The organism is Thermostichus sp. MS-CIW-41, assembly GCF_054058915.1.
In genome coordinates, this window is record NZ_JBSSBO010000023.1 from 1 (window position 1) to 43,385 (window position 43,385).

31 protein-coding genes and 3 pseudogenes are annotated in these 43,385 nt (G+C 57.9%); 15 read left to right on the forward strand and 19 right to left on the reverse strand.

From position 1 onward, the window contains the following. The first annotated feature begins 101 nt into the window (after window positions 1-101). From rimI to ACVWXE_RS08315, 3 genes and pseudogenes are all read left to right on the forward strand, one after another. Window positions 102-635, forward strand: a complete 534-nt coding sequence (gene rimI, locus ACVWXE_RS08305) for a ribosomal protein S18-alanine N-acetyltransferase (RefSeq protein WP_457490052.1) — start codon at window positions 102-104, stop codon at window positions 633-635. A 551-nt stretch (window positions 636-1,186) separates the two neighbouring features. Continuing rightward, on the forward strand, window positions 1,187-2,773 hold the full coding sequence (locus ACVWXE_RS08310; RefSeq protein ID WP_457403574.1) for a mechanosensitive ion channel: 1,587 nt from the start codon (window positions 1,187-1,189) through the stop codon (window positions 2,771-2,773). 2 nt (window positions 2,774-2,775) lie between these two features. After that, window positions 2,776-3,426: pseudogene (locus tag ACVWXE_RS08315) on the forward strand (zinc ribbon domain-containing protein); the annotation flags it as partial. Between the two features lie 93 nt (window positions 3,427-3,519). Here ACVWXE_RS08315 and cydB read toward each other — a convergent pair. After that, on the reverse strand, window positions 3,520-4,569 hold the full coding sequence (gene cydB, locus ACVWXE_RS08320) for a cytochrome d ubiquinol oxidase subunit II (protein WP_011432837.1): 1,050 nt from the start codon (window positions 4,567-4,569) through the stop codon (window positions 3,520-3,522). A gap of 193 nt (window positions 4,570-4,762) precedes the next feature. Then, window positions 4,763-6,196, reverse strand: coding sequence for a cytochrome ubiquinol oxidase subunit I (locus ACVWXE_RS08325; RefSeq protein WP_457490053.1), 1,434 nt, complete (start codon window positions 6,194-6,196; stop codon window positions 4,763-4,765). Window positions 6,197-6,686: 490 nt separating this feature from the next. Between ACVWXE_RS08325 and mfd the strand changes: the two genes are divergently transcribed. The 3 genes from mfd (at window position 6,687) to ACVWXE_RS08340 (ending at window position 11,992) form a co-directional block, all read left to right on the forward strand. Beyond that, a complete protein-coding gene (gene mfd, locus ACVWXE_RS08330) occupies window positions 6,687-10,163 on the forward strand; it encodes a transcription-repair coupling factor (protein WP_457490054.1) in 3,477 nt (1,158 codons plus the stop codon). 120 nt (window positions 10,164-10,283) lie between these two features. Next, the gene (locus ACVWXE_RS08335; RefSeq protein ID WP_457490055.1) at window positions 10,284-11,222 is read left to right on the forward strand and encodes an ABC transporter ATP-binding protein; all 939 of its coding nucleotides are present in this window, start codon (window positions 10,284-10,286) and stop codon (window positions 11,220-11,222) included. Next, window positions 11,213-11,992: an ABC transporter permease gene (locus ACVWXE_RS08340; protein WP_457490056.1), complete on the forward strand. Its 780-nt coding sequence runs from the start codon at window positions 11,213-11,215 to the stop codon at window positions 11,990-11,992. Before ACVWXE_RS08335 ends, ACVWXE_RS08340 begins: the two co-directional genes overlap by 10 nt. A gap of 18 nt (window positions 11,993-12,010) precedes the next feature. Here ACVWXE_RS08340 and ACVWXE_RS08345 read toward each other — a convergent pair whose 3' ends face one another. Next, window positions 12,011-12,544 carry a TM2 domain-containing protein gene (locus tag ACVWXE_RS08345; RefSeq protein WP_457410817.1) on the reverse strand — a complete coding sequence of 178 codons (534 nt, stop codon included), beginning with the start codon at window positions 12,542-12,544 and terminating at the stop codon, window positions 12,011-12,013. A gap of 558 nt (window positions 12,545-13,102) precedes the next feature. Between ACVWXE_RS08345 and ACVWXE_RS08350 the strand changes: the two genes are divergently transcribed. Together ACVWXE_RS08350 and ACVWXE_RS08355 are read left to right on the forward strand one after the other, a co-directional pair. Continuing rightward, window positions 13,103-13,345, forward strand: a complete 243-nt coding sequence (locus ACVWXE_RS08350; protein ID WP_457490057.1) for a hypothetical protein — start codon at window positions 13,103-13,105, stop codon at window positions 13,343-13,345. Window positions 13,346-13,425: 80 nt separating this feature from the next. After that, on the forward strand, window positions 13,426-14,400 hold the full coding sequence (locus ACVWXE_RS08355; RefSeq protein WP_414389016.1) for an ABC transporter permease: 975 nt from the start codon (window positions 13,426-13,428) through the stop codon (window positions 14,398-14,400). A 64-nt stretch (window positions 14,401-14,464) separates the two neighbouring features. Here ACVWXE_RS08355 and ACVWXE_RS08360 read toward each other — a convergent pair whose 3' ends face one another. From ACVWXE_RS08360 to ACVWXE_RS08375, 4 genes are all read right to left on the reverse strand, one after another. After that, window positions 14,465-15,700: an RNA-guided endonuclease InsQ/TnpB family protein gene (locus tag ACVWXE_RS08360; protein WP_457490058.1), complete on the reverse strand. Its 1,236-nt coding sequence runs from the start codon at window positions 15,698-15,700 to the stop codon at window positions 14,465-14,467. 82 nt (window positions 15,701-15,782) lie between these two features. Continuing rightward, entirely contained in the window at window positions 15,783-16,208 is a 426-nt protein-coding gene (locus ACVWXE_RS08365; RefSeq protein WP_011432828.1) for a MarR family winged helix-turn-helix transcriptional regulator, read from the reverse strand. Window positions 16,209-16,534: 326 nt separating this feature from the next. Beyond that, window positions 16,535-17,884, reverse strand: coding sequence for an alkaline phosphatase (locus ACVWXE_RS08370; RefSeq protein WP_457490059.1), 1,350 nt, complete (start codon window positions 17,882-17,884; stop codon window positions 16,535-16,537). Window positions 17,885-18,108: 224 nt separating this feature from the next. Next, window positions 18,109-20,481, reverse strand: coding sequence for a transglutaminase TgpA family protein (locus tag ACVWXE_RS08375; protein ID WP_457490060.1), 2,373 nt, complete (start codon window positions 20,479-20,481; stop codon window positions 18,109-18,111). A 192-nt stretch (window positions 20,482-20,673) separates the two neighbouring features. Here ACVWXE_RS08375 and uvrA point away from each other — a divergent pair, with 192 nt between their 5' ends. The 4 genes from uvrA (at window position 20,674) to ACVWXE_RS08395 (ending at window position 28,178) form a co-directional block, all read left to right on the forward strand. Next, complete coding sequence (uvrA, locus tag ACVWXE_RS08380) at window positions 20,674-23,577, forward strand: excinuclease ABC subunit UvrA (protein ID WP_457490061.1); 2,904 nt, start codon at window positions 20,674-20,676, stop codon at window positions 23,575-23,577. 223 nt (window positions 23,578-23,800) lie between these two features. Then, window positions 23,801-26,041, forward strand: coding sequence for a WD40 repeat domain-containing serine/threonine-protein kinase (locus ACVWXE_RS08385; RefSeq protein ID WP_457490062.1), 2,241 nt, complete (start codon window positions 23,801-23,803; stop codon window positions 26,039-26,041). 50 nt (window positions 26,042-26,091) lie between these two features. Continuing rightward, entirely contained in the window at window positions 26,092-27,405 is a 1,314-nt protein-coding gene (locus ACVWXE_RS08390; RefSeq protein ID WP_457490063.1) for an FAD-dependent oxidoreductase, read from the forward strand. A 65-nt stretch (window positions 27,406-27,470) separates the two neighbouring features. Continuing rightward, on the forward strand, window positions 27,471-28,178 hold the full coding sequence (locus tag ACVWXE_RS08395) for a glycerophosphoryl diester phosphodiesterase membrane domain-containing protein (RefSeq protein WP_457490064.1): 708 nt from the start codon (window positions 27,471-27,473) through the stop codon (window positions 28,176-28,178). Window positions 28,179-28,236: 58 nt separating this feature from the next. Here ACVWXE_RS08395 and mnmA read toward each other — a convergent pair whose 3' ends face one another. The 3 genes and pseudogenes from mnmA to ACVWXE_RS08410 all read right to left on the reverse strand — a co-directional run. After that, complete coding sequence (gene mnmA / locus ACVWXE_RS08400; RefSeq protein WP_457490065.1) at window positions 28,237-29,343, reverse strand: tRNA 2-thiouridine(34) synthase MnmA; 1,107 nt, start codon at window positions 29,341-29,343, stop codon at window positions 28,237-28,239. A gap of 401 nt (window positions 29,344-29,744) precedes the next feature. After that, entirely contained in the window at window positions 29,745-30,494 is a 750-nt protein-coding gene (locus ACVWXE_RS08405) for a HEAT repeat domain-containing protein (RefSeq protein ID WP_457490066.1), read from the reverse strand. Window positions 30,495-30,743: 249 nt separating this feature from the next. After that, window positions 30,744-30,927: pseudogene (locus tag ACVWXE_RS08410) on the reverse strand (hypothetical protein); the annotation flags it as partial. An 85-nt stretch (window positions 30,928-31,012) separates the two neighbouring features. On the opposite strand from ACVWXE_RS08410, the gene ACVWXE_RS08415 reads away from it, so the two are divergent. Continuing rightward, window positions 31,013-31,897 (forward strand): hypothetical protein, encoded by an 885-nt coding sequence (locus tag ACVWXE_RS08415; RefSeq protein WP_457490067.1) that lies wholly within the window; start codon window positions 31,013-31,015, stop codon window positions 31,895-31,897. Window positions 31,898-32,118: 221 nt separating this feature from the next. Here ACVWXE_RS08415 and ACVWXE_RS08420 read toward each other — a convergent pair whose 3' ends face one another. Then, a complete protein-coding gene (locus tag ACVWXE_RS08420; protein ID WP_414329849.1) occupies window positions 32,119-32,706 on the reverse strand; it encodes a hypothetical protein in 588 nt (195 codons plus the stop codon). Between the two features lie 307 nt (window positions 32,707-33,013). On the opposite strand from ACVWXE_RS08420, the gene ACVWXE_RS08425 reads away from it, so the two are divergent. Next, a complete protein-coding gene (locus ACVWXE_RS08425) occupies window positions 33,014-33,955 on the forward strand; it encodes a hypothetical protein (protein ID WP_457442968.1) in 942 nt (313 codons plus the stop codon). A gap of 47 nt (window positions 33,956-34,002) precedes the next feature. Here the strand turns inward: ACVWXE_RS08425 and ACVWXE_RS08430 are convergent, their stop codons facing one another. The 3 genes from ACVWXE_RS08430 to selD all read right to left on the reverse strand — a co-directional run bounded on the left by ACVWXE_RS08430 (window position 34,003) and on the right by selD (window position 37,005). Beyond that, window positions 34,003-35,139 (reverse strand): ABC transporter permease, encoded by a 1,137-nt coding sequence (locus tag ACVWXE_RS08430; protein WP_457490068.1) that lies wholly within the window; start codon window positions 35,137-35,139, stop codon window positions 34,003-34,005. Between the two features lie 157 nt (window positions 35,140-35,296). Further along, window positions 35,297-35,794: a hypothetical protein gene (locus ACVWXE_RS08435; protein ID WP_457440612.1), complete on the reverse strand. Its 498-nt coding sequence runs from the start codon at window positions 35,792-35,794 to the stop codon at window positions 35,297-35,299. A gap of 143 nt (window positions 35,795-35,937) precedes the next feature. Continuing rightward, window positions 35,938-37,005 (reverse strand): selenide, water dikinase SelD, encoded by a 1,068-nt coding sequence (gene selD, locus ACVWXE_RS08440; protein WP_457490069.1) that lies wholly within the window; start codon window positions 37,003-37,005, stop codon window positions 35,938-35,940. Window positions 37,006-37,122: 117 nt separating this feature from the next. On the opposite strand from selD, the gene ACVWXE_RS08445 reads away from it, so the two are divergent. Beyond that, a complete protein-coding gene (locus ACVWXE_RS08445; protein ID WP_457490070.1) occupies window positions 37,123-40,620 on the forward strand; it encodes a DNA polymerase III subunit alpha in 3,498 nt (1,165 codons plus the stop codon). Between the two features lie 37 nt (window positions 40,621-40,657). Here ACVWXE_RS08445 and ACVWXE_RS08450 read toward each other — a convergent pair whose 3' ends face one another. The 5 genes and pseudogenes from ACVWXE_RS08450 to ACVWXE_RS08470 form a co-directional block, all read right to left on the reverse strand. Then, window positions 40,658-40,924, reverse strand: a complete 267-nt coding sequence (locus ACVWXE_RS08450; RefSeq protein ID WP_457490071.1) for a glutaredoxin family protein — start codon at window positions 40,922-40,924, stop codon at window positions 40,658-40,660. 9 nt (window positions 40,925-40,933) lie between these two features. After that, window positions 40,934-41,761: a carbon-nitrogen hydrolase family protein gene (locus ACVWXE_RS08455; RefSeq protein WP_457490072.1), complete on the reverse strand. Its 828-nt coding sequence runs from the start codon at window positions 41,759-41,761 to the stop codon at window positions 40,934-40,936. Between the two features lie 40 nt (window positions 41,762-41,801). Further along, complete coding sequence (locus ACVWXE_RS08460; protein WP_414329235.1) at window positions 41,802-42,023, reverse strand: DUF2839 domain-containing protein; 222 nt, start codon at window positions 42,021-42,023, stop codon at window positions 41,802-41,804. 150 nt (window positions 42,024-42,173) lie between these two features. Beyond that, window positions 42,174-42,929 (reverse strand): anti-sigma factor domain-containing protein, encoded by a 756-nt coding sequence (locus ACVWXE_RS08465; RefSeq protein WP_414381903.1) that lies wholly within the window; start codon window positions 42,927-42,929, stop codon window positions 42,174-42,176. After that, window positions 42,926-43,306: pseudogene (locus tag ACVWXE_RS08470) on the reverse strand (sigma-70 family RNA polymerase sigma factor); the annotation flags it as partial. The pseudogene ACVWXE_RS08470 and the gene ACVWXE_RS08465, both read right to left, overlap by 4 nt. Window positions 43,307-43,385 lie beyond the last annotated feature (79 nt).

A 43,385-nucleotide genomic window follows, 5' to 3' on the forward strand; every position in this document is an offset into this window, starting at 1 on the left:
GTTCTCGTTTTGACAAATTGGCCAGGAACTTCTTGAGTTTTCTCTATCTCGTCAGTGCTCTCTTTTGGCTCAAATGAAAGATCAACACAACCTAGGCCACCATGAGCGGTACGAGTTATCGGCTGCAGCTGTTGGACATCACCGCCCTGCCCCAACTGCTGGAGCTGGATCGGCGGTGCTATGGGGGATACTGGGGAGAACAGGGATATCGAGCGGAGCTGGAACGACCCACAAGCACGGTGATTGGGGTAGTGGCGGAACCCGTTGCCGTTGGCGCCCCGTGTGGCTCGGGCCGAGCCGAGTTCCCCCTTCCCTCTCCAGGCCCCACCTCGCCGACGCAGGTGACAAAAGAGCTGGTGGGCTTCGGCATTCTCTGGCGTATTGAAGAAGAAGCGCATATCATCTCCTTGGCGGTGGATCCCGAGCACCGACGACAGGGCTTGGGCCGGCGGATTCTGGAAGAACTGCTGAACCAAGCGAGAGCAGCAGGCTGCCGCTGGGCTACTCTGGAAGTGAAGGCTTCCAATCAAGCGGCAATCCGCCTGTACGAATCGGCAGGGTTTCAACGGCTGGGACGTCGCAAGGGGTATTACAACGGAGAAGATGCGCTGGTGTATTGGAAGAAACCGATTTAGAAAAGCGTCAATTGTATATAAATTGAAGGGCTGTGAACGTTTTTCGGGATACACCTCAAGCCAGACAGTGAGCAAGCCAATAGGCTAAGCATATCAAGGCTACAGGGGATCCAACCCATTGACCGAGTGTCGATTGCCCGTTTGATTCTTTATATAGGTCATCAAAATGCTCTCATTCTGTGGATGCAAACTGCCCGCTACAGTTCCTCCCAGCAACACTGACTCTAGCCAATGCAGCCGCATCCATCGCACAACAGAGATCCTGACTTAATCTACAAAGCTCCTGCTCGGTGGGGAAAAGCTATAGCCTGCGATATCAACACCTTGAATTCGATCCTTGCCGTTTGGTGGCCGATCAGAGCTTCAACTTACGGCTGGAGTCCTTGGGCTAATAAGATGTAAAGTTTTATTTCGAGATCCAACATTTCTGCCTCAATATATATTTTTCATATCATATTCCCCCTTTGGCCAACTTGCCTGAAAAAACACTTCAGGTTAACCTACACTTGTTATCTGTCCATCCTGAGCATTTTCAAGCTGTGAGGATCATTATGGACACCTCTGGAAACACCATTGGAGATGAGGCCATCTCTTTTGTCGTCAGTCTTTGGTCTAGGCTTATCGATTTTATGCCCAATCTCCTTGCGGCGATTGCCATCTTAATTCTGGGTTGGATAGTGGCCATGGCAGTAGCCTTCGGCGTTAGAGGACTGCTCAAAAGGACGCAACTGGACAATCGCTTGGCTGCTTGGGTTTTGGGCCAAAAGCCCGGCGAGAAGCTGCCCCAAACGGAGCGCTGGGTGGCCGCTGCCGTCTACTGGGTGATTCTTGCTTTTGTGTTGGTGGCGGTACTGAATGCCCTGCAGCTTCAAGCTGTCTCCGATCCGCTCAACAGGTTTTTGGGGGAAATCTTCGTTTATCTGCCACGGGTGGGTGGGGCGCTGGTGCTGCTGGCTGTGGGCTGGGCGGTGGCTACAGTTGCCCGGCTGGCAGTCATCCAGGGGCTGCGGCGTTTCAACCTCGATGAGCAGTTGGCCCGGCCTCTACAGCAGGAAAGCACTGCCGGTGAGGCAGGTGCAGAAGGAACCCCGACCGGCCAAGAGGGAGGTACAGAGGTCACCCCTTTCCTGCTGAATGAAACTTTGGGCAATGCCCTTTACTGGCTGATTCTGCTGTTCTTTTTGCCGATCATCCTGGATACCCTGAACCTGCAGGGGCCGCTGCAGCCGGTGCAAAACCTGCTGGATCAGTTGCTGTCGATGGTGCCGCGGATTTTGGGAGCGCTGATCATCGGTGCAGTGGGCTGGTTTTTGGCCCGCATCGTGCGTGGGATCGTCTCCAATTTGTTGGTGGCAGCAGGGGCAAATCGGTTGGGGGCACGCTTTGGCGTTCCCCAGTTGGCCCAGATCGTCGGGACGGTGGTGTATGTCTTGGTGTTGATCCCGGCGGTGATTGCGGCGCTGAATGCCTTGGAAATTCGGGCCATCTCCGATCCGGCGGTGGCGATGCTGGAGCAGGTGTTGCGGGCCATTCCCTTGATCGCGGGATCCGCTTTGATCCTGGCCGTCTTTTACTTGCTGGGGCAATTTTTGGCCAGCTTGGTAACCCAGTTGCTGCAGGCGGTGGGTTTTGACCGTCTGGTCGCGGGGCTGGGCTTGCCCCTGGCCGCTGCTCCTGAGCCTGAAGGGGATCCCGCTGCCAAACGTCGCACTCCCTCCGAGATCGCCGGCTTGGTGGTCTGGGTAGGCGTGGTCTTGTTTGGGGCGGTGCCGGCAGTGGAGTTGCTGCAGTTTGCCGCCCTAACCGACATTGTGCAGGGGCTGTTGCTGATTTCCGGTCGGGTGCTCATCGGCGCCCTGGTGTTTGGGATCGGTCTTTATTTGGCCAATTTGGCCCACTCTATGATCAAGAGCTTGGGTAGCCCTTCCTCAGGGGTACTGGCCCAGGCGGCGCGGGTGGCTATCTTGGTTTTTGTTGGCGCCATGGCCCTGCAGCAGATGGGCGTGGCCACCGACATTGTGGTGTTGGCTTTTGGTCTGGTTCTGGGGGCGATTGCCGTGGCGGTGGCGTTGGCTTTTGGGTTGGGAGGTCGCGATGTAGCTGCCGAGCAGATCCGGCAATGGCTCAAGAGAGAGTGAGAGCAGGTTTTGTAGATATCGCCAAGGGGGACTTTGGTAGAATCACTCGGCTGTGCTACCACCTAGACGATCTGCAATCTAGGCTGAGCAAAGCGCCGAGGCCCAAGCGTAGGCGAATGCGGCAAGCGGCGTTTCGTCTGCGGGAGAGAATCAGGAACCTGGTGGACGAGTGCCATCGCAAGGTAGCAGCGTTCCTGACGGATAACTACCGATTGATATTCCTCCCCACTTTCGAGTCAGCCAAGATGGTTGCCAAGGCGGGGAGGAGGTTTGGTAGCAAGACGGCAAGGGCGATGCTCACCTGGGCGCATTATCGGTTCAAGCAGTTCCTGAAGTTTCAAGCCAAGAAGAAAAACGTGGTTGTCGTGGAAGTATCGGAAGCGTACACCAGCAAAACCTGTACCAAGTGCGGGCACATCCACACCAAGTTGGGTGGCGCAAAGGTGTTTAGATGCCCAAAGTGCAACCACAGGCTACCACGAGATTGGCAAGGCGCTCTGGGTGTTATGCTCAGAGCTTTGCGGGATACCGCCTTTCTGTTCGGCCTCCGGCCCGCTAACGCGGTCGCGTCAGCGTCGCGTAGTGACAACGGAAATGGACAGAATGCTATCGCTTCACCGTTGAGCAGTAATGGTCAGCAGTGTTCAGCGTAAATGTATCAGCCTTTCTCTGTAGACGTTCGATTGCACCTAAAAAATTGCCCCGCCCATCACCGGGCGGGGTTATTGCTGCATCCTCAGGCCAGCTTAAACTGCCTCTGGAACTTTGGCCTCTTCCGCCGCCACTTCCTGCACCACGATCTTGCCCCGGAACACCACGTAGTTGTAGATGTTGTAGGACAAGATAACCGGGATCAGAAAGCCAATAAAGGTGAGCATAAACACCAGGGAGCTGGGGGAGGCCGCCGCTTCGTAGATGGTGACGCTGGGGGGGATGATGTTGGGGAAGACCATGAACCCCAAGCCGATAAAAGAAAGCGCAAAGATCAAAAAAGTGTAAACCAAAACGCTATTTTCTTCCCGCCGGCGCAGGCTGCGCAGCAACAACGCCACCAACAAAAGTCCCAGAACTGGGATGGCAGCAAAGATGTAGAAAAGAGGGGGCGAGAAAAGCTGAGCACGCGCCTGCTCGGACATGATAGGAGTGCTGATGGTGATAAACACTGCCCCCAGTAAAGTTGTCCAGGTGGCGATGGTTGCCGTCTTGTAGTAGGTTTCCTGAAGCTCGCCGGTGGTCTTAACGATTAGGTAGGCTGAGCCGATTAACACATAGCCCTGGATCAAAGTAAGAGCCACCAACAGCGTGCGCCAGGTCAGCCAATCCCAGGGGCTGCCGGCAAAGTGGCCGGCTTCGTCCACGCGGATCCCTTCGAAGACGCTGCCCAAGGCAAATCCCTGGCCCAAGGCTGCCAAAAAGCTGCCCACTCCAAAGGCCAGGTTCCACACCAACTTGTTGTCGGCGTTTTCCCGAAACTCGAAGGAAACGGCCCGCAAGATCAGGCCCACCACCATGATCACCAAGGGTATGTAGAGGGCATTGAGAATGGTGGCGTAGGCGAGAGGAAAAGATCCAAATAGGGATCCCCCCATCAACACCAGCCACGTCTCGTTGGCATCCCAAACATTGCCCAAGCTGGTCATGAGGATGCTGCGCCGGGTCTCGCTGGAGGCCGTCAGGGAGAGGATACCAACTCCCAGATCAAACCCGTCCAGCAGAACGTAGAGAAATAGGAATAGGCCCAGGATAAAAAACCAAACCTGGGGCAGAAACCGCTGTAAAGGCTCAAAAGATTCCATCGCTGTTCCCTCTGCTTTGAGTATTTCTGACCAGTGCGAGACAGTTCCCGATGACGATCCCCAGTCCCTCTCCCTCTAGGGAAGGGAAGTTGGGAGTTGACGTAGCGAAGGGTTTCACTGCTGTGGGGAATGGGCCTGCTACGTTGCCCTGTTGCTACTTGGAGTCACCAGTTAGATGGCTACCAAACTGCTGCTACCGAGCTTCTGCAGGACGGCGATCTGGCTCGTGGCGGGCAGGCTCGACCACGATCACCGGCTGCGTTGCTGGGGCAGGAGCGGGCAACTCCAGGTTGGGCCCTTCGCGGATGATGCGGCTGCCAAAGTAGAGAGCGGCAACGAAGAACACAGTGTATAACGCGGTCAGGCCAACCAGAGAAAACAGCACTTCTCCTGCCGGCAGGGGCGAAACCGATTCCACCGTGCGCAGTTGTCCATACACAATCCAGGGCTGCCGACCCACACAGCGGACGATCCAACCGGTTTCAACGGCGATGTATCCCAGGGGTGCTGCGAAGATCCAAGCTCTCATCAGCCACTTTTGCTGAGAAAGGGCCTCCACTGAGAGCTTGCCCCTCAGCCATTGCACAAGGGTAACTCCGACAAGCCCGGCTAGGAGGAGGCCAATGGCCACCATTGTCCTAAAGGAGTAGTAGATGAGGCCAACCATGTGGGGACGATTTTGGGGATCCCAGCTTTTGAGCCCTTGAATGGGTCGATCCAGCCTGGGTTTGAACTCCAGCAGATAGCCCAGCGCGCCAGGGATCTTCACCTCCCACTCGTTGCGCTCTTCGCGGTCGTTGGGCACAGCCAACAGGCTCCAGTCTGCCCGCTCGCCGGCAGGGATCGTCTCCCACTGGGCCTCCATGGCCGCCAGCTTGGCCGGCTGATAGCGATACACTTGCTCTGCGCTCAAATGGCCGACGAACACCTGCAAAGGGGCGACCACTAGGGTCATTGCCAAGACCACTTTGAGGGAGCGGGAGAAGAACTCGCTGTGCCGCCGCTTGAGAATGTACCAGGCACTGATGCCACCGATAACAAACAAAGAGGTTTCCAAGGTGGCAAAAAACATGTGCAGAAAGCTGTTGACCATGAAGGGGTTGACAATAGCTTGCAGGTAGTCCCGCACCACAAATTTCCCATCGACGAACACGCCACCTGCCGGCGTCTGCAGCCAAGAGTTGGCCGTCAGGATCCAAAAGGTGGATAAGTTGGCGCCAAAGGCCACCAGGATCGTCGAGATCCAGTGAATCACCGGCGGGACGCGCTCCCAGCCGAACAGCATGATCCCCAGAAAGCTGGCCTCCAGCATAAAGGCCATCGTGCCCTCAAAGCCCAGGATGGTTCCAAAAAAATCTCCCACCGCTTCGGAAAAGGGTGCCCAGTTCATGCCAAATTGAAAGGCCATTGGCAAGCCTGAGGCCACGCCAATGCCAAAGTTCAACACATAGAGTTTTGACCAGAAACGAGCGTGACGATAGTAATCTAGGTTGCGGGTTTTTAGCCAAAGCCCCTCAATAACAACAAGGTAAATGGCCATCCCCGTTGTTAAAACCGGCCACAACATGTGAAAAATGGCCGTGAGGGCAAATTGTAGCCGAGAAAGCGCGACGGTGTCTAGAAACATAATTTGTACCAAGTTTAGGTGGATTGATTCATGCAGCTTTTTCCGACAACATCTGCTGCAATTGATACAGCTACATCTCTTGCATGAAAAACATCTTGCTGACTGGCAGACATCAGATGAGGCCGGGAAAGCCGCGCTTTGTGGTTCCTTCTAACATCGAATCTTGGCTAAGACAATCGACAAGCCGTCCGACTCTAAAGGTTAATTTTAGGATTCTGTGAGATATAGACCTTTTTTTGTAATTTGGACTACAAAGCAAAAAGCCCTCTGTGAACCTAGCGGCCAAAAACTGGCAGGCCATTGACATAGGGTTCTGGTTTTCTTCGTCTTTAAACAACAAAACTGTTGTCCCAATAGATCGAGGAGCAATTCCCAGCAAGGGGCGACTTCCCGTCTACAGCGCCAGCAGACGGCTGCTGATTGTCCCCGGAGCCTGCCAGAATTGGGATCCCTGCTTGTTGGGATCGCAGTTTGCAGGGTGGGGTGGAAGATGTCGTTTATTCCGCTGGTGCGCTTTCTGGCCCAATCTGGCTTGATGCAAGAGTTGGCCGCCCGGTTGAGATCACGGCGACAGGCAGATCTGCAGGGGGCAGGGCGGATCCCGAAGGGGTTGATTGCCTCGGCTTTGGCCCAGCAGGAGGGAAGATCCCTGCTGGTGGTCACTGCCACGCTGGAAGAAGCGGGCCGGTGGACAGCGCAATTGGAGGGCATGGGCTGGGAGAGTGTGCAGCTCTACCCTACTTCAGAGGCTTCCCCCTACGAACCTTTTGACCTGGAACCGGAGCTGGTGTGGGGCCAGTTTCAGGTGCTGGCCGATTGCCTCCAGGGGAAGAAGGGCATGGCCATTGTGGCGACAGAGCGGGCCCTCCAACCCCACCTCCCTCCCCCAGAGGTGTTGCGGGCCTTTTGTCTCCAGCTGGAACCCGGCTTGGAGATGTCGCCGCAGCAGTTGGGGCAGCAGTTGGCTCGTCTGGGCTATCGGCGGGTGAGTCTGGTGGAAAGCGAGGGGCAGTGGAGCCAGAGAGGCGATATTCTCGACGTTTTCCCGGTGGCCTGCGAGTGGCCGGTGCGGCTGGAGTGGTTCGGCAACGAGCTGGAGAGGCTGCGGGAGTTTGACCCAGTCAGCCAGCGCTCCCAAGATGGGATCCCCCACGTTTGGCTTACTCCCACCGGCTATGGGCCTATCCTCTGGCCGGCTCTGCAGGAAAAAGCCGATCAGCTCTCCCAGGGCCTACGGCAGCAGTTGGAGCAGTCGCCCACCCCCCCGGAGGGCTTGCGCCGTTTTCTCGGCCTGCTCTACACCCCTCCCGCCAATCTGCTCAGCTATCTGGATCCCACCACCCTCATCCTGATCGACGAGCCAGAGCAGTGCCAGGCCCACAGCCAGCAGTGGCTCTACCACGCCCAAGAACAGTGGAAACAGGCCCAGGTTGCGGAGCCGGCTCTGCAGCCCTTTCACCGCCCCTTCGATCTCCATGCTCCCGACTGGGATCCCTTCCCCTGCCTGTTGGCCCGCACCTTTGCCCCTGCTGGCGAAGCCGAAGCTGCCCTTGACCTAAAAAGCCGGCCTGTGCCTACTGCTCCCCACCAGTTTGGATCCCTGGCCAAAACCCTGCGCGAGTACCGCAAGCAGCAGTTGCAGGTTTGGATCCTCTCTGCCCAGCCCTCCCGCACCGTGGCTCTGCTGCAGGAACACGACTGCCCCGCCCAGTATGTGCCCAACCCCAAAGACTTCCCGGCCATCGAGCGCCAGCTGCAGTCCTACACCCCAGTGGCCCTCAAGTATTCCGGCCTGGCCGATCTGGAGGGGTTTCTCCTGCCCACGCTGGGATGGGTGGTGCTCACCGACCGCGAGTTTTTCGGCCAACACAGCCTGGCCACCCCGACCTATGTGCGCAAGCGCCGCCAGGCCAGCTCTCGCCAGGTGGATCCCAACCTGCTCAAGCCAGGGGATTTTGTCGTTCACAAGGCCCATGGCATTGGCCAGTTTCTGCGCTTAGAAAGCCTCACCATTGGGGGCGAAACCCGCGAGTACCTGGTTATTCAATACAGCGATGGCCTGTTGCGGGTGGCTGCCGACCAGGTCAACTCCCTTTCCCGCTACCGCGCCAGCGGGGATGGACCACCTGCCCTGCACAAGATGTCCGGCAGCACCTGGGAAAAGACCAAACAGAAGGTGAAAAAGAGCCTGCGAAAAGTGGCCTTTGACCTGCTGCAGCTCTATGCCAAACGCGCCGAACAGGAGGGCTATGCCTTCCCGCCCGATTCTCCTTGGCAACAGGAGCTGGAAGATTCTTTCCCCTATCCCCTGACGCCGGATCAACTCCGAGCTGTCCAGGAGATCAAGCGGGATATGGAATCTCCACGCCCTATGGATCGGCTGCTGTGTGGGGACGTGGGCTTTGGCAAAACAGAGGTGGCAATCCGTGCCATTTTCAAAGCCGTAACCGCCGGCAAGCAAGTAGCTCTCCTGGCGCCAACCACCATTCTTACCCAGCAGCACTACCACACCCTCAAAGAGCGCTTTGCTCCCTATCCTATTCAAGTGGGCTTGCTCAACCGCTTCCGCACCTCGGAGGAGAAAAAAGAAATCCTATCCCGTCTCAAGAGTGGCGAACTGGATGTTGTGGTGGGCACCCACCAGCTTTTGGGCAAGGATGTGCAATTTCGGGATTTAGGCCTTTTGGTTATTGACGAAGAGCAGCGCTTTGGCGTCAACCAAAAAGAGAAAATCAAACTTCTCAAAACCCAGGTGGATGTACTCACCCTCACCGCCACCCCTATTCCCCGCACTCTGTATATGGCCTTGTCGGGTTTGCGGGAAATGAGCTTGATCCAAACTCCGCCTCCTTCCCGCCGGCCTATCAAAACTCACCTTTCTCCCTACAACCCCGAAGTCATCCGCACGGCTATCCGCCAAGAGTTGGATCGCGGCGGTCAAGTCTTCTATGTCGTCAACCGCATTGAAGGCATCGAAGAAACCAGCGCCAAATTGCGGGAGTGGGTGCCCGGTGCTCGCATTGCCATTGCCCACGGGCAGATGCCGGAAGGGGAGCTAGAGGCAACGATGCTGGCTTTTAACAATGGGGAAATCGATATCCTGGTCTGCACGACGATTATCGAATCCGGTTTGGATATTCCCCGCGTCAACACCATTTTGATTGAAAATGCTCAGGAGTTTGGATTGGCTCAGCTATACCAGCTGCGGGGGCGGGTGGGCCGGGCTGGGATCCAAGCCCATGCTTGGCTGTTTTACCGAGAAGACGGGATCCTCACCGAGGAGGCCCGCAAACGCCTACAGGCCATTCAGGAATTTACCCAACTGGGATCCGGCTATCAGTTGGCAATGCGGGATATGGAAATTCGTGGCATTGGCAACCTGCTGGGAACGGAACAATCCGGGCAAGTCAATGCGGTGGGCTTCGATCTTTACCTAGAAATGCTGCAAGAAGCCATTCGAGAAATTCGCGGCCAGGAGATCCCACAGGTGGAGGACACACAAATTGACCTCAATGTAACCGCCATGATCCCGCAAAGCTATATCCCCGACGAAGATCAAAAGATGCAGGCTTATCGACACCTGGCTGCTGCCGGCTCTCGGGTCGAGCTGTTGCAAATTGCCCAGGAATGGCAAGACCGCTTTGGCCCCCTGCCCAAGCCTACCCAGGAGCTGCTGCGGGTGATGGAGCTGAAGATCCTGGCCCGCACGCTGGGCTTTTCCCGCATTAGGCCAGCCAAGGAGCATGTCCTTTTGGAAACCCCCATGGAGGAGCCGGCTTGGAATCGCCTGAAAGAGGCTCTGCCCACTCACCTGCAGCCTCGCTTTGTCTACCAACCGGGCAAGGTGACGGTGCGAGGGCTGGGGATGGTACCGGCGGCGCAGCAACTGGAGAACCTTTTGCAGTGGCTGGACAAGATGAGCCTGGCCCTGAGCCGGATGGAGGCTGGGATCCCAATGACCCCCTAGATCTTGCCGGATCCCTCTCGAGGCGGGCCCATGCTCTGGTGTGAGAGAGTGGAATGGCCGGCCCTCCTCTCTTCAGCGCTCCTTTTTGCATCGGCTTCGCGTTTGCATCGGGTTCGCGTCATGAAAGTTCTAGAAGCTCACCACCTCCAAAAAACCTACCGGCAAGGAGGCAGGGAGGTGCGGGCGGTGGTGGATGTCTCCCTGACGCTGGCAGCAGGGGAGATCCTGGCTTTTTTGGGGCCCAACGGGGCCGGCAAGACCACCACCATTAAGATGATTGCCGGCCTGATCCAACCCGACGCGGGCACAGTGTGCGTTCTCGGACGGGATCCCCATACCGATCCGGGGGCCCTGGCCCAGGTGGGGGCAGTGCTGGAAGGCAATCGCAACCTCTACTGGCGGCTGACCCCCCTCCAGAACTTGGAGTACTTTGGCGTGCTGCGGGGGCTACCCCCCAGAACCGCCCGGCAACGGGGGCTAGAGCTCCTGGAGACCTTTGGCCTGTGGGAAAAGCGGGATGTTGCCGTGCAAACCCTTTCGCGGGGTATGCAGCAGAAGGTGGCCATTGCCGTTGCCCTCCTGCACCATCCGGCCCTGTTGTTGCTGGATGAGCCCACCCTAGGGCTGGACGTGGAAGCCGCCCAAGCGGTGAAATCCCTCATCCGCCAAATTGCCGCTTCGGGTCGAGCCATCTTGCTCACCACCCATCAACTGGATATTGCGGAAGCGCTCTCGGATCAGGTAGCCGTTATTCGACAAGGGGTGATCGTTGCCCAAGCCCCCACGCGCGAGTTCATCCGGAACTTTGCCGGCGCCGTCAGCACTTATCGGATCGAGCTGGAACAGGGGCTGGATCCCTGGAGGTTTGAACAACTGGCCCGCCAAGGGGTGGAGATTCTCGGATCCCATCAGATGCGCTTCAGCGGCCCGCCAGAGATGCTCTATCAGGTGCTAGAGATCTTGAGGCCTTTGCCCTTGCTGGGCCTCAAACGAGAGGAAGCCGATCTCACCCACATCTTCCTCAAGTTGTTGAAAAGAGGGGATAGACAATGCCAGTGATCCACCTGTTTTGGGCCGAACTAAAGCGGGCCTGGATCCAGTACATCCGCTATCCGGCAGAGGCCCTGGGCGGGATCCTGATCACCACGTTCTTCTTCTATGCCCTCTTTGCCGGCGCTCAGTACGTGGCAGGGCCGGCTTCCCAGTTTGGCAAACGGCTGGACGCGGTGGTGATTGGCTATGTGCTCTGGACGCTGGTCATTTTTGTGGTCAACGATATTGCCCTTAACCTGCAGGTGGAAGCCCAGACGGGGACGCTAGAGCAGGTGCTGCTTTCACACTTTTCCGCGGCCACCCTGTTTCTGGCGCGGGCTTGTGCCAGCTTGGTGTTGCGCTTTTCTGTTGTTGTCGTCATTTTGGGTGCCATTTTGCTGCTCACGGGCAGTCGGCTGCGCTTTCCCCCCAGTTTGGTGCTGCCGCTCTTGAGCGTGGTGCTGGGGGCCTACGGTTTTTCGTTTTTGCTGGGATCCGCTGCTCTAATTTGGAAGCGAATTCAGCAGCTTTTGATCATCAGCCAATTCGGCCTGCTTTTCCTGTTGGCTGCTCCCACGGAAGAATGGCCGGGATCCCTGAAGGGGCTGGGGCAGATGCTACCCATGACAGCGGGGGCGGGGCTGTTACGCGACGTAATGGTGCGGGAGGCGGGCTTGGATCCCGTGCGCTTGGCCATGGCTCTAGCCAGCGGCATTTTCTACTTCGGCCTGGGTCTGCTGGCCTTTCGCCGGGCAATGCGGCTAGCCAAACGTCAAGGGATCCTGGGATCCCAGTAGAGGTCTGCAGGAGGGCATCTAGAGCGAACGTTGGTTGGGGGAGCGGTGCAGCAGGTGAGGGAAGTGGTATTCTACCGCTCCAGTGACCGGGTTGTTTTCGGGGAAAGCCATGCTCCGCCGGCTCAGCTCTTGCAGCGCCTTTTCAATTTCGTCAAAGTCGGCAGGTAAGTCGATAGCTATCTCCGCAAGGGTGAGGATCCCTTGCCGCTGTTGGGCTAGCCGCAGGATCTCCCGCATCAGAGCTTGACCTTTGAGGGGCTGAGGAGGTGCTGAGGTGGTTTTTGAGGAAGCTGGGGATGGGGAGGGTCGGGATCCCTGCAGGACGGCCAGCTTGAAGTTGTAGTTCTCCACCATGCCTGGGATCAAAAACAGGTCAATTAACTGGCCAAAGCCCAGCAGGCCAAAGGTGAACAGCCAGAGGATGCCTGTTCCAGTCTTGCCCAGGTAGAAGCGATGGACGCCACAGATCCCGAAGATGCCCAACGCCCAGAGGATATAGGCAGTACCGACAGACTTGGGTTCAGCGGGGGGCAGCAGGTAGCGAGAACTCATGGGGATTTGACGAGATAACTCCGAGCGGGTACTTCCAGTTTGTCATCTTCTGGCCTGGACGGGCAGAAGAGAACCGGCGTGATCTCTGCAAGCAAGCTGGGATCCCTTCTACGCTCTTGTCTGAGGGAGGGCAGCCTCAACGGGAAAACAACCGGAATAATGAGATCCAAGTCCCCCAGGCTCAAAGAACTCCGTCTCCCGCTCACGCAAGCAGTGGACATGCCTATAGAAGGCAAGGGAAAGTCGATGTTTGAGCCAATTTTAATCGGGTTGAGCGCTGTGCTGATACATTTACGCTGAACACTGCTGAACATCACTGTTCAACTATGCAGCGATAGCATTCTGTTTGTTTCCAAACAGAATGGCGGTATCCCGCAAAGCTTTGAGTAGAATACCCAAAGCGCAGTTTCCGTGTCGTCTTACTACCAATTTTCTGCTTTGCTTTGGCTACCATGTTGGCAGACTCGAAAGTAAACAGAAAGATCAACTGGTAGTAATCCGTACTGAACATATTATACATTATTTTCAGTATAGTTGAGCTTATCATTGACTAGAGTCATGCTCTGGGGCCTCCTCTGGGGCTACGCTACACTGCTGGTTGTGCTGGTGAACTTTAAGGAGCAAGGATCGGTTTACGCCTACCCTATGCAGGCGGTGCTGGATCGCTTTGTCGAATCCTTGGGGCTGGGCTGGCTTAAGGATCTGCATGCCCTGCAACTGAGGCCGCTGCGCCGGATCAGCTATGCTCTGTTTGGTGCCGTCACCCTAGGGGTGGCTTTCATGCTCTGGGTGTTGGGGTGAGGCGATGACCAGATCGACAGGCGCATTCCCGCAGCAACTGCAAATGCGTTAACCCAACCCGAGTTCTCGACAGGCTCATAATGACCGCTGCCCAACTGGTTGCTATTCTCTCCACTGCCATTGCCACCGCCACACCGGTGGTCTTCGCCTGTGTGGGGGAAACCATTACCGAGCGGGCAGGGGTGATCAACCTCTCCGCAGAGGGGACGATCATGCTGGCCGCCATGGTTGGGTTCGCCGTGGCCAAGCTGACGGGAAGCTTGGTATTGGGCTTTTTGGCTGCCGCCGCGGTGGGAGCGCTGTTTGCTGGGATCGTGGCCTTTGGCTCGCTGACCCTGAAGGGATCCCAAATTGCCATTGGTTTCGTCTTGACCCTATTGGGGGCGGATTTGTCTTCCTTTTTGGGCAATCCGTTCGTGCGGATCCCAGGGCCAACGGTGCCCAGCCTGCCCATCCCCTTCCTGAGAGAGGTGCCGCTGCTGGGGCCACTCCTGTTCCAAGGGGATCTGTTGCTGTACGCCAGCTACGCGCTCATCGGGGGAACTTGGTTCTTTTTGTATCGCACTCAGCCTGGCCTGATGTTGCGGGCTATGGGAGAACAGCCGGCGGCGGCTTTTGCCCGCGGCACCAATGTCATTTTCTGGCGCTATGTTTACACCCTTGTGGGGGGATCCCTATTGGGCTTGGCGGGGGCTGCCTTTTCTCTGGATTTCAAGGCCGGCTGGAGCCACCGACATACAGCAGGGTATGGCTGGATTGCTTTGGCCATCGTCATCTTCGGCGGCTGGAACCCCTTGCGGGTAGCCCTGGGGGCCTACCTGTTCGGCATTTTGCAGTCCTTTGCCGGAGTTGCCCAGACCACCATCCGCGCCGTGCCCACCCAAGTTTTTACGGTGGCTCCCTTTGTGTTGATGATTTTGGTGTTGGTGCTCACTTCTGGGGAATGGTGGGAGTACGGCTTGCGCGGGATCCCACCTCGGCTGCGGCGCTGGATCCAGCAGGCGGTGAAGGCCACGCCGCCGGCAGCTCTGGGGCAGCCGTTTGAACCGGGCTAGAGGTTGCTTCCGGCACTGCGGCTTGGGGGTCGCTGATCAGCCGGATCGGAGAGGGGAATGTAAACTACCCGACTCCGACCGCTAAAGCGGTACGGAGCGGGCTTTCAGTAGCCCTGAGCCTGCTCTGCTCTACCAGAGAACAAAACAAGCCCGGACCTCTAGGCTGGTTTACGACAGCCCCCAAAAGCGCAATCACATTCGCACCATTCAAATCCGCATCCCCTTCCCATCCACAGTGTCCACACTTAAACTGCTTCCCAGTGCGATAGGATTGCGCAGGGTCGGGATGAATGTGCAAGCACCGGTGACAGGTCTGCGACGTGTAAGCAGGCGGCACAAGAATCAGAGAAACCCCTGCAGCCCTCGCCTTGTATTCCAGAAATTGACGTAGTTGGTAGAACGCCCAACTGTTGGCCCTGCGCCGCTCGGCTTTGCTGCGCGGCTGTTGATTGACTCTTTTCCGGATCCCTGTCAGGTCTTCCAGGGCGATAGCGCTGTTGGTAGCTTTTGCCCTAGAGACAATAGCTTTGGAGATGCGATGATTGACCCACGTTTTTGCTACGCAACGCTGACGCGACTGAAAGCGTCTCTCCTTGCCAGACAGCCGTTGCAGCAGTTGACGGCATCTGCGCCGCGAACTGCGTGTGCCCTTACTGGCTTTGCGTTGAAGTACCGCCCTCAACCGGGAGTAGTGGTCTCGGACTCTGTTCAACTGCTGTCCATTCCAATTGTCCCCGTCTGACGTATGGGCAATATCCGTCCTCCCCAAGTCCACCCCCAGCACTCTGCCCGTGCGTTGCGGTGGGGATGGCTCCGTTTCCACACAGATCTGAATAGAGTAGGAGCCGTCTTTACGCTTGACCAGAGTGGCCGATTTGGGATTGGAGCCCGCCAGCCGTTCTCTCTGGTAGCGGCCAATCGCCAGCCCAAAGCGCTCCCGACCCTCCACCGTGGTCAGCGACACCGTCCAGTCTTTCTCGCGGAACGAAAAGATACGAGCGTCGTAGGTAGCGAAGCCACCCTTGAACGCTTTGACGGGGCGGTTTTTCTGTTGTGCCACCTTGCGAGCAGACGCTACCCGTCTGCATATCTGTTGAGCCAAGTTACTGGACAAGCCGAACCGGGCACGGATTTCGCGGTAGCACAGAGACTGGAGCTTAACGGCGTTGGCGACTTTCTCGGGTGTGTTTTGGTTGACCCAGTTCAAGGCTTGGCCAAAAGCCTCCAAAGTCGCGTCCAATTTGGCGGCTTGCGACTGGGACGCCTTGAGCTTGCAGGATACGGTCAGGACTTGGGTCATGGTTCTATTGTAACCTCGCATTCCTCTCGGCACTGACCCTACGGGTACAGTGCGGGGCTCCTGCGATTTCTAGCTGAAAGCGCTAGAAAATAGCCTGCAGTTTTTTAAGGCAAGCCTGGATCTGCGCCATCTCCGAGGGATCCAGCTTTTGGAAGCGCTCTTTCAAGTAGGCGACGTGGGCCGGGAAAATTTCCTCAAACAGTTTTTCCCCCGCTTCTGTCAGCACGACCTTAAAGCAGCGTCGGTTTTCCGGGGGCACTTCCCGGCGCACCAGCCCTTTTTGTTCCAGGCGATCCACAATGCCGGTCAGTGTCCCTTTGGTCACCAGCGTTTTTTGGGCCAAGACATTCATGGTCATCCCAGGGGTATTGCCAAGGGTAACCAACACATCGAATTGGGGGGCCGTCAGCCCCATTTGCCGAATGTGAACCCCGGCGTAATTTTCAAAAGCTTGGTAGGCCCGCGCCAGATCCCGCAACAGCCCCAAAAAAGGCTCACGGGCCGCCAATACCGTCCCCCTCAGCGGAACAGAGTCCTCAGGCTTGAGAACCTCGTCGCTTTGGAGAAGGGGGGATGGAGAGGAGTCAGCGGGAGTGGGCATGGTTGAAGATCGCAGTTCGCGTTGGTGGAACAAACTCAAACCCAAAGGACAGTCTCGGCTCCATGATAGCCCACTGTAGTACAGTTCTAACGCAAAATGAACTACGTCTATCTGCTTTGCTGAGCTAGCCCCTTCGCCGTTATGTGGTTCTCATAAAAAAAGGGGATCCAATGGATCCCCCGTGGCTACCAGAGCTTAAGGCAAATGCCCGTCCAAAGCAGGTAACTGCAGCACTAGGGCTTCAGCTCGCTGGGGATCTGCTCCCCGAAGAGCACGAAGTAGAGAATCCGATAAATGTCCGTGTTCAGGATCCCGGTGGTCGGCACCAGCTCTTGGGCCTTCAAGCCCGCAGCGCGAGCGATGACGCCGCTGCCCACGTCATCTCCGCTAGCCCAAGCCACGGCAAAGGGAAAGCGCTTGCCATTCTTGTCAGGAGCAGAAATAAACGGCTTTGTGCCCGTGCCGTCAACTCCGTCAATGGGGGCACCACTGCCTTCGGGGTCAGTAGGGGGCAACGGCTCATCGGCGGACTCGACATCCACCAACTGCATGCCACCGGCATTGCTGTCGCTGGTGGTGATCATGAAGGTCTTGGGATTCTTCTCGATAAAGTTGAGAATCACCCCGATGGCATCGTCGGCCCGCTTCATGGCCTCCAGGCAGCCAGAGGCATTGAGGTTGTTGCACATGTTGTCGGTGCCCTCTTCTTCGATGACGGCGAAGAAGCCCTTAGGATTGCGGGAGATCCGCGCCAGGGCAAATTCGGTCATCTCGGCAATGGTGGGGGCGCTGGCGATGTAGTTGGGCAAGTTTTCTTTCCGCAACTCTTCTTCAGGCTTGTCGTAGAAGGTGTCCTCGACGTTGAACACCCCCAAAACCTTGGAGACATCTGCCGGCAGCTTGAGCAGCTCGTCGCGGGTGTAGACAACGGCGTACCCCTTTTTCTTGGCCTCCTCAATCAGGTTGCGGCCATCCTTGCGCTTCCCTTTGCCAAAGCGGCCCTGGACACCTTCCGGCAGCAGCCATTCCTCGCCAGCGCCGAGGATGATGTCTACCCCTGACTCCACCACCTGCAGGGCAATCTCCTCATAGTCGCTGCGCTTGGCAACTTCGGCAACGAAGGCAGCCGTCCCCGGCTCAATGATGGATCCCGTTTGCACCAGAGCCGTACCCAAGCCTGCCGCCACAGCCTCTTCCATGATCGTGTTCAGGGTGCCGTTGGCAGAGGGGTACTCTTTGCCGTCCGGATCCAACCCAAAGCTCTTGGCGTGGACACGAGTTCCTGTGGCATGGGTCACCGCTCCGGCGTTGGAAGTTCCCCCAAGCTGGTCGAGAAGGTGCCCGCGATAGGTGGTAATCACGGGGAGACGATCCCAGTTCAGAAAGCCATCGGGGCCGTAGTAGAGAATGCGTGTGATGTCCCAGTGGGAAGCTGAGGTTCCATCTGGGTGAAAGAAGATTGCACCGTTGCCGGTTGGCTTAGGCGCCGCTTGAGCCACACTAGAGGAAAAAACTGACGAGGACAGCAGACACAAAGTTGCAGCCAAAGCCGCCCTCAAAGAATAGCTACGCATAGCTAGCACGCTCCTGCTCGTTCAAAGCTGAACGTTAAGGAAAGTAACACAGCCTTGAACAGTTAGCAAGAGCGCGCACAAATGCTCCTGCAGAACTTATCTGCAGCGACAATCCGCCTCTCAGGTCTACTACTTGGCCGGGGCAGGTTGCGAGGTCTATACCTAGATTTAACTATCTCTTAACTGCCTCATAACGTCAAGGCTTCTCGTAGAGCTTTATAGCCGTCTTCCAGTCAAGCTGTTCTTTTGGGAGCAGGCGTCGAACTCTTGGCCTGCCAGGACCGCCTAAGCTGTCTAAGGTGGTGTTGCCAACGCTGCAGTTCCCCGGCTTCCAGCGGGATCCCACCGAAGCGCACCTCCAGGTAGCGCTCCAAGAACTGGATGGCCACCTGGGCTTGTGGTAAGTCGGAGTGGCGCAAGTGTTCCAGGCAGGCCTCAGGGCCTAGGTGGGCTGGGATCCCCACCGCCGTCGCCAGATCCCGCAGTTGCAGATAAAGCCTTGAGATAAGCTGGCGGCGCTGCTGCGACTTGGGTAGAGCCGCCGGGATCCAGCGCATCCCAGCAAAGGCCAGACTCGGTAGCAAGAGGCCAACCATCCAGGTGGGCCAGGGGGGCGGAGGCTGCCACAGGGATCCCATCACCACCCCATTGGCGGCAGTGGCCAACAGAATCCACCCCCCATCCTGCCAGCGCAAAGCCCGATAGCGGCGGCGGCGACCCCAATAGGCCATGGATCCGGTGATCAAAACCACCCCCAACACCGGCAGGCCATTCTGCTGCAACGTTTGCCCCAAGGCAACCAGGCTGCGACGGAAGCCAGCACCGGCATCCTCCAGCTCCTGGGGAGCAGTTACGCGGCTGGCCAGCTCCTGGATCTGCCGCCAGATCTGCCGCTGGGTGGATAGGTCGTACTGGATGACGTACTTAAACCAGCGGAAGCGCAAGCTGTCGTAGAAATCTTGAAGGGGATCCCACCAGCTCTGCCGCTGACTAACATTGGCCTCTGCCGGCGTAGCGTCAAAGATGACCCAGCCGTAGGGGCCAAAGGGGATCTCCGTCCAGGAATGGGCGTCGGCATTGCGTACTGCCAGATAATTTTCCTGCGCCACCCAGCGCCCGCCCAAAAAGCCATTCACCATCCGGGCCGGGATGCCAATGCTGCGGGCCAGTATCGTCAGGGCTGTGGCGAAATATTCGCAGTGGCCCCGCCGATGGGTGAACAGAAAGGCTTCCAAAGGCGGTTCAGGGCCGGGATCCGGCAGATCGGTGGTATAGGCGTAGTTCTCCAGCAGGTAGTTCTGCAAAGCCGTCACCTTGCCAAAGACATCGGGGATCCCAGCGGTAACGTCTTCAGCCAAGGCGGGAATGCGCGGATCCAGGTCTGCTGGCAACTGCAGATAGGCTGCCTGTTGGACTGGGTCGAGAGCACTGAACAGCTCCGCGTGGCCAAGCCGGCGCAAGCGCGGGCTTAACTCCCTTGAGATCCGGCTCCGGGCACGGTAGAGATGGGGCACCTGCCGAGGCAGAGAATGGCCGATATCTCCGGTCTCGCTCAAGATGAGGCGGCGATTTTGCCGTTGCCAGGCTTGTTGCACCGTCGCCGCTCCCCCCCGCTCCAGCCATTCCATCTCCACCAGCGGGGCCACCCCAAAAACGGTGTTGGTGACCAGCGGCTCCAGATAGATAAGCTGCTCCAAGGGGAGAAGCAGCAGGTCGGGAGCAGTGGGGATCAAGCTGGAGGCAGAGAGATCAAATACCCCTGCTGCGTTGGGGAAAATGGGGATGAAGCGGTCTAGCGTTCGCGACCAGGCCCGTCCATCGTAGCGATCGAAGCTGATCCCGCGCCAGTAGAGGGACTCCACACGGGGCGGCACCCCTCCAGGAAACTCCACCCGCATGACAACGGTGTTGTCGGTTTTGAGGGTGCCGAATTCTCCCAGGCTGACTTCCTCGGCAAAGCCGGTGGTCATCACCGGCGAGCGGGCCTGGCGACCCAGAATTCCTAAACTGACCCGCGGGAACAAGAAAAACAAAGCCACGGACAGGATCACCGCCAGCAAAGCCAGGGATCCGAGAAAGCCCAAAAAGTTGAGGTTGATGCCACGGGTTTGGCTGGCTGCCTGCGGGTGCTGCTCTGCTTGCAGGCGCAGGTGGTAAAGGGTGAGGTTGATTAGCCCTACCCCCACGTACAGCAAAAACAGCAGCCCAAAGCTGATGTCTTCGTTGAACAGGGTGGCAATGGCCATCAGCAGCAGAGACAGCACCGCCAACTGGATGTGATCCGCCGCCCGTTCCCGCTGAAACAGCTTGGCCCCCGTTAGGTAAAGCACCAAGCCAATGGCCCCATCGGAAAAGGGAAGGATCCCAAAGATAACCAAAGCCAGCAGGCTAAGCAACACCGCCACCGTCAGGGGCATCCACAGGGGGGCATAGCGGGCAAAAGCAATCCTTGGCGGCTCCCAAAACCAACTGCAGGCCCCCGCTGCCAAACAGACACCAATCACCGGTGGCGACAGAGCCTGATCCCCCAGACAAAGGGCCGTGAAGGCGATCCCCACCAACAGGTAAACAAACACCTTTTGAACGGATGGCAGTGTCCAGGTCATGGCCCTTGGGGGTCGATCTTTTCCAGCATAGCCAAGTCTTTTTTGCTACCGATTTGTCGTTCCCTGGTCGGCTGGGATCCCCTTCTGGACAAAGCGAAGGGCATTAGAATCGTTAGCTAAGAATCGTTAAGATTTTGTTACTCGCCGGTCTCGACGGGATACCTGTGACACGCTGCGCGAAAAGGTGGTGAGATGTCCAGCCAAAACGAAATTCATGTGGTGGGGGCGCGGCAGCACAACCTCAAAAATGTCAACCTGCGGATCCCGCGCGATCGCCTGGTGGTATTCACGGGCGTCTCCGGATCGGGCAAGTCCTCCTTGGCTTTCGACACCATCTTTGCCGAGGGACAGCGGCGCTATGTGGAATCCCTCAGTGCCTATGCGCGGCAGTTTTTGGGGCAACTGGACAAGCCGGATGTGGATCGCATCGAAGGGCTGAGTCCGGCCATCTCCATCGATCAAAAGTCCACCAGCCACAACCCCCGCTCGACGGTTGGCACCGTTACCGAAATCTACGACTACCTGCGGCTTCTGTATGGGCGAGCTGGGATCCCGCACTGTCCCCATTGCAACCGGGTGATCGCCCCCCAGACGGTGGATCAGATTGTGGATCAGATCATGGCCCTGCCGGATCGGACGCGGTTTCAGTTGCTCTCGCCGGTGGTGAAGGGGAAAAAGGGCACCCATGCCAACCTGTTGCAAAGCTTGCGCCAGCAAGGGTTTGTGCGCGTGCGCATCGACGGCCAGGTGCGGGATCTAAGCGAGGAGATCGAGTTAGCCAAAAACAAAACCCACACCCTTGAGGTTGTGGTGGATCGGCTGGTCAAGAGCCCCGACATAGCGGAGCGACTGGCCGATTCTCTGGCAACCTGCCTGCGCCAGTCGGGAGGAATTGCGGTGGTGGAGCTGCTGCCGCGGGAAGAGGAGCGAGAACATCTGCTGCAAAAGGTGGCCGAGTCGGCGGGGCAATACCTGAACGGCAAGCCAACGGAGCTGATTTTTTCTGAGCAATTTGCCTGCCCGGAGCACGGTTCGGTGATGGGCGAGCTGTCGCCGCGCCTGTTTTCCTTCAACTCGCCGATTGGGGCCTGTCCTGTCTGCCACGGGCTGGGTTTTGAGCCCATCTTCGACCCCGAGCGGATCGTGCCCGATCCCAAGCTCCCCTTGTACGCGGCCATCGCCCCTTGGGCAGAGCGGGAGAACCCCTACTATCTGGCCCTGTTGGCGGGAGCCGCCAAGGCTTTTGGCTTCGACCTCAGCACCCGCTGGTGTGATCTCACCCCCCAGCAACAGCAGATCATCCTCTACGGCGCCGACCAGGAGGTCTACATCGCCGAGGCGGAATCTCAGTACCGAGGCCGGGGGTACTATCGCCGCTATGAGGGGGTGATTCCCCAATTGCAGCGGCACTACCAGGAAACCACTTCCGAAATCTATCGGCAAAAGCTGGAAGCCTACCTCACCTACCGTCCCTGTTCCGCCTGTGGGGGATCCCGTCTCAAGCCGGAAGCCCTGGCCGTGCGCGTTGGGGGCTACCGCATCACAGATCTTACCGAGATCCCCATCAGCGACTGCCTACACCGCCTGGAGCAGCTGAAGCTTACCCCTCGCCAAGCGCAAATCGGCGAGTTGGTGCTGCGGGAGATCAAAACCCGGCTGCAGTTTTTGGTGGATGTGGGCCTCGACTACCTCACCTTGGCGCGTCCAGCCATGACCCTCTCCGGAGGCGAAGCGCAGCGGATCCGTCTGGCCAGCCAGATGGGCTCCGGCTTGACGGGGGTGCTCTACGTGTTGGACGAACCCTCGATTGGCCTCCACCAGCGGGACAACGAGCGCCTGTTGCAAACCCTGTTTCGCCTGCGAGATCTGGGCAACACCTTGATCGTGGTGGAACACGACGAAGAAACCATCCGTGCCGCCGACCACATCGTCGATATCGGCCCTGGGGCCGGCATCCACGGGGGGGAAGTGGTGGCCCAGGGATCCCTGGCGGACATCATGGCCTGCGAGCGCTCCATCACCGGAGCTTATCTTTCGGGGCGGCTGCGGATCCCTACCCCTGGGCAGCGGCGGGCTGGGAAAGCGGTTGCCCTCAAGCTCACCAATGCCCACAAAAACAACCTCAAGCACATTGATGTAGAGATCCCCCTGGGCAAGTTGGTCTGTGTCACGGGGGTCTCTGGCTCCGGCAAATCCACCTTGGTCAACGAATTGCTCTACCCTGCCCTGCAGCACCATCTTGGACACAAGGTGCCCCAACCCACGGAGATGGGAGCACTTGAGGGCATCGAACACATTGACAAGGTGATCGTGATCGACCAATCTCCCATTGGCCGTACCCCCCGCTCCAACCCTGCCACCTACACCGGCCTGTTCGACCCGATCCGCCAAACCTTTGCCCAAACCTTGGATGCCAAGGCCAGAGGCTACCCATCCGGCCACTTTTCCTTCAATGTCAAGGGGGGGCGCTGTGAAGCCTGCAAAGGGCAGGGGGTGAACGTGATTGAAATGAACTTTCTGCCCGATGTGTACGTCACCTGTGAAGTCTGTGGGGGCAGCCGCTACAGCCGCGAAACCCTGCAGATCAAGTACAAAGGCAAAAACATCGCCGAAGTCCTGGATATGACGGTGGGGGAAGCGCTGGATTTTTTCTCGGCTCTGCCCCCCGCCGCCAAGATCCTGCAGACTCTGGCCGATGTGGGCCTCGATTACATCAAGCTGGGCCAGCCAGCCCCGACCCTCTCCGGTGGGGAAGCGCAACGGGTCAAGTTGGCCGCAGAACTGGCCCGCCGCTCCACCGGCAAAACCCTCTATCTGTTGGATGAGCCTTCCACCGGCTTGTCCTTTTACGATGTCCACAAACTCTTGAACGTCCTGCAACGGCTGGTGGATACAGGCAACACCGTGCTGGTGATAGAGCATAACCTGGACATTCTCCGCTGTGCTGATTGGATTATTGACTTGGGGCCAGAGGGCGGCGACCGCGGCGGCCAGATCATCGCCGTTGGCACTCCAGAACAGGTGGCTGAGCACCCCGGATCCCATACAGGGCGATATTTGAAGCAGGTTTTGCAACAACATCCCCCAGGTCGCTGAGCAACTCAGCCTGCTCCAGGGAGAAAGTTGACCGAAAGCGGCTGTCGGGATCCCCTTTCGCTTTTTGCTCTGCTCACCTCAGCCATGGCGGTGGAGGACTGATGCGGCGAGGACTCTATCCCACCCAGGCGCTCCGCACCGTGAACGCAAGGGTGAACGGTTAGCCTGAGTCTCACGTCGCTATGGCATGATGGGTCGGAAGGAAAAGGTTCGCACTCTCCCCATGGTAGGGCAGACCCTGGGTGGCCGCTATCAGATCTTGGAAGCACTGGGATCCAGCGGACAAACCTACTTGGCACAGGATAGCCATCATCCTGAGCGGCTTCGGGTGGTGCTCAAACGCTGGCAGGCCGGCCAAAATGCTCCGCACCGCGAACACAGTGAGGACTCCGCCTCGCTACGGCATCTCTTTCAGCAAGAAGTGGCGCTGCGGGAACACCTGGGATCCCACGAGGGTATCCCCCGCCTGTTGGCCTGCTTTGAGCAAGAGGGGGAGTTTTATTGGGTGGAAGAATGGGTTGAAGGGCCCACCCTGGAACAAGCTCTATTGCTAGGTAACGCAACCGAGAGGGGCCAGCTAACGACTCCGTCCCGCCAAATGCACTGCCATTGGGGGCACGACTGGACAGAGGCTGAGGTACGAGCCTTGTTGCAGGATGTGCTGCAAACCTTGGCCTTCCTGAATGGGGAAGGGGTGAGCTGCTGCAACCTGCAGCCCTCTCGCTTGATCTACCGTCAGGCGGATGGCCGATGGGTGTTGTTGAAGTGGGGGGGTGAGGAACAGGGTCTGGCTTTTTCCGGCTCTGGCTTCGGGAACCCCTATGGCCCCAGGCATTGCAGCGACCTCTATGCTCTTGGGCTGATTGCCCTGCAGGCCCTCTGCGGGATCCCGCCCCAGAAGCTGTTTCGCGACCCGTTGACGGGGGAGTTGCGCTGGCACGATCTGGCCTCTACTAGCGCTCCTTTTGCTGCTTTTCTGGATCGTTTGGTGAGCTGCAACCCACAACAGTGCTTTCCTTCAGCAACAGCAGCTCTGGCCGCTTTGCAGGCTTTGCCCCCCGCCGAGAGCCCCCCTGCCGCCGAACTCCTGTCCCAGCCCAGCCCTGTCGCCGCCGAGCCCTTACAGGAGCCAACCACCCCACCGCGTTCTCCGGTATCGCTGCGGGCGCGTCCCCGGATCCCACCGGTTTGGGCAGGAGGCAGCTTGGCGGCTTTGCTGGCGTTGACGGTGGCAGGGGTATGGCAGATGAGGGCGAACCTTGGCCTGCGGGGGGAGCCCAAGGATTCTGTCCCCCTCACGAGAACGGGATCCTCTGGCCCGGCAAAGCGCAACGGCCTGGGACTCCGTCCTACTCGCGAGAACGGTTCTCATGCCTCCGTCCCCACCGCCGTCACGGTCGCGGAAGCGTCGCGTAGCGATAACGACCCGGCAGACTGGGCCAAGTCTTTGCAGCTCAAGGCTACGCTGGAAGGCCCTGTCGCCGTCACTGCTCTGGCCATCAGCCCGGATGGAAATCTCCTTGCTGCCGGGGGAGACGACGGCGTGATCCGGCTTTGGGATCCCCAGGCTGGCCAACTGCTCCAGAGCTGGGCAGGCCACAAGGGATCCGTTGAGGCACTGGCCATCAGCCCAGATGGTACCTTTTTGGTGAGTGGGGGGGCAGACAAGACGGTACGGGTCTGGGATCTGGCGACCCTGGGGGATCCGGCTCTCTCGCCTGGGGATGTGCTGGCGCGGCTGCAGTTGCAAGGGCACACCGGGTTGATCAACAGTGTCGCCATTAGCCCCGATGGTCGTTGGATTGCCAGTGGCAGCGCCGACCGCACCATCCGCCTTTGGCAGGCCGACAACGGCCAGTTGATCCGCACCCTGGCGCCTCCCACTGCTGCCGCCCAGGAGACTCCTCAGAGGGCTGGCATTACAGCAGTGGCCTTTGGCCCAAGACCTACCCGTATGAATACTTCCCACCAATCTGAAGGGATCCCCCCTTGGATCTTGGTGGCCGCCAATGGAGATCCCACCGTTTACCTTTGGGATCCCGGCAGCGGAGCCTTGCTGGAAACCCTAAAGGCCGACTACCCCATCGAGCAGGTGCTTCTGAGCCCAGATGGCCGCTATTTGCTTGCCGGCAGTACCGGTGGCATCTTGTTCTGGAACTTGGGCACGGGATCCTTGGAGCGCACCTTGCCCCAGACTTTGTCCGGCTTGGCCGCCCTTGCCCTCAGCCCTGATGGCCGCTTGCTCGCCAGCGGCACCGATTACCGCGCTCACCAGATTAAGCTCTGGGATCTGCGCAGCGGAGAACAGTTGCGCACCCTGGGCGGCCAGACTTGGATGGTGAGCGTCTTGCTGTTTGGCCCCGGTCGCGGAAGCGTCGCGCAGCGATATGGGCAGACCCTTCTCAGTGGTGGCGCCGATGGCTCAATTCGCATTTGGGGGCCAGCCGACCCAGCTCAGCCCTAGTGGGATCCAAGCAGATAAAATACTCGACGAAGAAGGGATCCCGGCAGAGCATGGGCAGAGTGGTGGTTATCGGCGCGGGGCTGGCAGGGCTGACCTGTGCCAAGGTGCTGAGGGGCCAGAGGGATGTTCTCGTCTTGGAAAAAAGCGATGGCCCTGGGGGGCGGGTGCGTACCGACAAGGTGGATGGCTTTCGCCTGGATCGCGGCTTTCAGGTGCTGTTCACCGCCTATCCCAAAGTGCGACAGCATTTGGATCTGGGCAAGCTCGATCCCCGTCCCTACCGGCCCGGCGCTATTTTGGCTCAACCCGGTCGCTGCTGGCTGTTGGGGGATCCCCTACGGGATCTGTCCAGCCTTCTCCCCTCTTTGCTCAACCCCTTGGCCAGCTTTGGGGACAAGCTCAAGGTGCTGCAATTGCGATCCGAGCTGGCGCGCCGCAGCCCGGAGCAGGTTTTTCAAGAAGGGCTAGGGGGATCCGATTGCTCGCTGCGGGAGTTTCTGGAGCAGTACGGCTTTTCCCAACAGATCTGCCAGCACTTTTTCTACCCCTTTTTCCGCGGGATCCTTCTAGATCCGGATCTGGGCAGTAGCGCCCGCCTCTTTGCCTTTTATTTCAAGATGATGGCCGAGGAATCCATTGTCACCCCGGCCTTGGGCATGGGAGAACTGGCCCGACAACTGGCCGGTCACCTGTCCCCCGAACAGATCCGCTACCAAACCCCGGTGGAGCGCATCCTGGCAGAAGACGGGAAAGTGCGCGGGATCCGCACCGCCAAGGGTGAAGAGATCCCTGCCGAGTGGGTAGTTTGTGCTACTGATGCCCCTCAGGCACGGGCCTGGCAGGCGGAGCTGTGCCCTCAAGCCCCCACCCCCATTCCCACCCAGGGGCGAGCGGTGACCTGTCTCTACTTCTGCGCTCCCTTTTCCCTCACTCGTGGTGGCTATTTGCACCTCAACGCCACCGGCCAGGGCTGGATCAACCATTGGGTCCAACTTACCCGCATCAGCCCGGCGCTGGCTCCTCCTGGCCAACACCTGTATTCGGTGGTGGTGCTAGGGGATCCCCCCTTGAGGGACGAGGAACTGGCCCAAGCCTGCCGGGCCGAGCTGCAAACTTACTTCCCCGTCGCGGCAGCGTCGCGTAGCGATAAAGCCCCCTTGGAGCAACTGCGCCTGCTGCGGGTGTACCGGATCCCTTTTGCCCAGTTTGTACAACCCCCCGGCTTTCAGCAGCATCTGGTTCCCACCTTTAGCGGCCTGCCGGGCCTCCTTTGGGCCGGGGAATACACCCACCAGAGCAGCCTCGAGGGATCCCTGCGCAGCGGCGAACAGGCAGCGGCGTGGATTCTCCAAAAATCGGCGTAAATCTGTACAAAGCAATACAGACTTTCTTAAGCCTATTCCCAGCAACAAAGCTGGGATCCCGTGGTATGAAGGGGGTGGACTTGGTTGCCCACGAGGATCCCTCTGTTATGCAGAATGTTACCCTCAACCCCTTCTCCCTTTTGCAGCGCTCGCTGGAACTGGTAGGCCCCATCTATGGGCCGCTGCTGATCCTGGCTTCTCCTGGCTTTGTCATTCCCATCGTTGCGGAGCTGATCCCGCTTGCCGGGGGGATCCTCAACTTGGCCTATGGCCTGATCGGCCTGCCCATCCTGGCCGGGGCAGCCTTTTGGCTGGTGGATCAGCACTTGAAGCAGCGCACTCCTTCCCTGGGCAACAGTCTGGATCAAGCTGTCTCCAAGGCAGTGCCTCTGGTATTCGGCAGCATTCTGCTGGTGTTGATTGTCTCGCTGGGGATGCTGTTGTTTGTGCTTCCCGGAATCTACTGGGGGGTGAGGCTAGCTTTTACCCTCTACGCGATTGTCCTGGAAGACAAAGGTGCCACGGAAGGGTTGGGCTACAGTTGGAACCTCGTCAGGGGCCGTTGGTGGGGGGTGTTTTGGGCATTTCTGGCCGTGGGTTTGATCTTCGGCCTCGCAATCCTGATTTCGTTTTTTGTTGGGGGGATCCTGGGAGCTACCCTAGGTGCGGCTGTGGTTGGGAATGCTGCCGCCACGGCAGTTGCGCCTATCCTCGATATCTATACAGTGCTCCTGTTCCGATCCCTGCAGCAGCTGCAAGCGCAAGCAGCGTAGTTTGGCTTGCCCTCACCCCCAATCCTTCCCCCCTGGCGAGAGGGAAGTTGCAGTTGGCCTAGGGAGAAGGGCGCTCCAGGATCCCTCCCCCCAGCAGGAGATCCCCGTGGTACCAGACGGCGGCTTGGCCAGGAGTGACCCCAAACTGCGGCTCGGCAAACTGCAGCTTTACCCGCTCTGGCGATTCCGGGATCACCATGGCGGGCACTGGGGGGGTACGGTAGCGCACCTGAACCTCAACAGCCAAGGATGCCGTCGGCGCCGGGATAGAGACCCAGTTGACTTGGCTTACCCACGCTTCAGCCTGGGTAGCCTCCTCCCGTTCCCCCACGACAACGCGGTTCATGGCCGCATCGATGCGCACCACGTAAAGCGGACGGGAAGAGGCAATCCCCAACCCCTTGCGCTGGCCCACCGTGTAGTGGTGGATGCCCTCATGGGATCCCAGCACTCGCCCCTGGGTATCGACGATTTCCCCTGGCCTTTGCCCAAGGTACTGATCCAAAAAGCTCCGCATCGAGCCATAGGTTTCAATCAAGCAGAGATCCTGGCTTTCGGGCTTATCGGCTGTAACCAGCCCATAGCGGGCGGCCAACTGGCGGGTTTGGGCCTTGGTGTACTCGCCCAAGGGGAAGAGGCTATGGGCTAGGTGCTCTTGGCTGAGGTCGTAGAGGAAATAGGACTGATCCTTTTGCCGATCCACCGCCCGCAGCAGTTGATAGCGCCCCGATTCGGTGTCCAAGCGCACCCGTGCGTAGTGGCCGGTGGCAATCTGGGAGATGCCCAGCTTTTCGCGGGCATAGGCCAGCAACGGGCCGAACTTCACCGTTTTGTTGCATTGGGAGCAGGGTAGAGGGGTAATGCCCTCCGCATAGCCGGCCACCAGATAGTCCACAATGTTGGCCTGGAACAGCTCGCGGCTATCCACCACATGGTGCGGGATCCCCAGCTGCTCACAAACAGCTGCCGCATCCACCAAGCCTTCGGTGCAGCACTGGCCCTTCCCCCTCATGAGCCAGAGGGTGACCCCCTCCACGGCGTAGCCCTGTTCCTGCAAAAGGGCCGCCACCGTAGAGCTATCCACACCCCCAGAAAGGGCCGCCACAATGCGGGGCCGCGACGGGGATGCAACAGGTGAAACCGATGAGTGGGGGCTGATAACCATTGAGACAAGGGATCCTAGGAAAAGAAAGGCTCAGCCGGAAACAGAGAAGGCCTGATACATTTACGCTGAACACTGCTGAACATCACTGTTCAACTATCCAGCGATGGCATTCTGTTTGTTTCCATTCGCGTTAGCGGGACGGAGTCCAAACAGAATGGCGGTATCCCGCAAAGCTTTGAGTAGAATACCCAAAGCGCAGCTTCCGTGTCGTCTTACTACCAATTTTCTGCTTTGCTTTGGCTACCATGTTGGCAGACTCGAAAGTAAACAGAAAGATCAACTGGTAGTAATCCGTACTGAACATATTATACATTATTTTCAGTATAGTTGAGCTTATTATTGACTAGAGTCATGCTCTGGGGATTGGGGAACCCGGAACAAGCTGAGCCGGGATCTTTACTTTAGCCTTCCTCAGGGTTGGCTGGCCCGGATCCCTTCTCAGGGGTGGTTTCTGAGATGCCCCTTTGCCGCAAGCGCCGCAGCGAATCCAGAGCCGCCGCCGCAACGCTATCGTGGGGATCCCTGGCCAGGTAGTTGAGAGCAGAAACGCTCTTGGGGGAAGGCAAATTGCCCAGCGCTTGGGCCAGCCGCTGCCGCACCAGCCAGTCTTCCGATTGGGCAAACCGCAGGATGTGATCCAGGGCCCGCGGATCCCCCAGTTCTCCCAAAGCTGCGATGGCCGCCTGTTGTAGCAGCTCTTCTGGCCCCTCCAACGCCCGCAGCAGCACGTCGTAAGCCCGCGGATCCTTCAAGTTCCCCAAGGCCACCGCGGCACTGAAGCGCACCAGCCATTCTACATCCTCGTAGAAAGCACGCACTAAAGCTTCAAAAGCCCGCGGATCTTCCAAGTAGCCCAGGGCACCTGCCGCGTCGGCGCGAATGCCATAATCCGGGTCTTGGGTGAGGATTTCCAGCAATTTGGGCAGACAGGCGTCCGTTTGCTTGATCCCCAGGGCAAAGACGGCAAAAGAGCGCACCTGCAGGTTCTCATCGTCGATGACCTGCAAAATCAGCGGCACCGCCTGCTCTGCCGGCACATCCCGCAACTGGGCCAAGGCCACCATCCGGTCTGCAGAACGCGGGCTGCGCAAGCGTTGAGCGATCTCCTGTAAACGGGCGGGGTTGGCGGGATCCAAAGCAGAGACAGTCATGGCGTTAACAAATATTTACAATCTTTCTTCAGTATGGCAAACGAGGCTGCGCTTGGACAGAGGCCGTCTTTGTCTGGCCCGGTCGGGATCTCTGGGGACATGGTGCCACTGTTTCGATCGACAAATCCTAGCACTGTTGTCGAGAAAAGCAGGTTGACTTGGCCCCATCACGAAGATTTTGGATATTTTGGTGGAGAGGATACGAGGCTGATACATTTACGCTGAACACTGCTGAACATCACTGTTCAACTATGCAGCGATAGCATTCTGTTTGTTTCCAAACAGAATGGCGGTATCCCGCAAAGCTTTGAGTAGAATACCCAAAGCGCAGTTTCCGTGTCGTCTTACTACCAATTTTCTGCTTTGCTTTGGCTACCATGTTGGCAGACTCGAAAGTAAACAGAAAGATCAACTGGTAGTAATCCGTACTGAACATATTATACATTATTTTTATACATTATTTTCAGTATAGTTGAGCTTATTATTGACTAGAGTCATGCTCTCTCCCGGTGGTCTCTATGCTGAAATCGCTGCCTGCTCGCCCATTGTCCTGCTTTCTTGTAGCCGGCCTGCTGTTGGCAGGGGGCGTTGCGTTTTTGGCCCCCCGTTGGTTCCCGGCTCTGGCCAACGAACAGGCTGTTCCTGAGGCCGAACTGGCGCTTCGGCCCCTCTTGCCTCCGGGATCCCGGATCCTCAGCTCGCGGCGATTGAGCGACACAGAAGCGGAAATTTGGGTGGAGTCTCGGGGGGGAACCAGCCCTGTGATCATGCGGCTGAATGCTGCAGGGACTTGGGAACAGGATATGAGCGCCACCATGGCCCGCGGAGCCAGCCAGATGCAAGCTCTCGCCCGGCAACAAACGGTGAACTTGCCTGCCGGCTTTGGCCAGACCGCCCCCGATCAACCCCCGCCGCCGGTGCCCTCCCTTCTGCAGGCTACCCAAGCTGCCTCTAGCCTGATCCCGCCAGTGGATCGAGAGCAGGAAACCCAGCGGGCCTTGAGTGGGGCTGGCCGTGTGGATCCCTTTGTGCCTCAAAACGTGCGTGCTCCTGAACCGCAGATTGTCCTGCCGCCCCTGCCTCCACCTCCGGTTTTGCCCCCTCCTGGCGACGGCAATGGCGCCCCTGTAGCCGTGGCTACCCCGATCCCAACGCCTACCCCCGACCCGGCTGCCTTTGCCCGCAGTGTACAGGTTTCCGGGATGATACAGATTGGCGGCGAGTCCTTTGCTCTGGTTTCTGGCCCAGGTGTCATTCCCGCTGTGGTGCAGGCCGGTCAAAACTACCAAACTGCCAAGGTGGCCGGAGTATCGGTGCCAGAGCGACGGGTTGTGCTCTCGGAAGGGGGAGAAACGGTCGTGAAGCAAATGGAAGACACCAGCGTGATTGTAGGTGCGCCCTAGCTTCAGCAGCAGCAAGACACCGACGGTAGAACGGGCTTATTCCAAGTAGCAGCCAACTAGCAGTAAAACGGTTGGCTGGCTTGATTCCCAACTCCCCCTTCCAGAGGGGCCGGGGGCAAGGGTCAGAGGCTACTTGAACGGGCTCGGAACAACCCTAGTTGGAAGATAGGAGTTGCCAGATCTCCAGATCCCGAGATCTTGGCGGCAAGGCCGAGAAGACTTCAAAAGCGGGGTTCGCTGCTGAGGCGGGAGGGCTGCTGTTTTAGGTAGCGCAAAAACTCCCGCAGCTCGGCGTCGCTGAGTTGGTGGCGAGATTTCTTCTGAAAGCGACGTTCCAAAAACTCTTGTCCTTCCTTGCGGCCCCAGCCAATGCGCTGCATCTCCACATCCGTTTGGGCAATGATGTCCGATAGGTCATCCCCATAGGCCGCCGGCTCACTTAGACCGGGCAGCTCTGGGGAACTTGGCTTTGCAGGGATCCCTATCGACTCGGGGGCTGGAGAAGCAGGGGAAGACTGAGCGTGTCCGTTGGCCAACTCAGGAGTTGGCAGATAAGGCACCCTGGCGGCAGCAGAATCCATGCCCAAACTCAAAGAGGAAGTGGGGCGACCAAATCCTGCGTGGTGGAGGGCGCGCTTCAAGGCAGCATCTTCCGCCTCTTCGACGGTGTTCGAGCCAGCCATGCCACTGCCCAAAACCGTGTTGTTCACCACCACCTGGGCTCTGACAATGTAGATCCCTTCTTCCACCCGCAACAGATCGGTGAGCAAGCTGCCCATGGGGTACCGCTCTCGAAAGTCTTGGATCATGTTGGCGTCAGAACCTGTTGCTGCTGAAGCTCTGACTACAAGCTAGCCCGAAAGTTAACTTGGCATCCAGATCTCAATCCAATCCCACCCTCAATATCGACATTGAATTGATATAAAGCGAGAGATCTCAACAAGAGGGAGCTGTCCGAGCAGATAACATCCCGGCTGGTGAGGGTATGCTATGGCCAAGGAATCCAGTTATATTAAGCAAGCGTCAACCCACGTGGCTGGCTTGGAAAACCTGAATTATCAGCAGCTCAGCCTTGACTCTTAGCTCTATTGTCGGCGCCAAGATAGATGGGGGACTATGGCCAGCGATACCATCGGGGTCAGCTCAGCGAGTTTGGGACGGGCAGCCATTCGAGAGCGCAACTACGGCACTGCTTTGCAGTTGCTCCGGCGAGCTTATCGTGCGGATCCCAGCCCAGAGAATGCCCGTTGGCTGGCCACCGCCTACGAGGAGGCGGGTTACCTTCAATTGGCCGCTCTGTACCGAGAATTGGCCCAAGAGCGCAGGGAGACTCCCAAAGCGATTCAATTTCAGGCCCCCAAACCTCCCGGCACCCTTGAGGAGCTGAAGCAGCCATCTCCTGAACCGCCGGATCGCAAGACCATTCCCTTGCCGCAGCCGATCCCACGCCCAACCCCACCCGCATCTCCTCCGGATCAGCCAATTTGGGTTTACAAGCCCACCCCCATCGATCCCAAAAGTATCAGCCGCCAAGCGCCCCTTCGACCTCAAGCTGCAGAGCCTGCCCCTTCCCCTCAACCATCGGCGGAGAGGGACGACTATCTGCCGGTTCAGCACGCCCCGGATTTGAAAAACCCGCAGCAGGGATCCCCCTTTGTGCGGCGACTGAACCAACTGCATCGCCAGTTTAAGGATCAGCCCACAGCGGAACTGGCGCTACAACTGGCGGAAGCCTACGACGAGCAAAAGAACTTTAAAGAGGCCCAGCGCTACTACCGAGAGGTTTTGGATCTGGATGACTCTTGGCTGTTACGACCGATGGTGCAAGAGCGCCTAGAAGAGCTGCGGCAACTGCAGGAGCCAACAGCCGAACAGAATCCTTGGGCAGATCTCTCAGCCCAAAACTTGCTCAAGCTAGGACAAAAGTTGGAACAGGAAGGGGAAGTGGCTCGTGCCGAGCAAGTTTACCGGCAGATCCTGAAAATGGATGCCACCCTGGATGTCCATGCTAAGGCTCGCAAGGGTCTAAACCGGCTCTATCCCGACGGAAAGCGGTGATTTGCAGGCCACTCCATTCCCCTCACTCGGCGCAATGGGGAAGCAGCTCACCCTTCCCGAGGATCGAGGGCGTCCCGCAAACCATCCCCCAGCAGGTTAAAGGATAGAGAGGTCAGCACCACCATCAAAGTGGGGGCCAGCACCAGCCAGGGCTGTAGGATGATCACCGAAGCGTTGGTGGCCAGCGAGAGCATGTTGCCCCAAGAGGCATCCGGCTGTTGGATCCCCAACCCGATGAGGCTCAGCACCGACTCTGCCGCAATGTAGCCGGGCACCGCCAAGGTTGCCGAGATCACCACATAAGTGGCTGTCTGGGGCAAAATATGCCGCACCAGCAGATACAGGGATCCCGCCCCGGCCACCCGCGCTGCCTGCACAAAGTCCCGCTCTCGCAAGGACAGCACCTGCCCACGAATCACCCTGGCTAGGCCCGCCCAACCGACAAAAGAGAGGATCACCACAATCACCAAGAAGCGCTCGGCATTGCTGAAGGGCACCCCGGTCAGCGGATTCACCTGCAACACCGCTGCCAGCGACACCAGCAGATACAGCGTCGGAATCGACATCAACACCTCGGCCAATCGCATCAGGAGCGTATCCACCCAGCCCCCAAAGTAGCCGGATATGGCTCCCACCAGCAGGCCAATGGGGAAAGAGATGCCAATGCCCACCAAGCCGATAAACAGGCTGACGCGCCCGCCATAGACCAAGCGACTGAAATAGTCCCGACCTTGATCATCTGTGCCCAGCAGGTGCAGCCGTGCCACAGGTGGCTCTTCGCTGATTGGGGATCCCACCTGTCCCTCTTCTGCAACAGGCCGCAGCGGGACGGTGCCGAACAGATGCCGATTGGAGGGGATCAACCCCAACCAACGGTAGGGAGTACCGGCCACAAACAAGCGGATCCCGGCTGGACGGCTGGTATCCACCAAGAGCGGGCGTTCTCCCGTTTCTAGATCCACTGGCCCCTGGCGGGTTGGATAAACGTGGGGCCCAATCCAAGCGCCCGATTCATCCCAAAAGTGAATGGCGGTGGGCGGCAGAAGGGATCCCCCCGGTTGAGATTCCAGTGGGCTGTAGGGGGCAACGAACTCGGCAAAAATGGCGCAGGCGTAGAAAACAAGAAGAATGTAGGCTCCTGCTTGGGCCCATCGATTGCGGCGAAGCCGTTTCCACCACTGCATAAGGCAGAGATTCCAGTCGAGTCCAGTTGAACCAAATGCCAGCAGTGTAGCTGATCGTGTCTTGTTCCAGTTGCAGAGAGGGGCTAGAGGTGAGGGCCGGCAGCCTGTCACCGATTCCCATCAGCAGGACGAGTCCCTTCCCCAGTCCAAGACAAGCTCAGCCTGCCAAGGAATAGCTGGGGCTATAGCGGGCCATCATCTCCATCCGCACCGCAGCAACCGTCTGGGGCAGCACCCCCACCAGCCGTGCCAAAATGTCATCTGGCAATTGGCTGACCAAATCCGCAGAGAAAAATTCCTCTAAGCTAAAGAGCAAAATCCGCGCCCGTTGCGCCGGCAGAGGATTATCGGTGATTTGCTGCAGCCAACGCATCCAGTGCAGCCGCTTGGCATAGGCACTTTGCCGCTCTTGGTGGTCTTGCGGATGCAGCAAAACCACATCCCCAATGGGGACAACGCCGCCGGACTCCACATCCAATGGCCCCCCCACCGCAGCACCCGGCCCGGCAAACTCAGCATGAAACGTCTTGCAGATGATCAGGGCGTTGTGCCGCTGGGGATCCACCATCAGCAATTGCCCACTGCTGAGGGTTCGAATCAGCTGGCCAGGCTCAACTCGCTGAACCAGACTACGGCTGGGGGGAAGCTCGCTCATAGATCTCAGGATATCCTAACCTTCCCTTGCCTTACATGGTATCTTTAACTTTCTCAGAGCTGCTTGACGCAATCTTCATACTGAGCCCTCTATCGAGACTTTGCATGAGACTTTGCATGGTGAGTATTGCCAGAGGGTCTTCTTCAGGCTGCCGCTGGGCTGAGGCTGATCTTGCCGGTAACATGGATTCTGGTGTCTCCAGCTTGGCATCGGCCAATGCGACGGGCGTAGGGGTAGCCGGCACTGTGCAGCTCTTGCAAGAGGTCTGAGGTGTAGCCGGGATCCACCGCCACCAGCAAGCCCCCGCTGGTTTGGGGATCTGCCAGCAGCAGTTGCTGCCACTCGGGCAGGGATTCTGCCTGTACCTCCTCATAGCCCTGCCAATTGCGACGAGCCGCCCCTGGGAAGATCCCCGCTTCTGCCAGCGAGAGCGCTTCTGCCAAAAACGGAATGGAAGCCAGATCCAAACTGGCCCCCACCCCGGAGCCGCGACAGACTTCCAGCAAGTGTCCCACCAGGCCAAACCCTGTTACATCCGTCATGGCGTGAACTTGCGGTCGCCGAGCCAGTTGCGAGCCGATGCGATTCAGCTGGGTCATCACCTGCAAAACTTCCGCGTAGCCTGCCGCACTGAGCTGACCCTTTTTCAGAGCGGTGGTCATCACCCCGATCCCCAGCGGCTTGGTCAGGATCAGATCGTCCCCGGCTTGGGCCGTGGCATTGCGGCGAATGTGGTGTGGATGGGCCAAACCTGCTGCCACCAAGCCGAAGATGGGCTCCGGCGAATCGATGGAGTGCCCCCCTGCCAAAGGGATCCCGGCTTCTTGGCAAACCTGGATCCCTCCGGCCATGATCCCTTGGATGGCCTGCATCGGCAGGGTATTGACCGGCATGCCCAAAACTGCCAAAGCCAGAATGGGAGTGCCCCCCATCGCGTAGACATCGGAAAGGGCATTGGTCGCCGCGATCCGACCAAAATCCACCGGCTCATCCACAATCGGCATGAAGAAGTCGGTGGTCAAAATTAGGGCTTGGTGGTCGTTTAGTTGATAGACAGCCGCATCATCGCTGGTTTCAGCTCCCACCAACAAAGCCGGATTTGGGGATAGCAGGGGCACATCCTTAAGAATTTGTTGCAGCAGGGCCGGGGCAATTTTACAGCCGCAGCCACCGCCGTGGGAGTACTGGGTGAGGCGAATGGGAGCATCCATAGATTCAAGAAAAGGGAAAAAACATCAGCTGACTTTACTGTAGCGGCATCTGCAGGCAGTCGAGAAATGGACACGCTGAGTTAAGGTTAAAGGGATCCCACTATCCATAGCGTTGCCATGTCTTTTGTTCCTTTGCATCTCCACAGCGAATACAGCCTCTTGGATGGCGCCAGCCAATTGCCGCGTCTGATCGAGCAGGTGGTGGCTATGGGTTTGCCGGGGCTGGCCCTGACGGATCACGGTGTCATGTATGGGGCGTTAGAGCTGGTGAAACTGTGTAAAAGCAAAGGGATTACTCCAATCATCGGCAATGAAATGTATGTAATCAACGGCGATATCCGCGACAAAAGCCGCAAGTACCCCAAGTATCACCAGGTGGTTCTGGCCAAAAACACCCAGGGCTACAAAAACTTAGTGAAGCTAACCACCATTTCCCATCTACATGGCATTCAAGGGAAAGGGATTTTCTCTCGCCCCTGCATCAACAAAGAGTATTTGGTGCAATACAAAGAAGGGCTGATCGTCACCAGCGGCTGCTTGGCAGGAGAAGTGCCTCAAGCTATTTTGCAGCGGCGGCCAGAAATTGCCCGTGAAGTTGCCGCTTGGTACCAAGAGCAGTTTGGGGATGATTATTACATCGAGATTCAGGATCACGGTTATCAAGAAGATCGCTTTGTCAATGTGCAGTTGGTGCGCATCGCCCGCGAATTGGGGATCCCGATCATCCTCACCAACGATAGCCATTTTATTTCCTGCTGGGATGTAGAGGCCCACGATGCGCTGCTCTGCATTCAAACAGGCAAATCCCTTACTGAAAAAAATCGCCTTCGCTACACCGGAACCGAATACCTGAAAAGCCCAGAAGAGATGCGCCGTCTCTGCCGTGACCATTTGGAACAGGAGGTGATTGACGAGGCCATCGCCAACACCCTGAAGGTGCTGGAAAAGATCGAGGGCTATGACCTATTTGGGGAAATGCGCATGCCCGACTACCCGGTTCCACCGGGCCATTCTGCCGATAGCTATCTCACAGAATTGGCCTGGCAGGGGCTGGCGAAGCGCTGCGGTGTTGCTCAGCCGGATCAGATCCCCCAAAACTACCAGGAGCGCCTGCGCTTTGAGCTGAACATCATCCAACAAAAGGGCTTCTCCAGCTATTTCCTGGTGGTCTGGGACTACGTTCGCTATGCCCGCGAGCAGGGGATCCCGGTGGGGCCGGGGCGAGGCTCGGCAGCAGGATCCCTGGTGGCCTATGCCCTACAAATTACCAACATTGACCCGGTTAAATACGGCCTACTGTTTGAGCGATTTCTCAATCCAGAACGTCAATCGATGCCGGATATCGATACGGATTTTTGCATCGAGCGGCGGGGAGAGCTGATCGACTATGTGACCCGCAAATACGGCCAAGAGCGAGTCGCCCAGATCATCACCTTTAACCGCATGACCTCTAAAGCCATTCTCAAAGATGTCGGTCGAGTCTTAGACATTCCCTACTCAGAAGCCGACAAAATGGCGAAATTGATCCCGGTATCCCGAGGCAAGCCCGCAAAATTGGAAGAGATGATTGGCGAGGATACTCCCGCTCCAGAGTTCAAAGAAAAATACGAGAAAGACCCAACCACCCACCGCTGGATCGAGCTGGCACGTTTGTTGGAGGGCACCAACAAAACCTTCGGGGTTCACGCTGCCGGTGTGGTGATTGCTAAGGATCCCTTAGATGAGATCGTGCCTCTGCAGTACAACAATGAAGGCCAAATTATCACCCAGTACTCGATGGAAGATATCGAGTCTTTGGGCTTGCTGAAGATGGACTTTTTGGGTCTGCGCAACCTGACGATGATTCAGCGGGCAGTGGAACTGATCCGAGAACACAATGGCGTCAATATAGATCTGGATAACCTACCCCTAGACGACAAGAAAACCTACCAGCTTTTGGAAAAGGGAGAGCTGGAAGGGATCTTCCAACTGGAATCTTCTGGCATGAAGCAGGTGGTGCGGGAGCTCAAACCTTCCAACTTAGAAGATATTTCCTCAGTATTGGCCTTGTACCGGCCAGGCCCATTGGATACGGGCATGATCCCCGACTTTATCGATCGCAAGCACGGTCGCAAACCGGTAACCTATGCCCACGAACTCCTCAAGCCCATTCTTCAGGATACCTACGGGGCCATCCTCTACCAGGAACAGATCATGCGCATTGCCCAAGACATGGCCGGATACACCTTAGGCCAAGCCGATCTGCTGCGGCGAGCGATGGGGAAAAAGAAAGTCTCCGAGATGGAGAAACACCGCGAGCAATTTGTGCAGGGGGCAGCCAAGCGGGGTGTAAGCCAAGAAGTTGCCACAGAATTGTTTGATCAAATGGTTGCTTTTGCCGAGTATTGCTTCAATAAATCGCATTCTACTGCCTATGGGTTGATTACTTTTCAAACAGCTTACCTCAAGGCCAATTACCCAACGGAATATATGGCAGCCTTGCTCTCTTCTGTGGGGGGAGATCAGGACAAGGTACAGCGCTACATTACCTATTGCTTGTCAATTGGGATCCAAATTCAGCCGCCGGATATCAACCGTTCTGGAATGGACTTTACTCCCCAGGGATCCAGCATTTTGTTTGGTCTGGGGGCAGTGAAGAATGTAGGGGAGGGGGCCATTCAAAACATTTTGACTGCCCGTCAAGCTGATGGCCCCTTCACCTCTCTGGCGGATTTTTGCCAGCGGGTGGATCTGCGCATTGTTAACCGTCGTGCCCTGGAGGCCCTGATTTGTGCGGGCGCTTTTGATTGTATTTCTGGAAATCGTAAACAACTAATTGCCGATTTGGATCCCATCCTCAGTTGGGCAGCGCAGCGAGCCAAGTCCAAAGCCATCGGCCAAGCCAGCTTGTTCGATCTACTGGGGAGCAATAGCAGCGCCGGCAATGGATTTGTGGAGGCTCCGCGTGGGCCGGCTACTGAAGATTTTCCACCCCAGGAAAAGTTGAGGCTAGAACGGGAGCTGCTGGGGTTTTATGTCTCGGATCATCCGCTGCGGCGCATTCAGGAGCAAGCGCGGCTGCTGGCCCCTGTAAACCTAGCTGACTTGGGCGGCTGCGCAGCCGATGCCTCTGTGGGCGTTCTCGCCCTGGTGACTGCCATTAAAAATGTCACAACCAAGAAAGGGGATCGCATGGCCATTTTGCAACTGGAAGATCTCACCGGCAGTTGTGAAGCAGTGATCTTCCCCAAAACCTATGAACGTTTGCGCGGTTGCCTGGAGGTGGATCAACGGCTATTGGTTTGGGCCAAAGTGGATCAGCGGGATGAACAGGTGCAACTGATTGTGGAAGATTTACAACCGATTGAATCTGTTAGTTGGGTAACGGTGGAGATCCCTCTCGACTCTGCTGGGACACTGGAGGATCGATACCGTTTACAGACGCTAATCGCTCGCCAACGCTCGGAAATTAAAGAAGAAAATCGCATTCCTGTCGTGGCTGCCATCACCGCCCATCCCCATACCCTTTGGGTGAGAATGGGATCCCAATTTTGGGTTAACAATGCCCAAGCCGCCGTTGAAGCCCTGCGTCAAGCCGGCTACACCGCCCGCAGCGAATCGCTGCTCTCTCCATAGGCATGGCAGAGAAAGCTCCGGCAGCAGCAGGAGAAATTCAACGGAGCTGTTTCTCAAGCCAAGCCCGCAACTGGCTCACCGTCAGCCGAGGGGAAGGACGTGGCAAAGGTCGCTCGGGATCCCCTGCCAGGGTGAGCACGGGAACTTCCAGTTGGTATTGCTCCCACCAACTCGGGTTGGAGGTGATGTCGCGGATTTCCAACAGGGTGATCTCAGGGATTTGCCACAACTTATCGGCCAAGCCTTCGCACAGGTGGCAGCCGGGCTTGCTGTAGAGAATCAGCGCAGGCCAAGGGGATGGCATAGCGGATCCCTAGCGGGTGACGGTGCAGGCCAGCCGACGGTGTTGTAGGGAAGGCATCTGCCGCCTGACCAACTGGAAACGCTCTGGGTTAATTTCAGCAATGGCCACCCCCGGTTTTTCGCCACCCGCATCCGCCAAGATAGTCCCCCAGGGGTCCACGATCATGGCATGGCCATGACATTGCCGCCGCTCGTAGTGGGTGCCCACCTGGGCGGGGGCTATCACGTAACAGGTGTTCTCAATGGCCCGGCATTGCAGCAAAACCTGCCAGTGATCCCGACCCGTGTAGGCCGTGAAGGCGGCAGGGATGAGCAAAATCTGGGCTCCGTGATCCACCAGGGATCGGTACAGCTCTGGAAAGCGTACGTCGTAGCAGACCGACAAACCGAGGTTCCCCAGTTGCTCTTGCTCGCAGGTGACCACCTCATCTCCGCTGACCACCGTGTTCGACTCGCGGTAGGTATTGCCGTCGGGCAGATTGACATCGAACAGGTGGATTTTGCGATAGCGGGCCAGCTCTTTGCCGTCAGGGCTGTAGAGGGCAGCGGTATTGTAAACTTTGCCCTGCCCGTCCGGCACAGGATACCCTCCTCCCAAAATAAATACTTGGTAACGCTGGGCCATCTTGGCCAAAAACTCCTCCGCCCGCTCCGCAATCTCAGGAGCAAGGCGGGCTTTCTCGGCTTCCGGCCCCATGAAGGCAAAGTTTTCTGGTAGCGTCACCAGCTCGCATCCCTGGCGCACTGCAAAGTCGATCCACTCTTCCGCCTGCTGCAAGTTGCTGGCCAGATCGGGAATGCTGGTCATTTGAATGGCGGCTGCCAGATAAGAGCGCATAGACGGAAACTCCAAAGGATGCTAAAGGGGATCCGGCCGGCTAGCCGACCAGATGCCACCAGCCGAAGGCAGGCCCTACAAATCGGATCACCACCCAAATGATGGCCAGGAGAATGATGCCTGCCCAAGCGCCACGGGTTGTCCAATTGTAGATGGCGCGAGCTTGCCCTTTGGTGAGGGGAATATCCTTGAGGTTGGGAAACACCAGCTCTTGGTCGGGATCTTGGCTGATGCGGGTTTTACGGCGCTTTGCTTCGCCCATGGGGTAGCCTCCGAGTTCTTCGCTGGGGTGGCGACTTTTATCTTAAGGTTTTCTGTCTGGGTCACAAGACTGGGTGGATATCAATCTGCATAATAATCGCCTATTTACGCCATCAGGCCACGCCAATCCATGGGCCTGCCGATGCTTTCCCTAGCCGGAAATCCACAAGGGGGATCCCTGGTGCTCTTGGGGACGATTGCCATCCTCTTCGGTAATGGCCACAGCCCGCACCCATTCTGTAGATTCAAACACCGGCGGTAGGCGCAGCTCCTGTTGGCGATTTCCTGTTTCATCCACCGGAAAAGCTGCCACGAGAACGGCCCCCGCCCTATCGGTGGTAAAGGGCGCCTCCGGTTCCAGCACCACCCACAGGGCATAGACCCGGCCTTCCGGCAAAGGCGGCAACCCTTGGGCCACCAATCGCCCTTGCAGGCGCTGGGGATCCACCTCAAGCTTGACCGAGCCGGCCAGGTTCTCCGCAGTCGGCTGCAATTCATAGGTCAACACCTCGCCAGGGATCCCTTGCGTCTGGGCTAGCTGCAGCCTGCGCCACAGGTAGAGGTTCCCCAGCCCCAAAGCGACGATCAAGCCTGCGGCCACCGCCCCCAAGCCCCGTTGCCAGAGACGGGATCCCTTGGCAATCCAGGCGGGGGTGCGCATCGGTTGGGCTGCCTGCTCCGCATGTGCCTGCAACAGAGAAGCCCGCAGGGCGGGGGGAGGTTGCTTTTCCTCCACGCCGTAGGCTGTCTCCAACGCCCGTTGCAACGCTTGCAGTTCTCGGTGCAGCTCCGGGCGCAGCTTGAGCAATGCCTCCAGCCGGTCGGCCTCTTCCGGGGAGAGATCCCCCAGCACATAGCCTGCCAGCCACAGTTGCAGTTCTTCGGGAGACACAGATTCGGCTTTCATGAGGGGCCTCCCAACAACTCGCGCAGCCGCAGCAGAGCCCGCCGAGCTCTGGCTTTGACCGTTCCCAAAGGCAGATCCAGTTGCTTGGCAATTTCCGTTTGGCTCATGCCTTCGTAATAGGCCATCTTTAAGACTTGCCGTTGACTTTCGGACAACTCGGCCAAGGCCGTTTGCACCTCGGCCACCCGTTCCGCTTGGGCCAACTGCTCCAAGGTGGGATCCGCAGCAGGACTACCCTGCAATTCCACTCTGCCCTGTTCCAGGGAGCGCTGTCGATTCCGCCAAGAGCGCAGCCGATCCAAACAGCGAGAGCGAGCCAAGATGCTCAGGTAGGTGCGCAGGGATCCCCGTCTGGGATCAAAGGAGCATGACTCTAGTCAATAATAAGCTCAACTATACTGAAAATAATGTATAATATGTTCAGTACGGATTACTACCAGTTGATCTTTCTGTTTA

Excerpts from the sequence above, each read along its gene's own strand:
- selD (WP_457490069.1), bottom strand. The coding sequence starts at position 37,005 with ATGGATGCTCCCATTCGCCTCACCCAGTACTCCCACGGCGGTGGCTGC.
- mnmA (WP_457490065.1), bottom strand. The coding sequence starts at position 29,343 with ATGGTTATCAGCCCCCACTCATCGGTTTCACCTGTTGCATCCCCGTCG.
- ACVWXE_RS08345 (WP_457410817.1), bottom strand. The coding sequence starts at position 12,544 with ATGAGTTCTCGCTACCTGCTGCCCCCCGCTGAACCCAAGTCTGTCGGT.
- ACVWXE_RS08310 (WP_457403574.1), top strand. The coding sequence starts at position 1,187 with ATGGACACCTCTGGAAACACCATTGGAGATGAGGCCATCTCTTTTGTC.
- ACVWXE_RS08325 (WP_457490053.1), bottom strand. The coding sequence starts at position 6,196 with ATGTTTCTAGACACCGTCGCGCTTTCTCGGCTACAATTTGCCCTCACG.
- ACVWXE_RS08355 (WP_414389016.1), top strand. The coding sequence starts at position 13,426 with ATGACCGCTGCCCAACTGGTTGCTATTCTCTCCACTGCCATTGCCACC.
- ACVWXE_RS08445 (WP_457490070.1), top strand. The coding sequence starts at position 37,123 with ATGTCTTTTGTTCCTTTGCATCTCCACAGCGAATACAGCCTCTTGGAT.
- ACVWXE_RS08405 (WP_457490066.1), bottom strand. The coding sequence starts at position 30,494 with ATGACTGTCTCTGCTTTGGATCCCGCCAACCCCGCCCGTTTACAGGAG.
- ACVWXE_RS08385 (WP_457490062.1), top strand. The coding sequence starts at position 23,801 with ATGGTAGGGCAGACCCTGGGTGGCCGCTATCAGATCTTGGAAGCACTG.
- ACVWXE_RS08455 (WP_457490072.1), bottom strand. The coding sequence starts at position 41,761 with ATGCGCTCTTATCTGGCAGCCGCCATTCAAATGACCAGCATTCCCGAT.
- mfd (WP_457490054.1), top strand. The coding sequence starts at position 6,687 with ATGTCGTTTATTCCGCTGGTGCGCTTTCTGGCCCAATCTGGCTTGATG.
- ACVWXE_RS08430 (WP_457490068.1), bottom strand. The coding sequence starts at position 35,139 with ATGCAGTGGTGGAAACGGCTTCGCCGCAATCGATGGGCCCAAGCAGGA.
- ACVWXE_RS08395 (WP_457490064.1), top strand. The coding sequence starts at position 27,471 with ATGAAGGGGGTGGACTTGGTTGCCCACGAGGATCCCTCTGTTATGCAG.
- ACVWXE_RS08340 (WP_457490056.1), top strand. The coding sequence starts at position 11,213 with ATGCCAGTGATCCACCTGTTTTGGGCCGAACTAAAGCGGGCCTGGATC.
- ACVWXE_RS08460 (WP_414329235.1), bottom strand. The coding sequence starts at position 42,023 with ATGGGCGAAGCAAAGCGCCGTAAAACCCGCATCAGCCAAGATCCCGAC.
- ACVWXE_RS08360 (WP_457490058.1), bottom strand. The coding sequence starts at position 15,700 with ATGACCCAAGTCCTGACCGTATCCTGCAAGCTCAAGGCGTCCCAGTCG.
- rimI (WP_457490052.1), top strand. The coding sequence starts at position 102 with ATGAGCGGTACGAGTTATCGGCTGCAGCTGTTGGACATCACCGCCCTG.
- ACVWXE_RS08450 (WP_457490071.1), bottom strand. The coding sequence starts at position 40,924 with ATGCCATCCCCTTGGCCTGCGCTGATTCTCTACAGCAAGCCCGGCTGC.
- ACVWXE_RS08415 (WP_457490067.1), top strand. The coding sequence starts at position 31,013 with ATGCTGAAATCGCTGCCTGCTCGCCCATTGTCCTGCTTTCTTGTAGCC.
- ACVWXE_RS08465 (WP_414381903.1), bottom strand. The coding sequence starts at position 42,929 with ATGAAAGCCGAATCTGTGTCTCCCGAAGAACTGCAACTGTGGCTGGCA.
- ACVWXE_RS08435 (WP_457440612.1), bottom strand. The coding sequence starts at position 35,794 with ATGAGCGAGCTTCCCCCCAGCCGTAGTCTGGTTCAGCGAGTTGAGCCT.
- ACVWXE_RS08425 (WP_457442968.1), top strand. The coding sequence starts at position 33,014 with ATGGCCAGCGATACCATCGGGGTCAGCTCAGCGAGTTTGGGACGGGCA.
- uvrA (WP_457490061.1), top strand. The coding sequence starts at position 20,674 with ATGTCCAGCCAAAACGAAATTCATGTGGTGGGGGCGCGGCAGCACAAC.
- ACVWXE_RS08335 (WP_457490055.1), top strand. The coding sequence starts at position 10,284 with ATGAAAGTTCTAGAAGCTCACCACCTCCAAAAAACCTACCGGCAAGGA.
- ACVWXE_RS08390 (WP_457490063.1), top strand. The coding sequence starts at position 26,092 with ATGGGCAGAGTGGTGGTTATCGGCGCGGGGCTGGCAGGGCTGACCTGT.
- ACVWXE_RS08420 (WP_414329849.1), bottom strand. The coding sequence starts at position 32,706 with ATGATCCAAGACTTTCGAGAGCGGTACCCCATGGGCAGCTTGCTCACC.
- ACVWXE_RS08375 (WP_457490060.1), bottom strand. The coding sequence starts at position 20,481 with ATGACCTGGACACTGCCATCCGTTCAAAAGGTGTTTGTTTACCTGTTG.
- cydB (WP_011432837.1), bottom strand. The coding sequence starts at position 4,569 with ATGGAATCTTTTGAGCCTTTACAGCGGTTTCTGCCCCAGGTTTGGTTT.
- ACVWXE_RS08350 (WP_457490057.1), top strand. The coding sequence starts at position 13,103 with ATGCTCTGGGGCCTCCTCTGGGGCTACGCTACACTGCTGGTTGTGCTG.